This window comes from Streptomyces sp. ME19-01-6 (genome assembly GCF_033793745.1).
GTDB lineage: Bacteria > Actinomycetota > Actinomycetes > Streptomycetales > Streptomycetaceae > Streptomyces.
This window is the reverse complement of sequence record NZ_JARAXF010000020.1, coordinates 1-57,382: the sequence shown is the minus strand read 5'-3', so window position 1 is coordinate 57,382 and position 57,382 is coordinate 1. Positions and strand designations below refer to the sequence as shown.

General features: G+C 72.8%; 51 protein-coding genes and 2 pseudogenes (1 of these 53 cut by a window edge). 41 read left to right on the top strand and 12 right to left on the bottom strand.

Annotation, left to right across the window (positions count from 1 at the left end; all coding sequences use genetic code 11):
• A protein-coding gene (locus PV419_RS34090) for a hypothetical protein (protein WP_319695540.1) crosses the window boundary here: on the bottom strand, nt 1–820 show its 5' portion. Its footprint begins 656 nt before the window's first position; 820 of the gene's 1,476 nt are visible here — the first part of the coding sequence; the start codon lies at nt 818–820; its stop codon lies beyond the left edge, outside the window.
• A 183-nt stretch (nt 821–1,003) separates the two neighbouring features.
• Here PV419_RS34090 and PV419_RS34085 point away from each other — a divergent pair, with 183 nt between their 5' ends.
• Nucleotides 1,004–1,726, top strand: coding sequence for a DUF305 domain-containing protein (locus PV419_RS34085; protein WP_415925435.1), 723 nt, complete (start codon nt 1,004–1,006; stop codon nt 1,724–1,726).
• Between the two features lie 171 nt (nt 1,727–1,897).
• Nucleotides 1,898–3,244, top strand: coding sequence for an FAD-dependent oxidoreductase (locus PV419_RS34080; RefSeq protein WP_319695538.1), 1,347 nt, complete (start codon nt 1,898–1,900; stop codon nt 3,242–3,244).
• 15 nt (nt 3,245–3,259) lie between these two features.
• Here PV419_RS34080 and PV419_RS34075 read toward each other — a convergent pair whose 3' ends face one another.
• The gene (locus PV419_RS34075; protein WP_319695536.1) at nt 3,260–3,649 is read right to left on the bottom strand and encodes an ArsR/SmtB family transcription factor; all 390 of its coding nucleotides are present in this window, start codon (nt 3,647–3,649) and stop codon (nt 3,260–3,262) included.
• A 125-nt stretch (nt 3,650–3,774) separates the two neighbouring features.
• Between PV419_RS34075 and PV419_RS34070 the strand changes: the two genes are divergently transcribed.
• From PV419_RS34070 to PV419_RS34045, 6 genes are all read left to right on the top strand, one after another.
• Complete coding sequence (locus PV419_RS34070) at nt 3,775–4,872, top strand: NADH:flavin oxidoreductase/NADH oxidase (RefSeq protein WP_319695534.1); 1,098 nt, start codon at nt 3,775–3,777, stop codon at nt 4,870–4,872.
• A gap of 101 nt (nt 4,873–4,973) precedes the next feature.
• Entirely contained in the window at nt 4,974–6,059 is a 1,086-nt protein-coding gene (locus PV419_RS34065) for an exo-alpha-sialidase (RefSeq protein WP_319695532.1), read from the top strand.
• Nucleotides 6,060–6,148: 89 nt separating this feature from the next.
• Nucleotides 6,149–6,826 (top strand): uracil-DNA glycosylase, encoded by a 678-nt coding sequence (locus tag PV419_RS34060; protein WP_319695531.1) that lies wholly within the window; start codon nt 6,149–6,151, stop codon nt 6,824–6,826.
• 39 nt (nt 6,827–6,865) lie between these two features.
• A complete protein-coding gene (locus tag PV419_RS34055) occupies nt 6,866–7,681 on the top strand; it encodes a phospholipid scramblase-related protein (protein WP_319695529.1) in 816 nt (271 codons plus the stop codon).
• Nucleotides 7,682–7,684: 3 nt separating this feature from the next.
• Entirely contained in the window at nt 7,685–8,782 is a 1,098-nt protein-coding gene (locus tag PV419_RS34050; RefSeq protein WP_319695528.1) for an N-acetylglucosamine kinase, read from the top strand.
• Between the two features lie 140 nt (nt 8,783–8,922).
• Nucleotides 8,923–9,924 (top strand): hypothetical protein, encoded by a 1,002-nt coding sequence (locus PV419_RS34045; protein WP_319695526.1) that lies wholly within the window; start codon nt 8,923–8,925, stop codon nt 9,922–9,924.
• 693 nt (nt 9,925–10,617) lie between these two features.
• Here the strand turns inward: PV419_RS34045 and PV419_RS34040 are convergent.
• Nucleotides 10,618–11,685 (bottom strand): lactonase family protein, encoded by a 1,068-nt coding sequence (locus PV419_RS34040; RefSeq protein ID WP_319695524.1) that lies wholly within the window; start codon nt 11,683–11,685, stop codon nt 10,618–10,620.
• A 268-nt stretch (nt 11,686–11,953) separates the two neighbouring features.
• Here PV419_RS34040 and PV419_RS34035 point away from each other — a divergent pair.
• The 10 genes and pseudogenes from PV419_RS34035 to PV419_RS33990 form a co-directional block, all read left to right on the top strand.
• Nucleotides 11,954–12,085, top strand: a pseudogene (locus PV419_RS34035) (Lrp/AsnC family transcriptional regulator); the annotation flags it as partial.
• Between the two features lie 26 nt (nt 12,086–12,111).
• A complete protein-coding gene (locus PV419_RS34030) occupies nt 12,112–12,849 on the top strand; it encodes an HAD family phosphatase (RefSeq protein WP_319695523.1) in 738 nt (245 codons plus the stop codon).
• A gap of 76 nt (nt 12,850–12,925) precedes the next feature.
• A complete protein-coding gene (locus PV419_RS34025) occupies nt 12,926–13,858 on the top strand; it encodes a D-alanyl-D-alanine carboxypeptidase family protein (protein WP_319695521.1) in 933 nt (310 codons plus the stop codon).
• A 135-nt stretch (nt 13,859–13,993) separates the two neighbouring features.
• Nucleotides 13,994–14,920 carry a right-handed parallel beta-helix repeat-containing protein gene (locus PV419_RS34020; RefSeq protein WP_319695519.1) on the top strand — a complete coding sequence of 309 codons (927 nt, stop codon included), beginning with the start codon at nt 13,994–13,996 and terminating at the stop codon, nt 14,918–14,920.
• A gap of 287 nt (nt 14,921–15,207) precedes the next feature.
• Nucleotides 15,208–17,067: a serine/threonine-protein kinase gene (locus PV419_RS34015; RefSeq protein WP_319695518.1), complete on the top strand. Its 1,860-nt coding sequence runs from the start codon at nt 15,208–15,210 to the stop codon at nt 17,065–17,067.
• 76 nt (nt 17,068–17,143) lie between these two features.
• Complete coding sequence (locus PV419_RS34010) at nt 17,144–17,926, top strand: FHA domain-containing protein (RefSeq protein WP_319695516.1); 783 nt, start codon at nt 17,144–17,146, stop codon at nt 17,924–17,926.
• Nucleotides 17,927–18,099: 173 nt separating this feature from the next.
• Nucleotides 18,100–19,512 carry a family 2B encapsulin nanocompartment shell protein gene (locus PV419_RS34005; RefSeq protein WP_319695514.1) on the top strand — a complete coding sequence of 471 codons (1,413 nt, stop codon included), beginning with the start codon at nt 18,100–18,102 and terminating at the stop codon, nt 19,510–19,512.
• Nucleotides 19,513–19,555: 43 nt separating this feature from the next.
• Nucleotides 19,556–21,856, top strand: a complete 2,301-nt coding sequence (locus PV419_RS34000; protein ID WP_319695512.1) for a terpene synthase family protein — start codon at nt 19,556–19,558, stop codon at nt 21,854–21,856.
• A gap of 197 nt (nt 21,857–22,053) precedes the next feature.
• A complete protein-coding gene (locus tag PV419_RS33995; protein WP_319695511.1) occupies nt 22,054–23,610 on the top strand; it encodes a bifunctional phosphatase PAP2/diacylglycerol kinase family protein in 1,557 nt (518 codons plus the stop codon).
• Nucleotides 23,611–23,706: 96 nt separating this feature from the next.
• Nucleotides 23,707–24,846 (top strand): DMT family transporter, encoded by a 1,140-nt coding sequence (locus tag PV419_RS33990; RefSeq protein WP_319695509.1) that lies wholly within the window; start codon nt 23,707–23,709, stop codon nt 24,844–24,846.
• Between the two features lie 331 nt (nt 24,847–25,177).
• Here PV419_RS33990 and PV419_RS33985 read toward each other — a convergent pair whose 3' ends face one another.
• Nucleotides 25,178–26,050, bottom strand: coding sequence for an NAD(P)-dependent oxidoreductase (locus tag PV419_RS33985; protein WP_319695508.1), 873 nt, complete (start codon nt 26,048–26,050; stop codon nt 25,178–25,180).
• 137 nt (nt 26,051–26,187) lie between these two features.
• On the opposite strand from PV419_RS33985, the gene PV419_RS33980 reads away from it, so the two are divergent.
• Complete coding sequence (locus tag PV419_RS33980) at nt 26,188–26,550, top strand: helix-turn-helix domain-containing protein (RefSeq protein ID WP_319695506.1); 363 nt, start codon at nt 26,188–26,190, stop codon at nt 26,548–26,550.
• 53 nt (nt 26,551–26,603) lie between these two features.
• Here PV419_RS33980 and PV419_RS33975 read toward each other — a convergent pair whose 3' ends face one another.
• A complete protein-coding gene (locus PV419_RS33975; RefSeq protein WP_319695504.1) occupies nt 26,604–27,434 on the bottom strand; it encodes a family 16 glycosylhydrolase in 831 nt (276 codons plus the stop codon).
• A 228-nt stretch (nt 27,435–27,662) separates the two neighbouring features.
• On the opposite strand from PV419_RS33975, the gene PV419_RS33970 reads away from it, so the two are divergent.
• From PV419_RS33970 to PV419_RS33960, 3 genes are read left to right on the top strand one after another with little or no spacing between them, the layout of a single operon-like run.
• On the top strand, nt 27,663–29,003 hold the full coding sequence (locus PV419_RS33970) for an MFS transporter (protein WP_319695502.1): 1,341 nt from the start codon (nt 27,663–27,665) through the stop codon (nt 29,001–29,003).
• Between the two features lie 45 nt (nt 29,004–29,048).
• Nucleotides 29,049–29,720, top strand: coding sequence for a response regulator transcription factor (locus PV419_RS33965; protein ID WP_319695500.1), 672 nt, complete (start codon nt 29,049–29,051; stop codon nt 29,718–29,720).
• Nucleotides 29,711–31,048 carry a HAMP domain-containing sensor histidine kinase gene (locus tag PV419_RS33960; protein WP_319695498.1) on the top strand — a complete coding sequence of 446 codons (1,338 nt, stop codon included), beginning with the start codon at nt 29,711–29,713 and terminating at the stop codon, nt 31,046–31,048. Before PV419_RS33965 ends, PV419_RS33960 begins: the two co-directional genes overlap by 10 nt.
• Nucleotides 31,049–31,058: 10 nt before the next feature.
• Here PV419_RS33960 and PV419_RS33955 read toward each other — a convergent pair whose 3' ends face one another.
• The gene (locus tag PV419_RS33955; protein WP_319695497.1) at nt 31,059–32,009 is read right to left on the bottom strand and encodes a TAXI family TRAP transporter solute-binding subunit; all 951 of its coding nucleotides are present in this window, start codon (nt 32,007–32,009) and stop codon (nt 31,059–31,061) included.
• Nucleotides 32,010–32,094: 85 nt separating this feature from the next.
• Nucleotides 32,095–32,550, bottom strand: coding sequence for an ATP-binding protein (locus PV419_RS33950; RefSeq protein WP_319695495.1), 456 nt, complete (start codon nt 32,548–32,550; stop codon nt 32,095–32,097).
• Nucleotides 32,551–32,766: 216 nt separating this feature from the next.
• Here PV419_RS33950 and PV419_RS33945 point away from each other — a divergent pair, with 216 nt between their 5' ends.
• The 4 genes from PV419_RS33945 to PV419_RS33930 are packed head-to-tail and all read left to right on the top strand — an operon-like array spanning nt 32,767 to nt 35,543.
• A complete protein-coding gene (locus PV419_RS33945) occupies nt 32,767–33,624 on the top strand; it encodes a helix-turn-helix transcriptional regulator (RefSeq protein ID WP_319695493.1) in 858 nt (285 codons plus the stop codon).
• Between the two features lie 32 nt (nt 33,625–33,656).
• On the top strand, nt 33,657–33,932 hold the full coding sequence (locus tag PV419_RS33940; protein WP_415925440.1) for a DUF397 domain-containing protein: 276 nt from the start codon (nt 33,657–33,659) through the stop codon (nt 33,930–33,932).
• Entirely contained in the window at nt 33,929–34,750 is an 822-nt protein-coding gene (locus tag PV419_RS33935; protein WP_319695490.1) for an SAM-dependent methyltransferase, read from the top strand. The genes PV419_RS33940 and PV419_RS33935 overlap by 4 nt, the downstream gene beginning before the upstream one ends.
• Nucleotides 34,751–34,763: 13 nt before the next feature.
• Nucleotides 34,764–35,543 carry an SAM-dependent methyltransferase gene (locus tag PV419_RS33930; protein ID WP_319695859.1) on the top strand — a complete coding sequence of 260 codons (780 nt, stop codon included), beginning with the start codon at nt 34,764–34,766 and terminating at the stop codon, nt 35,541–35,543.
• Between the two features lie 21 nt (nt 35,544–35,564).
• Here the strand turns inward: PV419_RS33930 and PV419_RS33925 are convergent, their stop codons facing one another.
• Nucleotides 35,565–36,959, bottom strand: a complete 1,395-nt coding sequence (locus PV419_RS33925) for a HAMP domain-containing sensor histidine kinase (RefSeq protein WP_319695488.1) — start codon at nt 36,957–36,959, stop codon at nt 35,565–35,567.
• A gap of 2 nt (nt 36,960–36,961) precedes the next feature.
• Nucleotides 36,962–37,675 carry a response regulator transcription factor gene (locus tag PV419_RS33920; protein ID WP_319695486.1) on the bottom strand — a complete coding sequence of 238 codons (714 nt, stop codon included), beginning with the start codon at nt 37,673–37,675 and terminating at the stop codon, nt 36,962–36,964.
• A 186-nt stretch (nt 37,676–37,861) separates the two neighbouring features.
• Here PV419_RS33920 and PV419_RS33915 point away from each other — a divergent pair, with 186 nt between their 5' ends.
• From PV419_RS33915 to PV419_RS33905, 3 genes are read left to right on the top strand one after another with little or no spacing between them, the layout of a single operon-like run.
• Nucleotides 37,862–39,130 (top strand): glycosyltransferase family 4 protein, encoded by a 1,269-nt coding sequence (locus PV419_RS33915; protein WP_319695484.1) that lies wholly within the window; start codon nt 37,862–37,864, stop codon nt 39,128–39,130.
• Nucleotides 39,127–39,621 carry a hypothetical protein gene (locus PV419_RS33910; protein ID WP_319695482.1) on the top strand — a complete coding sequence of 165 codons (495 nt, stop codon included), beginning with the start codon at nt 39,127–39,129 and terminating at the stop codon, nt 39,619–39,621. Before PV419_RS33915 ends, PV419_RS33910 begins: the two co-directional genes overlap by 4 nt.
• The gene (locus PV419_RS33905) at nt 39,618–41,099 is read left to right on the top strand and encodes a hypothetical protein (RefSeq protein ID WP_319695480.1); all 1,482 of its coding nucleotides are present in this window, start codon (nt 39,618–39,620) and stop codon (nt 41,097–41,099) included. The genes PV419_RS33910 and PV419_RS33905 overlap by 4 nt, the downstream gene beginning before the upstream one ends.
• 127 nt (nt 41,100–41,226) lie before the next feature.
• On the opposite strand, the gene PV419_RS33900 is transcribed toward PV419_RS33905, so the two are convergent.
• Nucleotides 41,227–42,687: an SDR family NAD(P)-dependent oxidoreductase gene (locus tag PV419_RS33900; protein ID WP_319695479.1), complete on the bottom strand. Its 1,461-nt coding sequence runs from the start codon at nt 42,685–42,687 to the stop codon at nt 41,227–41,229.
• Nucleotides 42,688–43,023: 336 nt separating this feature from the next.
• Between PV419_RS33900 and PV419_RS33895 the strand changes: the two genes are divergently transcribed.
• Both PV419_RS33895 and PV419_RS33890 read left to right on the top strand, forming a co-directional pair.
• Nucleotides 43,024–43,281 (top strand): hypothetical protein, encoded by a 258-nt coding sequence (locus PV419_RS33895; protein ID WP_319695477.1) that lies wholly within the window; start codon nt 43,024–43,026, stop codon nt 43,279–43,281.
• Between the two features lie 11 nt (nt 43,282–43,292).
• A complete protein-coding gene (locus PV419_RS33890) occupies nt 43,293–44,372 on the top strand; it encodes a PQQ-dependent sugar dehydrogenase (protein ID WP_319695476.1) in 1,080 nt (359 codons plus the stop codon).
• A gap of 79 nt (nt 44,373–44,451) precedes the next feature.
• Here PV419_RS33890 and PV419_RS33885 read toward each other — a convergent pair whose 3' ends face one another.
• On the bottom strand, nt 44,452–45,594 hold the full coding sequence (locus PV419_RS33885) for a glycoside hydrolase family 88 protein (protein ID WP_319695474.1): 1,143 nt from the start codon (nt 45,592–45,594) through the stop codon (nt 44,452–44,454).
• A gap of 137 nt (nt 45,595–45,731) precedes the next feature.
• On the opposite strand from PV419_RS33885, the gene PV419_RS33880 reads away from it, so the two are divergent.
• From PV419_RS33880 to PV419_RS33835, 10 genes and pseudogenes are all read left to right on the top strand, one after another.
• Nucleotides 45,732–47,090, top strand: a complete 1,359-nt coding sequence (locus PV419_RS33880; protein ID WP_319695473.1) for a glutamine synthetase family protein — start codon at nt 45,732–45,734, stop codon at nt 47,088–47,090.
• Between the two features lie 3 nt (nt 47,091–47,093).
• Nucleotides 47,094–48,251, top strand: coding sequence for an amidohydrolase family protein (locus tag PV419_RS33875; protein WP_319695471.1), 1,158 nt, complete (start codon nt 47,094–47,096; stop codon nt 48,249–48,251).
• A gap of 62 nt (nt 48,252–48,313) precedes the next feature.
• Nucleotides 48,314–48,667 (top strand): hypothetical protein, encoded by a 354-nt coding sequence (locus tag PV419_RS33870; RefSeq protein ID WP_319695469.1) that lies wholly within the window; start codon nt 48,314–48,316, stop codon nt 48,665–48,667.
• 132 nt (nt 48,668–48,799) lie between these two features.
• Nucleotides 48,800–49,591: an SDR family NAD(P)-dependent oxidoreductase gene (locus PV419_RS33865; protein WP_319695467.1), complete on the top strand. Its 792-nt coding sequence runs from the start codon at nt 48,800–48,802 to the stop codon at nt 49,589–49,591.
• Between the two features lie 96 nt (nt 49,592–49,687).
• Complete coding sequence (locus tag PV419_RS33860) at nt 49,688–50,755, top strand: zinc-dependent alcohol dehydrogenase family protein (RefSeq protein WP_319695465.1); 1,068 nt, start codon at nt 49,688–49,690, stop codon at nt 50,753–50,755.
• 151 nt (nt 50,756–50,906) lie between these two features.
• Nucleotides 50,907–51,131 carry a CoA transferase gene (locus PV419_RS33855; protein WP_319695463.1) on the top strand — a complete coding sequence of 75 codons (225 nt, stop codon included), beginning with the start codon at nt 50,907–50,909 and terminating at the stop codon, nt 51,129–51,131.
• A 69-nt stretch (nt 51,132–51,200) separates the two neighbouring features.
• Nucleotides 51,201–52,043, top strand: a complete 843-nt coding sequence (locus PV419_RS33850; RefSeq protein ID WP_319695858.1) for an HpcH/HpaI aldolase/citrate lyase family protein — start codon at nt 51,201–51,203, stop codon at nt 52,041–52,043.
• 148 nt (nt 52,044–52,191) lie between these two features.
• Nucleotides 52,192–52,902 (top strand): annotated as a pseudogene (locus PV419_RS33845) (SGNH/GDSL hydrolase family protein); the annotation flags it as partial.
• Between the two features lie 38 nt (nt 52,903–52,940).
• Nucleotides 52,941–53,939, top strand: coding sequence for a glycoside hydrolase family 5 protein (locus PV419_RS33840; protein WP_319695462.1), 999 nt, complete (start codon nt 52,941–52,943; stop codon nt 53,937–53,939).
• A 70-nt stretch (nt 53,940–54,009) separates the two neighbouring features.
• Nucleotides 54,010–55,830, top strand: coding sequence for a glycoside hydrolase family 9 protein (locus tag PV419_RS33835; RefSeq protein WP_319695461.1), 1,821 nt, complete (start codon nt 54,010–54,012; stop codon nt 55,828–55,830).
• Between the two features lie 39 nt (nt 55,831–55,869).
• Here the strand turns inward: PV419_RS33835 and PV419_RS33830 are convergent.
• Nucleotides 55,870–57,382 (bottom strand): RHS repeat domain-containing protein (locus PV419_RS33830; protein ID WP_319695460.1); only part of this gene is annotated, 1,513 nt, incomplete at its 5' end.

Genomic DNA, 57,382 nt, shown 5'->3' with positions numbered 1-57,382 from the left:
TGATGTCGTGGCAGCCGTCCGTCCTGGACACACCCGGGTTGGTGGGCTCGCCCGGGTTGCCGCCGTCCGGGAAGAGCACCGGGAAGTCGACGACCGCCGACTTCTCGGGCGCGCGGCGCGGCACCTTGATGACGGAGATCCCGTCGTGCGGCGGCCGGCAGTCCGGGAAGGTGGCGTCCGGGGCGTACGAGGAGACGTAGATGTAGACGTTGTCCCGCTCGGGCACCAGGGTGTGGGTGTGCGAGCCGCAGGAGGTCTCGACGGCGGCGACGTACTTCGGCTCGGTCTTGTCGCTGATGTCGAAGACCTTCATGCCCTCCCAGGACGACTTCTCCGTGGCGGGCTGCGTGGTGCTGTTGCAGGAGTTGTCGCTGCGCGAGGAGTCCGTGGAGAGGAAGAGCAGGTTCCCGGAGACGCTGACGTCGTTCTGCGAGCCCGGGCAGAGCACCTGGCTGACGGTCTTCGGCTCCTTCGGGTTGCTGATGTCGTAGATGACGAAGCCGTCGTAGTTGCCCGCGAAGGCGTACTTGCCCTGGAAGGCCAGGTCCGAGTTGGTGCCCTTGAGGGCCTGCTTGGGGATGTTCGTCAGGTGGCTGACGTTGTCGCTGTGGACGATCTCGTCCACACCCGGTATCTCGCCGTCCTTGATGGCCGCCTTGACGTCATCGGCCTGCCCCTTGGACACCCGTTCGCCCTTCGGGGTGGCCCCGGGGTCGGGCGTCGCGGCCGCCGGGCTCGCGGCGAACAGCGAGGCGAGGAGGCCGAAGGCGACCACGGCGGTGCCGAGGCGCCGGGGTCGCAACGAGGGTCTCTGGCGCACCTGGAGTCTGTGCCACGGCTTCAACTGCGTCCTCCCTTCTTTCCGTTCAGGTTGCACGATGCATGGATATGGGCCCTGGGCAGTATGGCTCGTTCCATGTACAGCTCAACAGTCGGCAATGAATATGTAACGAAGTTTCCAGGCCAGGATCAGTCGCTTACGTGCTAATACGGTCAGCACAGCTTGCAAACGTCTCTGGAGGTCACGGTGTTGATCCGGCGTACGACCACGACCGCCCGTGCCGCGCGCGCCGCCTCGTTCGCGGTCGCGGCGGTGACCGCGGCCCTGGCGCTGGCCCTCACCGGCTGCGAGGCCGAAGGCGGCGCCAAGGCCGACGGCAAAGCCAAGGACGCCGGGCCCTCGGTGATCGCACCGGGGAAGCCCGGGGAGGCCGCACAGAAGCTGACGGCCGAGGAGGCGGCGAGAGCGAAGGCGAAAGACGACGACTCCCCCAACTCGGCCGACTTCGCCTACGTACGCATGATGATCGAGCACCACCGGCAGGCCCTGGTGATGACCGCCCTGGCCCCCGACCGGGCGAAGTCGTCGAAGGTCAAACGGCTCGCCGAGCGCATCTCCGCCGGGCAGAAGCCGGAGATCGAGGCGATGAAGGGCTGGCTGCGGACGAACGACAACACGACGGACCAGCCGGGGAAAGGGGGCGGACACGGACACGGCTCCATGCCCGGTATGGCCACCCAGAAGCAGCTGGACCAGCTGCGCGCCGCCGACGGAGCCGAGTTCGACAAGCTCTTCCTCAAGCTGATGATCACTCATCACTCCGGCGCGGTCTCCATGGCCACGGACGTCCTGGCGCAGGGCAACAACGTGAAGGTGGAGGAGATGGCGGACGACGTCATCGCACAGCAGGGCGCCGAGATCCGGCGGATGCGGCAGCTCGGATAGCGCACGGCGGGCCCGGCGCCACCCACCGGGGCCCCGGGCGTCGGCCTAGGGTCCGGAACGTCAGCCTCCGGCCCAGGCTGTCACCCGGGAGCCTGGCATGCGGCGCGTAATACCGGTCCAAAGCCCCCATCGGGTGCGATGCTGGAGACATCCTGCGGAAGGAGCTCCGCCGTGCTTCGCGTAGCAGTCGTCGGATCCGGGCCGAGCGGGGTCTACGCCGCCCAGGCGCTCGTCCAGCAGCAGGCCGTGCCCGATGTGGCCGTGGATGTGCTCGACCGGCTGCCGTGCCCGTACGGGCTGGTGCGCTACGGGGTCGCCCCGGATCACGAGAAGATCAAGTCGCTGCAGAACACCCTCCGCACGGTCCTGGAGCACCCCCGGGTCAGCTTCCTGGGCAATGTGCCGGTGGGCCCGGCGCCGCTGGTGCCCGAGCGGCTGCTCGCGCTGTACCACGCGGTCGTGTACTGCGTCGGGGCGGCGACCGACCGCCGGCTCGGCATCCCCGGGGAGGAGCTGCCGGGCAGCTTCTCGGCCACCGAGTTCGTCTCCTGGTACAGCGCCCACCCCGACTCGGCGATCGACGCCTTCGCGCTGGGCGCGCGCTCCGCCGTGGTCATCGGGGTGGGCAATGTCGCGGTCGACGTGGCGCGGGTGCTCGCCCGCGGGGCGGAGGAGTTGCGCACCACCGACGTACCACACGCCGCCCTCGGGGCGCTCGCCGACAGCCAGGTGACCGAGGTGCACATGGTCGGCAGGCGCGGTCCGTCACAGGCCAAGTTCACCACCAAGGAGCTGCGCGAACTCGGCGCGCTCACCGGCGCCGATGTACTGGTGCGGCCCGCGGAGCTGGCGATGGACCCGGCGTTCGCGGACCCGTCGCGGCTGCCGGGGCCCAGCCGGCGCAATGTGGAGGTGCTGCGGGACTGGGTGCGCCGCGAGCCCGTCGGCCGGCCGCGCCGGATCCATCTGCGCTTCTTCCTGAGCCCGGCGGCGCTGCTCGGCGAGGGTGCCGTACGGGCGGTGCGGTTCGAGCGGACCGCACCGGACGGGATGGGCGGGGTCGCCGGGACCGGCGACTTCGAGGACGTGCCGGCGCAGCTGGTCCTGCGGTCGGTCGGCTACCGGGGCGTCCCGCTGCCCGGGCTGCCGTTCGCCGCGGACAGCGGGACGGTCCCGCACGAGCAGGGGCGGGTGGTGCGCGGCGGCGCGCCTTCGCCCGGCGAGTACGTCGCGGGGTGGATCAAGCGGGGGCCGACCGGGGTCATCGGGACGAACCGGTCGTGCGCCAAGGAGACCATCGGCTCCCTCCTGTCCGACGCGGCGGCCCTCGCCTCGCGCCCGGTGGCCGAGGACCCGCCGGCGGCGCTGCGCGCGATGGGCCTGGAGCCGGTGGAGTGGCCCGGCTGGCTGCGGATCGAGGCGGCGGAGTCGGCGCTCGGGCGGACGCTGGGCCGGCAGCGGGTGAAGATCCCGGACTGGCCCGGGCTGCTGACCGCGGCCCGCGACGCTCAGGGCTGAGCCCCGGCCGTCGCGCTACCCGCTCCCCAGCGAGCCCCTGTCGCCGCCTGAGCGCAGGTCCTGGCGGGCCGCGGCGAGCAGGACGCTGTCGAGGAGCCCGGGGAACAGCGCGTCCAGGTCCTCGCGGCGCAGCGCGTTCATCTTGGCGGTGCCCCGGTAGATCTGGCTGATCACACCGCACTCCCGCAGCACCCGGAAGTGGTGGGTGGTGGTCGACTTGCTCACCGGCAGGTCGAAGACCGAACAGGACAGCTCCCCGGACTCCTGCGCCAAGGTCCGCACCACCCGCAGTCGCATGGGGTCGGACAGCGCGTGCAGCACGTCCTCGAGGCGAATGGCGGCGCGCGCGGGGTGCTCCAGCGGGCGGCCGGTCGACGGTGGCCGGGCGGGGGTCTGCGGCTGCACGGCTGCTCCTCGGTGCCTCGTGACGAAATCCCATTGTACGAGGCTCCTCGTAGTTTGACGTTTACCGTAGTACGAAGGTTATCGTACGAGCAGTCCACTGGCGACGACGTGAGATGGAGCCTGCCGTGAGCGCGCTGTTCGACCCCTACACCCTGCGATCGCTGACCATTCCCAACCGGATCTGGATGGCCCCCATGTGCCAGTACTCCGCCGAGGCCACCGGCCCGGCCGCGGGCGTGGCGGGCGACTGGCACTTCTCGCACTACACCTCGCGGGCCGTCGGCGGCACCGGCCTGATCCTGGTCGAGGCCACCGCCGTCAGCCCCGAGGGCCGGATCAGCCCCGCCGACCTGGGCCTGTGGAACGACACCCAGACCGAGGCCTTCCGCCGGATCACCGCCTTCCTCAAGGAGCGCGGCACCACGCCGGGCATCCAGCTGGCCCACGCCGGGCGCAAGGCCTCGACCGACCGGCCGTGGCTGGGCGGCGCGCCCGTGGGCGAGGGCCGCGGCGGCTGGCAGCCGGTCGGGCCCAGCCCGGTGCCGTTCGACGAGGGCCATCCCGTGCCGGAGGAGCTGACGGCCGAGCAGATACGGGAGATCGTGGGCCAGTTCGCGGAGGCGGCGCGGCGGGCGCTGGCCGCCGGGTTCGAGGTCGCCGAGGTCCACGGCGCGCACGGCTATCTGATCGGCGAGTTCCTCTCGCCGCACAGCAACCGCCGCACCGACGAGTACGGCGGGTCCTTCGAGAACCGGACGCGCTTCGCGCTCGAGGTCGTGGACGCCGTGCGCGCGGTGTGGCCGGACGAGCTGCCGCTGTTCTTCCGGATCTCGGCGACCGACTGGCTGACCGAGGACGGCTCCGACCAGCGCCAGGGCTGGACCGCCGATGACACCGCGCGGTTCGCGCGGGACCTCGCCGCACACGGAGTGGACCTGCTGGACGTCTCCAGCGGCGGCAACGCGCCGCGGGTGCGGATCCCGACCGGCCCGGGCTACCAGGTGCCGTTCGCCGCGCGAGTCAGGGCGGAGACCGGGCTGCCGGTCGCCGCGGTCGGCCTGATCACCGAGCCGGAGCAGGCCGAGAAGATCGTCGCCAACGGCGAGGCGGACGCCGTGCTGCTCGGCCGTGAGCTGCTGCGCACCCCGTACTGGGCGCGGCGCGCGGCGCGCGATCTTGGCGCCGCCGCCACGGTCCCGCCGCAGTACGGCTGGGCCGTCTGAGCTGCGGTGACGTGATGGAGCGGGCCGTTGTCAGTGGCGGGGTGCAGACTCGGGTGATGCTGGCTCTATGACGCCGGACACATCGCAAGGAGTGATGCGCCATGGATGACGTACTGCTCGCCATCGGCACCCGCAAGGGGCTGTTCCTCGGACGCCGCCGGGGCGGGGGCTGGGACCTGGCCGGGCCCCACTTCCCGATGCAGGCGGTGTACTCCGTCGGCATCGACACCCGCCGTGCCGTGCCCCGGCTGCTGGCCGGGGCGGACAGTTCGCACTGGGGTCCGTCGGTCTTCCGCTCCGATGACCTCGGGCGCACCTGGCACGAGCCACCCGCGCCCGCGGTGCGGTTCCCTGAGAGGACCGACACCTCGCTGGAGCGGGTGTGGCAGCTGCACCCGGCCGGGCCCGCCGCGCCCGACGTGGTGTACGCGGGTACCCAGCCGGGCGCCCTCTTCCGGTCCGACGACGGCGGGGAGACCTTCGCGTTCGTACCGAGCCTGTGGGAGCACCCGCAGCGGCCGGAGTGGGGCGCGGGCTTCGGCGGGCAGGCGGTCCACACGGTCGTCACCGACCCCCGCGACGCCGACGTGGTGCTGGCGGCCGTGTCCTCGGGCGGGGTGTACCGGTCCGCGGACGGCGGGGCGAGCTGGGCCCCGTCCAACACCGGGCTGAAGGCGGAGTTCCTGCCCGACCAGTACCCGGAGTTCGGCCAGTGCGTGCACAAGATCGCGCCGGACGCGGTGGACCCCGACCGGCTGTATCTGCAGAACCACGGCGGGGTGTACCGCAGCGACGACGCCGGGGCGACCTGGTCGGAGATCGGCAAGGAGCTGCCGGCCGACTTCGGATTCGCGGTCGCCGCCCACCCCCGGCGCGGCGGCGTGGCCTACGTGTTCCCGGTCAGCGACGGCTCGGACCGCTATCCGCCCGGCTACCGCTGCCGGGTCTTCCGCACCGAGGACGCGGGGGCGTCGTGGTCCGAGCTGTCCGCCGGGCTGCCGGAGGCGGACCACTACGGGGTGGTGCTGCGGGACGCGCTGCGCACGGACGACGCCGACCCGGCGGGCGTCTACTTCGGCAACCGCAACGGCGAGGTGTACGCGAGCGCGGACGAGGGCGACAGCTGGCGACTGGTCGCCGAGCACCTTCCGGACGTGCTGTGCGTGCGGGCGGCGGTGGTGGGGTGAGGTGAGGCTGTGCCCGGGTGAGGTGGGGTGAGGCTCGTGCCCGGGTGAGATGGCGCACGGCCACGCGCCGAACCACTAAAGTGCCCGACGTGGCTGCACGACCCTTGAACGAAATCGTAGAAGCAGGCTGGGCCAAGGCACTTGAGCCGGTCGAAGGACGCATCGCCGCGATGGGTGACTTCCTGCGGGCCGAGATAGCGGCGGGGCGCACCTATCTGCCGGCCGGACAGAATGTGCTGCGCGCCTTCCAGCAGCCCTTCGACGAGGTGCGCGTCCTGATCGTCGGTCAGGACCCCTATCCGACGCCCGGCCATGCCGTGGGGCTGAGCTTCTCGGTGGCCCCGGAAGTGCGCCCGCTGCCCGGCAGCCTGGAGAACATCTACCGCGAGCTGCACACCGACCTCGGCCTGCCGCGCCCCTCCAACGGCGATCTGACCCCGTGGGCCGCGCAGGGGGTGCTGCTGCTCAACAAGGCGCTGACCACCGCGCCGCGCCGGCCCGCCGCGCACCGCGGCAAGGGCTGGGAGGAGGTCACCGAGCAGGCCATCCGGGCGCTGGCCGCGCGCGGCCGTCCCCTGGTGTCCATCCTGTGGGGCCGCGACGCCCGGAACGTACGCCCGCTGCTCGGCAGCCTGCCCGCCGTCGAATCCGCGCATCCCTCCCCCATGTCCGCCGACCGCGGCTTCTTCGGCTCGCGTCCGTTCAGCCGAGCCAATGACCTTCTCGTACAGCAAGGGGCCCAGCCGGTGGACTGGCGCCTTCCCTGACGGCTTCCTTCCTGGTGAGCGGCAGGTAGTCTGCCCGCCATGACGACACATCCGAACACCCCTGCGGGCTGGTACGCCGACCCGCAGGGCACGCCCAACCTGCTGCGCTGGTGGGACGGCGCGCAGTGGACCGAGCACACCCACCCGGGCCAGCCGGGGCAGGTCCCGCAGCAGCAGGCGCCGGTCGCCGACCCGGCCAGGATCCAGCATCAGGTGCAGCAGAAGGCGGGCGTCGCCCCGGTCTACGCCGGCGGCGGCACACTCTTCAGCGAGCCGGTGCTGGTGGTGAACCAGAAGGCCAAGCTGATCGAGCTCACCAACGAGTACAGCGTCTTCGACCAGCACGGGCGCACCATCGGGTCGGTGGTCCAGGTCGGGCAGAGCACCCTCAAGAAGGTGGCTCGGTTCGTCTCGAGCCTCGACCAGTTCATGACCCACAAGCTCGAGATCCGCGATGCCCAGGGGCAGCCGCATCTGGTGCTCACCCGCCCGGCGAAGTTCATCAAGTCCAAGGTGCTGGTGACGCGCCCGGACGGCCAGCCGGTCGGCGAGATCGTGCAGCAGAACGCCATCGGCAAGATCAACTTCGCCATTCAGGTCAACGGCCAGCAGATCGGAGCCATCAAGGCGGAGAACTGGCGGGCCTGGAACTTCGCCATCGTCGACCACACCGAGACCGAGATCGCCCGGATCACCAAGACCTGGGAAGGTCTGGCGAAGACGATGTTCACCACCGCGGACAACTACGTCCTGCAGATCCACCGCCAGCTGCCCGACCCACTGCTGAGCCTCGTCGTGGCCACCGCACTGACCGTGGACACGGCGCTCAAGCAGGACGCGCGCGGGTTCGGCTGAACGGTGGTCGACCGTGCGGAGCGGCGATTCGTACTCGGCATCGACTCGGGCGGCTCCGGCGTCCGAGTCGCGCTCGCCCGTGCCGACGCCCTGTCCGAGGGTGACGGCGACGGCGGCGAGCAGCGGGACGGCCATGGGAGTGACGGTCCGGCCAACGGCCGGGCGAACGCCCTGTCGTGGTCTTCGTCCGTGCCCACGCCCGCCGTGGTCGGCGACCGGGGCATCGACGCGGACAGCCTGCTCGCCCGGGTGCTGCCTGCCGCCCGCGCACTGCTGCGCGAGGCGGGGGCGGACCGTGTGGCGGCGGTGTGCGTCGGCGCCGCGGGCATGGCCTCGCTCGGCGACGACCTGCGGGCCAAGCTGCCGGACGCGCTGGCGAGTTCGTTCGGCGCCCGGCGGCTGGCCCTGGCTGCCGACGGGGTGACCGCCTACGCCGGGGCTCTCGGCCAACGGCCCGGCGCGGTGGTCGCGGCCGGTACGGGCCTGATCGCCCTGGGCGCCCTGCCGGACGGTGCGGCCGGCGCGGGCGGCGGCTGGCGGCGTGCCGACGGCTGGGGCCATCTCCTCGGCGACTGCGGCGGCGGGGCCTGGATCGGCAGGGCCGGCCTCGAAGCGGCGATGCGCGCGTACGACGGGCGCGAGGGCGGCTCACGGCCGCTGCTGGCCCGCCTGGAGGCGGTCCTCGGCCAGGCGGGCGAGCTGCCGGGGAAGCTGTATCCGCGCCCCGACCGGCCCGCCGTGCTGGCCTCGTTCGCGCCCGAGGTCGGGCGGTGCGCTGAGCGGGACCCGGTCGCGACCGCGATCCTGCGGGACGCCGCACGGCACATCGCGCAGGCCGCGGAGGCGGTCTGCCCGGATGTCGAGGGACGCGTGGTGGCACTCACCGGCGGCCTCTTCCGTATGGGCGCCCCTCTGCTCGTACCGCTGCGCGCCCAGTTGGCCGAGCGGCTGCCGCACGCCCGTGTGACCGAGGCGGCCGGGGATCCGCTGACCGGCGCGGTACGCATCGCCGCCGCGCTCGCCACGGACTCGCTGCGCCTGTCGCTGGACGCGGCGCTGCTGCGCGTCATGGACGTCGGCCCGGTCGCGCCGGAGCGTTGAGCCCGCCATCGCCCGGCGTCACGGCAAACAGCGGCAAAGCAAACAGTGTCGAACAACACGACTCGGCAAATGGGGACAGATGACCCCGCGTCGCACCCTCCCGAACAGCCGATCACAACAAGCGACTAACATGCGGCGCCATGAGCTCCCCCACTGGGCCCGCGTCCGGCCTGCCTGTACGAATGCCGCGTCCCCGCCAGCCCGGACGGCACCGCCGACCGGAGCCCGTGGCCGCCCCTGTCGGCGCCCCTCCCCTGGTACTGGCCGTCCCGGGCTCCCCTGACGACGCCACCCGGAGCCTGGCCGAGGAGGTCTTGAGCATCGCCCGCTCCGAGCTGCCCGGTCTCGACGCCCAGATCGGTTACGTGGACGGGGACGGCAACGGGGAAGGCGCCAACGAGGGTTTCCCCGCTCTTGAGGCCGTGCTCACCCGCGCCGCCCAGGAGCGCGGCGAGCGCGCCCGCCAGGCCGCCGCCGCGGCCGCGGCGGCGGCCAAGGCCGAAGCGGAGGCGCTCGGCGAGGAGGGCGGCGCCGTGGCGGCGGCCACCGAGCCGCCCGTCACGGACGAGACCGTCTCCGCCGTCGTCGTGCCGCTGCTCGCCGGGCCGGACAACGCGCTGCTGCGCCGGATACGCCAGGCCGTCAAGCACAGCGGTTCCGCCGCCGAACTCACCGACGTCCTCGGCCCCCACCCGCTCCTCGCCGAGGCCCTGCACGTCCGGCTGTCGGAGGCGGACCTCGCCCGCGCCGACCGCGCCCGCCTCTTCACAGTCGCGACCGCCGCGGACGGGATCATCCTGGCCACGGTCGGCGGCGCCGAGGCGGCCCAGGCCGGCGGCATCACCGGCATGCTGCTCTCCGCGCGCCTGGCCGTGCCGGTGATGGCCGCCGCGCTGGACGAGGACGGAGCCGTCGTCCGCGTCGCCGAGCAACTGCGCTCGGCGGGCTCCTCCCGGCTCGCCCTCGCGCCCTACCTCATCGGCCCGGAGGTCGCCGCCGACCTCCCGGCGGCCGCCGCCGAGGAGGCGGAGTGCGCCGCGGCGGAGCCGCTCGGCGCGTACCCGGCCGTGGGCAAGCTGGTGCTGGCGAAGTACGCGACGGTGCTGGGCATCAAGCTCCAGCCGAACCCGGCCGTGCGCTGACGCCGCGCTGAGCCGTAAGGAGGCGAGGCGGCCCCCGCCCCACCGGACCGCCGCCCGCCCCCGCACAACCCGGGGCACTGCCCCGGTACGGCCCGACCCCGTCGCCCGGACCGCCCCCGTACGGCCGGGCCTTCCCGGCCCACCTCGCCCCCGCACGGCAGGGGCCCGTCGGCTTACGCCGGGCGCCGGACCACGCCGCCCCTGTACGACCCGGCCCCTCAGCCTGCGCTCAGGCACCCCCAACTGCCCGCCCTTGTACAGCCCGCGCCCGTCGGCCTGCGCCCGGCCCCGACCGCGCCACCCCCGTACAGCCCACACCGGTCCACAGACGTCGCACCCGCACAGCCCGGCCGTCGCCAAGCCTCGCCTCGCGCGGCCCGGGGCGGTACGACCCGCCGCCTTGGGCAGGCCTCGCATCGCGTGCGGCCCGGGCCGGTCTGCCTGCGCCCGGGCTCCGGGCCGGGAGCGCGCCCGTGCGGGAGCCCCGCCCGAGCTTCTGGCCCCGACCGTCGGCGCGCGCCGCACGGGCAGCGGCTGCGTCGCAGGCCGCGCGACTGCCCGCGAGCCTCGGCGCGCGGCGGAGCCGGGCCGGGCGCACGCGCCCGGCCCGGGCTTCCCGCCCGTGATGATCCGCCCCGAAGGCAGGCAGCGCGGCACGGCGTCCCGTACGCAGCGTGGCGGTCGGCCACCTGCTCAGGCGAAGATCACGCACGAGGCCGCAGGGGCGTCGAGCGAGCCCACACGGGCCGGTACGCCCGACGACGGGTCGATGCGGAACCAGGTCACGTCGCCGGAGCGCTCGTTCGCGGCGTAGAGGTGGCGGCCCGAGGGGGCGAGGGTCAGGTCGCGGGGCCAGTGGCCGCCGCAGGGGGTGGTGGTGGCCAGTGTCATCGTGTCGCCTGGCGCGTCGAGGGTGAGGGTCGCGACGCTGTCGTGGCCGCGGTTGGCGACCCACACGAAGCGGCCGTCCGCCGAGACGACGATTTCCGAGGGGAAGTTGGGGACGTCCGTGCCGCTCGGCAGGACACGTACCTCGCCGAGGGCGTCGAGGGTGCCGGACGCCGGGTCCCAGCGGCACACCGTGACCGTCGAGTCGAGTTCGTTGACGACGTAGGCGCGCTCGCCGCGCGGGTGGAAGGCGAGGTGGCGCGGGCCGCTGCCGGGGCGCAGCCGGACCTCGCGGTGGAGGCGCAGGGTCGCATCCCCTCCAGCTCCCCTGCCCATCCCCGCCGCGTACACCCACACCGAGTCCGTACCCAGGTCGACCGCGAGTACCCAGCGCCCCGACGGGTCCGGCACGACGGCGTGCGCGTGGGGGCCCTCCTGGCGGGCGGCGTCGGGGCCGCTGCCCTCGTGGCGCAGCACCGCCGACGGTTCGGCGAGCGCTCCGTCGTCCTGGACCGGGAGCGCGGTGACGCTTCCGGAGCCGTAGTTGGCGGTGAGGAGATGCCCGGCGGCAAGAGCGAGGTGTGTCGGGACGGCGCCGCGCACCGGCACAGGGGCGCCCAGCGGGGCGGGCGGCCGGGTGGGGTCGGCCACGCGGAGGGCGGCGGCCGCGCCGTCGTCCGTCTCGCTCACCGCGTAGAGGACCTCACCGCCGGGCGCGAGCGCGAGGTAGGAGGGGTTGGGCACGGCGTCCGTGGTGTGCAGGACGCTCAGCGCGCCCGTCTCCGCGTCCACGGACGCGACTGTGACACCGTCGCCGCCCGCCGAGGTGAACGACCCGATGTACGCCCGCTGTCCACTGCCTGTGGTGCTCACCGCACTGCCTTTCCGCCGACTTCACCGATCGAGGCCGACGGTAACGCAGCGGTCTAGACCAACTCGGCCAACTCCCGCATCTGCACCCTTTCGCGCGTCACGCCCCCGCGAGCGGCGCCTCCAGGCCGTGCAGATGGGCGAGGGCGCGCTCCGCGCCAGGGTGGTGGTGTGGTTCGGCGCCCGGGGCGGCGGGCTCGGCGGCGGGGCAGGCCGCAGGGTTGACCAGGCCTCCCACCGCGGCCTCGACCCGCAGGCAGGCGGCGGTCAGCCGGGCGTGGTCCGCACCCGCACCGAGATGGCGCTGCGCGAGGGGGTGGCCCACCGGGTTCTGCCGCTGGTCGAGGAAGAGGCGGCGGCCGCGGCGGGGCGGGACCGGGCGGCGGCCCGCCGGAAGGCCTGATCGCCCCGCTTGGCATGCTGGTGCCCATGATGTCCCGCACCACGCCTCGCGCCTCCCGCACCCCCGCGGTCCTCTTCGACCTGGACGGCACGCTCGTGGACAGCGAGCCGCACTACTACGAGGCGGGGCGGCTGACCCTCGAGCGGTACGGGGTCACCGGCTTCACCTGGGAGCAGCACTCCCGCTTCATCGGGATCGGCACCCGCGAGACCCTGGAGACCCTGCGCGCCGAATACGGCATCGACGCGCCCCTGGACGAGCTGCTCGCCGTCAAGAACCGCCACTACCTGGACCTGGTCCGCACCTCCGCCACGGCCTTCCCCAGGATGCGCGCGTTCGTGGAGCGGCTGCACACCGCCGGTCACCCCCTCGCCGTGGCGTCCGGGTCCTCCCGCGCCGCGATCGAGGCCGCGCTGGAGGTCACCGGGCTGGGCTCCCGGCTGACCGTCCGCGTGTCGGCGGAGGACGTCGGCCGCGGCAAGCCGGAGCCGGACGTCTTCCTGAAGGCCGCACGCCTGCTGGGCGCCGCCCCGGCCGACTGTGTGGTGGTGGAGGACTCCGCGCCCGGGGTCGAGGCGGCGCGCCGGGCCGGGATGCGCTGCATCGCGGTCCCCTACCTGCCGGACGGCGTCGACGGGCGGGGCGACGCCGGGCGGCAGGACGGCGCCCCGTTCGCCTCGGCCGGGCTGCTCTTCCCGGGCGGCCAGCGGGAGTTCGACGCCCGGACCGCCTACGACTGGGCCGCGGCCGCGAAATCGCACTGACGCCCCGACGTCTGCCCATCCGTCACCCAATGACATGATGCGCTCGCCCGCGAAATTCCGAGGAAATGGAGGGCATATGAGGAGATTAGGGGGAACCGCGGTGCGTCGCTGGGGAGCGGCCGTCATCGCATCCACGGCGGCGCTGTCGGTCGCGCTGCCCGCGTCGAGCGCTCAGGCCGCCGGCGGTCCGTCGGGGATCAGCGCCAAGGGCGCGTATCTGCTGGACAACGGCGCCAACAAGAAGCTGTGGTCCAAAGCGGCCGACACCAAGCGCCCGATGGCGAGCACCACGAAGCTCATGACCGCGATGGTGGTGCTCGACACCCGGGGGGTGAACCTCAACAAGAAGGTCACCGTCAAGCAGTCGTACATCGACTACGTCGCCCGGGTCGGCGGCAGCAAGGCGGACCTGAAGAAGGGCGACAAGCTCACCGTCAAGCAGCTGCTGTACGGCCTGATGCTGCCGTCCGGCTGCGACGCGGCCATGGCGCTCGCCGACACGTTCGGCACCGGTGACACCACGGCCAAGCGCACCAAGTCGTTCATCACGCAGATGAACAAGAAGGCGTCCGCGCTGGGGATGACGAAGACCCACTACGACACCTTCGACGGCATCTCGTACGGGGGGCAGAACTACACCACCCCCCGCGACATGGCCAAGCTCGCCCGCCACGCGCTCGGCAACGCCACCCTCTCCACGGTCGTCAAGTCCGTCGACACCGTGCAGAAGGCCCCGGCGGCCAACGGCAGGACCAGGACGTACTCCTGGAACAACACCAACCGGCTGCTGGGTTCTTACAGCGGCGCGATAGGCATCAAGACGGGCACCGGCACCGCGCCCGGCAGGTGCCTCGTGTTCGCCGCGAAGCGCAACGGACGCACGGTGGTGGGCGTGATACTCAACGCCCCGAAGCGGTACCCGGACGCGAAGAAGATGCTCGACTGGGCGTTCGACACCAGCACCACGGTGAAGTGGCGCCAGCTCCCCGAGGGCGCGCAGCAGGACTGAGCCTCTCCGGTTCCGTCCCGTAGCGCCATGAGCCCGCGGCGCCCCGCCCGGACCGGTTCCGGGCGGGGCGCCGCGCCGTTCGCCCGGCGTCCGTGCCGGGACCGGTCCCGGCCCCGCCTGTCTACGGTGGCCGGCATGCGGATCACCTGGAAACACGTCGTCGGCTTTGTCGCGATCTCGGTGCTCGCGCTCCTGATCACGCTGACCGGACCGTGGGCACGGGCGCGGGGTGCCGAGGCCGGTGCCGCGTCGCCCGCGCAGTCGGATGCCGCCCCGCGCTGCACCCGGCACGCCGCCACCCCCGGCGGCGCGGCGCGCGCGGCGCGGCCGGGCGATGTGGTCTGCTTCGACGGCGACCTCTCCCGGCGCCGGCTGGTCATCACTGAGGGCGGGACACCAGGGCACCCGATCGTCTACTCCGGCGGCGGAGACACCGTGCACGGGATCACGGTCGAGGCCGACGACGTGGTCGTCGAGGGCTTCCGGGCGGACCGTCCCCAGGCGCCGGGGATCGAGCTGACCGGCGACCGGATCACGCTGCGGAACAACACCGTGATCCGCCCCAAGGGCGGGGACGGCGACGGCATCCGCTTCTTCGGCGACGACCTCACCATCGCGCACAACACGGTGCGCGACACCGACAACAGCGGCGGCCGCCACGCCGACTGCATGCAGACGTTCGCCAGCGACACCCCGCCCAGCCACCGGGTGCGCATCGAGGGCAACCGCTGCGAACAGGTGGACAACATGTGCCTCATGGCGGAAGGACCCGACGACGGCGAGGGCGACGGAAGGGGCACCGCCTCGGACTTCGTCATCAAGGACAACTTCTGCGAGACGCTGCGCGCTTCGCAGGCCCTGATGTTCGAGGACGTCCAGAACGCGACCGTCACCGGAAACACCTTCGCCGCGCCCACCCACCACGCCATCGGGCTCGCCATCCACTCCACCGGAGCCCATGTCGGCGGCAACACGCTGCACTCCGGTATCCGCTACGAGGTCGGCATCGACGCCTCGTCCCTGCGGGGGTACGAGGGCCCGCACCCCGGCGGAGAGCCGTAACAGCCCGGGGGGAGGGGCAGGCGGGGGACGCGGTCCGCAGGGGTGGCCGCGTCCCCCGCCTCGCCGCGCGCTCGACCCGGCCACCTCGCCGAACGCCCGTCCGACCCACCTTGCCTCCACACTTGCGGGGGTTTTGTGAGTGCGCCCGAAACACTGTGTGCCCCACTCCTCACGCAGTAAGTTCGGTGCGTGCGCCCGGACATGGCGCGATCCGGTTCTGTATGAGGGGAGTGTCTCTAGTGCGCCCGGGTGGGAAGGTCGGCAAATACCGGCTCACGAAAGGGCCCGTGAACGGAGGCAGAGGCGCGGTCTGGTTCGCTGTCGACACCGAGCTGGGCCGGCCCGTCGTACTGAAGCGGACCCTGGCCGAGGACAACAGCCGGGCCGCGTTCGACGAACTGCTGGCCGAGGCCCGCGCGCTGGCGAAGTTCAGCCATCCCCACGTGGTCACCCTCTACGGCGCCGAGCGCGCCGGCTGGGGGCCGAAGGCCACCTTCTGGCTGGTGATGGAGCAGGTGACCGGAGGCAGCCTCGACGGTTCGGCCCGGCTGCCCGCGAAGCTCGCGGCCCACATCGGCGCCCAGATCGCGAACGCGCTGACAGCGCTGCACACCAAGGGCATCGTGCACTGCGACGTCAAGCCGCACAATGTCGTGATCACCGAGGACGGGGTCGCCAAGCTGGCCGACTTCGGCGCCGCGTACCGCATCGACAGCAGCACGACGAACACGCCGAGCGGCCCCTTCAGTCTCACCCCCGCCTATGCCGCCCCCGAGGCCTTCCGGGGGGCGCCGGAGCGGGCGTCGGACCTGTTCTCGCTCGGCGCCACCGTCTACGCGCTGGTCACGGGCGAGCCGCCGCCGCGCGGCCCCGGGCGGGCGATCCGGACCGAGGCACTGGGCGATCTGGTGGAGGATGGGCCCCTGCGCGAGGTGCTCACCGCGATGCTCCAGCGCGAGCCCGGACGGCGGCCCGGCGCGGAGGAGGCGCAGCGGGCGCTGCGGGAGGTCGCGGGTCCGGTGGAGCTGCTCCCTGAGGTGTCCTTCGACGAGGTGACCAAGCCGTATCCGCCTCCCGACGAGCCCGGTGAGCGCGATGCGGTGGGCACGGACCGGCGGCCGTCCCTGGTGCGGCGCCGCCCGCTGCTCACCGGGGGCGCGGCCGCCACGGTCGTGGCGATCGCGGTGGTGGCGACGGTGCTGGGGCTGAACGACGGGGACGCGGGCGGCTCCTCGGCCCACGCCGACGAAGCGCCGACCAATCAGCCGACCGCCACGCCGACCGCCACGCGGACCGGCGGCTTCGGCCTCGGGGACCCCCGCACGGTCGATCCGTGCGCGCTGTTGGAGACCACCGTGTTCGAGCGGTACGGACACTACGCCCAATTGGACCCGCGGTACGGCAATTACGACCGCTGCGACGTCGTGCTGAGCTCGGACGAGAACGAGATCGTCGATGTGTCGGTGGACCTCAACACCGACGATCCGCCGAGCACCACGGCGGCGGGAGCGAAAACTTCGGGGAAGGTCACCGTCGTGCCGGACGACCCCGAGAGCGAGCAGTGCGGTCGTACGCTCGCGCTGTCCGGTGTGCGCGACACCGTCATCAGGCTCACCGCGAAGCTGATCGACGACGCCAAGGCGCCGCTGTGCGACATCGCCGACGCCGCCGTCGAGCACGCGGTCACCGTGCTCAACCGGGGCGAGGTCCCCCGCCGCTCGCCGAAGCTCCCGGCCGACTCGTTGTCCCAGCAGGACGCCTGCGGGCTGCTCGACGCCCGGGCGCTGGAGGTCGTCCCGGGCATCGACGCCCGCGACCCGGACGTCGGTTTCGGCCGATGGACCTGCGACTGGGAGAGCACCACCAACCGCATGACGGCGCGGCTGGCGTTCGACCAGGGCATCCTCTCGCCCCCGGACAACAGCCGGTTCACCGAGCTCGCCGGACACGACGCCGTCGTGATGCCGGAGTACGAGGGCGATGGCACCTGCACCGTCGATGTGTTCTACCACCCCCATCAGAGCCACGACGACGGGCCGACCGAGCGGCTGCGCCTGGAGGTCGGCGGTGCACGGGCCCAGGACCGGCCCTGCGAGACGGCGACCGACCTCGCCCGGTCGGCCACCGCCGCGCTGCCGGCCATCTGACCCAGGGCCGAGCGGGAGGGGTCCCGCCGCCGGCAGGGCACAGTGGACCCGCACGGCACATTCAAGGAGGCCAGCGATGCACAGCCACCGCCCCGAGACCCTGGCGCGCGGCGCCGAACCCGCCCGGCCCGGCACGCTCCACGCGCGCTCGGTCGTCGCCGACATCAGCGTCCCGCCGGTGCCTGGCCGCGTCGTCCGGTTCGGGCGCGGTGGTCGGCCCGATGTGGATCTGTCCGTCGCCGAGGGCGATCTGCGGGTGAGCCGCCGCCACGGCGAGCTGACGTACCGCGAGGGCAAGTGGTGGCTGCGGAACACCGGTCAGCAGCTGGTCCGGCTGCCCCGTGGCCGGATGATGCACTCGAGCTCGGGCCCGATCCCCCTGGAGACGGGGTACACACCGCTGTTCGTCAGGGGCTCGGGCTACCGTGAGCACCTGGTCGAGCTGTATGTGACGGACCACGACGAGCGGGGCGCCGGGGCGCGGCGCGACGAAGCCACCCTGCCGCCCAAGCGGTGGCCGCTCGACGACGAGGAGCGGCTGCTGCTGGTCGTGCTCGGCCAGCAGTACCTGCTGTACGAGGAGTGCCCCCGGCCCCTGTCGTACCGGCAGGCGGCCGTGGAGCTGGACTATGTGTGCGGCGAGGGTGTCTGGGGCGAGCGCCGGATCGAGCGCAAGGTGGGGGCGGTGCGCCGCCGGATCGAGCGCGGCGGGGACTTCCCGTACGCGGTGCTGCGCGAGGACGACGGCGCCGGGCCGAGCGACAACAACCTGCTGCACAACCTGCTGCGGGGGCTCGTCGAGTCGACGACCCTGGTGCCGCCGGATCTCGAAATGCTGGACGGCGATCTCGACGGCTGAGCTCCCCGGCCATCGCCGGGCGGTGACTCCTGATCGTTAAACCCCGGCGATCCCACGATCATTCGATCTGATGAGTCGCATCCGCCGTTCACGTCCCCGCCGTGCAACTCCCCTAGCGTGCTGGGTGTTCGCCCGAATCCCGTTTTCCCCCGCACGCAAAGGAGACACGGCTGATGTCGGTAGACGCGGCCAGCGAAGCGCAGCCGGATCCGCAGGAGCAGCTCAGCCTCGGCACCGCCGCCGCACGCAACCTCGCCACCACCACCAAGTCCGTCCCGCAGATGCAGGGGATCACCTCCCGCTGGCTGCTCAAGGTGCTCCCCTGGGTGCAGACCGACGGCGGGGTGTACCGGGTCAACCGGCGCCTCACCTACACCGTCGGGGACGGCCGCATCGAGTTCGTGAAGACCGGTTCGCAGGTGCAGGTCATTCCGCGTGAGCTCGGTGAGCTGGCGGTGTTGCGCGGCTTCGAGGACGTGGGCGTGCTGACGGCGCTCGCGGGCCGCTTCGTCCAGCGCGACTTCGAGGCCGGCGAGGTGCTGGCGGAGGAGGGCACCGCCGCCGATCACATCTATCTGATCGCGCACGGCAAGGTCGTCAAGACCGGCAGCGGTGCGTACGGCGAGCCGACCCGCCTCGGCGTGCTCGGCGACGGCGACCGGTTCGGCGAGCAGAGCCTGCTCAGCGCCGACTCGACCTGGGAGTACACCGCCAAGGCCGTCACCAGCGGCACTCTGCTCGCGCTGCCGCGGCGGGAGTTCACCTCGATTCTTGACGGCTCGCCCGCCCTCCAGGCGCATGTCGCGGAGTTCGCCGCGCTCCCCCGGCAGCGGCAGAACGAGCGCGGCGAGGCCGAGATCGCGGTGACCTCCGGTCACGCGGGCGAGGTCGACCTGCCCGGCACCTTCGTCGACTACGAGCTCCGTCCGCGCGAGTACGAGCTCAGCGTCGCCCAGACCGTGCTGCGGGTGCACACCCGGGTGGCGGACCTCTACAACAAGCCGATGAACCAGACCGAGCAGCAACTGCGGCTGACCATCGAGGCCCTGCGCGAGCGCCAGGAGCACGAGATGATCAACAACCGCGAGTTCGGCCTGCTGCACAACGCCGACTACGCCCAGCGGATCCAGACCCACTCCGGCCCGCCGACCCCGGACGACCTCGACGAGCTGCTCAGCCGCCGCCGCGGCTCCAGGTTCTTCTTCGCCCACCCGCGCACCATCGCCGCCATCGGCCGCGAGCTGAACTCCCGCGGCCTCTACCCCGACCATGTCGATCTGAACGGAAACAAGGTGCCCGCCTGGCGCGGGGTGCCCATCCTGCCCTGCAACAAGATCCCCATCACCAAGGAGCGCACCAGCTCCATCATCGTCATGCGTACCGGAGAAGAGGACCAGGGCGTCATCGGGCTGCACCAGACGGGGCTCCCCGACGAGTACGAGCCCGGCCTGTCCGTGCGGTTCATGGGCATCGACGAGAAGGCGCTGATCTCCTACCTCGTCACGGCCTACTACTCCGCGGCCGTCCTGGTGCCGGACGCGCTCGGCGTCCTGGAGAACGTCGAGATCTCCCACGGCCGCGACTAGCCGTCCGTCCCGAAGACGACGAGAGGTGAGGTGAGAGGCGCGGATGGCCCAGCCCTTCGAACTGCCGGACTTCTACGAGCCGTATCCGGCCCGGCTGAATCCTCATCTGGCGGCGGCCCGGGAACACTCCAAGCTGTGGGCCCGCGAGATGGAGATGATCGAGGGGTCGGGCGTCTGGGACGAGACCGACTTCGACTCCCATGACTACGCCCTGCTCTGCGCCTACACGCATCCGGACGCGCCGGCCGAGGTGCTGGCCACGGTGACCGACTGGTACGTCTGGGTGTTCTTCTTCGACGACCACTTCCTGGAGAGTTTCAAGCGCAGTCAGGACATGGCCGGCGCCAAGGTCTACCTCGACCGGCTGCGGGCCTTCATGCCGGTTCACGGCGCCGGCCAGGCCTCCCGGGAACCGGCGAACGCGGTGGAGCGGGGCCTTGCCGACCTGTGGGCCCGTACGACACCGGCCATGTCCCAGGGCTGGCGCCGGCGGTTCGCCGAGGCCACCCGCCATCTGCTCGAAGAGAGCATGTGGGAGCTGTCCAACATCCGCGAGGGCCGGGTCGCGGGCCCTCTGGAGTACATCGAGATGCGCCGCAAGGTCGGCGGCGCCCCCTGGTCCGCCGGGCTCGTGGAGTACGCGGCGGGCGCCGAGGTGCCCGAGGCCGTCGCGGCGAGCCGTCCGCTGCTGGTGCTCAGGGACGCCTTCGCCGACGCCGTGCATCTGCGCAACGACCTCTTCTCCTACCAGCGCGAGGTCGAGGACGAGGGGGAGCTCTCCAACGGCGTGCTCGTCTTCGAGCGGTTCCTCGGCTGTGACACCCAGGCGGCCGCCGAGGCCGTCAACGATCTGATCACCTCGCGGCTGCAGCAGTTCGAGCACACCGTGTTCACCGAGCTGCCGCCGCTGTTCGTGGAGTTTGGCCTGGACCCGCGGTCCTGCGCGGACGTCCTCACCTACGCCAAGGGGCTGCAGGACTGGCAGTCGGGCGGGCATGAGTGGCACATGCGCTCCAGCCGCTATATGAACGGCGGCGGGGCCGGTGACCCCGCCGGCCCGGTGCCGAGCGGCCCGCTGGGCCTGGGCACCTCGGCGGCCCGTATCGCCACCTCGCTGGCGGCCACCCTGCCCTTCCGGCTCAGGAGCCATGCGCATCCGCCGCGCCGGGTGGTCGGGCCGGTACCGATTCCGGATCTCCGCATGCCCTACCCGGCGCGGCTGAGCCCCCATCTGGGCCGGTCCCGGAAAAACATCGTGGAGTGGGGGTGGCGGACAGGCATGCTGGATGTGCCGCCAGGCCTCCCCGGCTTCGGGGTCTGGGACGAGCACAAGCTGAGGGCCTTCGATTTCGCGCTGGCCGCCGCCGGTATCCACCCGGGCGCCACCCCCGAGGAGCTGGATCTGACTACGCGCTGGCTGACCTGGGGTACATACGCGGACGACTACTACCCCGTGGTCTTCGGGCGCACGTTCGACCTGGTCGGCGCCCGGGTGTGCAATGAGCGGCTGTCGGCCTTCATGCCGGTGGACTCCCCCGCCGTGCCCACCCCGGTGAACCCGCTGGAGCGGGGCCTGGCCGACCTCTGGTCGCGTACGGCGGGGCCGATGACGGTGGACGCGCGCCGCGCCTTCCGGGCCACCGTCGAGGAGATGACCGGCAGCTGGATCTGGGAGCTGGCGGGCGAGATGGAGCACCGCGTCCCCGACCCGGTCGACTACGTCGAGATGCGCCGCAAGACCTTCGGGGCGACCTTGACCATGGCCCTGTCCCGGCTGTCCCACGGCCGGACGCTGCCGGCCGAGGTGTGCCGGGCCCGACCGGTCCAGGCCATGGAGCACGCGGCCGGGGACTACGCGGGGCTGCTCAACGACCTCCACTCCTTCCAGAAGGAGGTCGAGTTCTCGGGCGAGATCCACAACTGTGTGCTGGTCGCGCAGAACTTCTTCGGCTGCGGCACCCCTGAGGCCCTGCACATCGTCGCCGACCTGGTGAACTCCCGGATGCGCGAGTTCGAGCACATCGTCTCCGCCGAACTCCCCGCGATGGCCGAGGACCTGGCCCTCGACGCCACGGTCCGCGCCACGCTCGACGGTTACACACGCGAGCTGCAGAACTATATGTCCGGGGTCCTCGTCTGGCACCGGCAGACCCCCCGCTATGCGGAGTCCGAGCTGCGCCGCCCCGTGAGCCTGCCGCCACGCACCTCGTACGGCCCCACGGGTCTGGGCACCGCGGCCGCCCGCCTCGCCGCGACGCTCGGCGGCCGGGACTCCCCGCACTGCCCGCCGCCTGGCGCGAGCTGGTCGTCCACGACTTCCGTACGCAGGGCGCGTTCCTGCTGAGCGCGGCGCCCGAGGCGGGGCCACCCGCTGTGTCGGCTGCGCAGCGAGGCGGGCGCGGGCGACGGCACCATCCGGATCCGGCCGGCCCGCGGCCAGGAGGTGTCAGCACCACGCGCGGCGACCGGCCCGAGGGGCGGATCGGCCGTCCGCGCGGACGAAAGTGGCGTGCGGGCGGCCGATCCGGATACCCATGTGCCATGAGACTCATCAGCGATCTTGACCGACGGCTGTTCGCACGGGTCGCGGCCGGCCGGCTGCGCGGCGCCCATCCCCTGCTGCCGAAGCTCACCCACGCCGCCAACCACGGCCGGCTGTGGTTCGGCACGGCCGGGGTGCTCGCCGCCGTCGGCGGCCGGACCGCGCGCCGGGCCGCGGTGCGGGGCGTCGGGGCGCTCGCGGCCGCCTCGCTCGCGTCCAACACCGTGGTCAAGTGGACCGTGGACCGCCGCCGTCCGCTCCTCGAAGGGGTGCCGCTGATCCGCCGGCTGTCCAAGCAACCGTGGACGAGCTCCTTCCCCTCCGGGCACTCGGCCTCCGCGGCCGCCTTCGCCACCGGGGTCGCCCTGGAGTCCTCCGGATACGGGATCCTCGTCGCCCCGCTGGCCGCCGCGGTGGCCTTCTCCCGGGTGTACGTCGGCGTGCACTACCCCAGCGACGTCCTCGCGGGTCTCGCCCTGGGGGTCGGCGCCGCCGCGCTCACCTGCCGCTGGTGGCCGCCGCGGCCGCAGACCCCGGCGCGCGCCCGGCCGCGGGTCTCGGCCCCGGCGCTGCCCCAGGGGGACGGGCTGGTGGTGGTCGTCAACCGCCAGGCCGGCATCGGCGTACCGGGGGCCGCGCTGACCCCGGTCGAGCAGCTGCGCGCGCTGCTGCCCGCCGCCGAGTTCCTGGAGTACGAGCCGGAGCAGGACCTCGGGTCACTGCTGGACCGGGCCGCCCGGCGCGCCGCCGAGCGGGGCGGGGCGCTGGGGATCTGCGGCGGGGACGGCAGCGTCAACGCGGCCGCCGCGCTGGCCGCCGCGCGCGGGCTGCCGCTGGCCGTCTTCCCCGGCGGCACCTTCGACCACTTCGCCCTGGACGTCGGGGTGCCCGCGATCGAGGACACGGTGCACGCCGTGACCGAGGGCGACGCCGTCGCCGTGGACCTGGTCCGCGTGACCCCGCTCCCGGGCGACAGACCGGACGGCCACTTCATCAACACCTTCAGCCTGGGGATGTATCCCGAGCTGGTGCGGATCCGCGAGGGCCTGGAGGGCCGGCTCGGCAAGTGGCCCGCCGCCGCCGTCGCGCTCGCCCGGGTACTGCGCACCGCCACGCCCATGGAGATCGAGGTGAACGGCCGCGGGCGGCGGCTGTGGGTGCTGTTCGTCGGCAACTGCCGCTATTCCCCCGAGGGTTTCGCCCCGGCGTACCGCGAACGGCTCGACGACGGGCTGCTGGACGTCCGGGCCGTCGACGGGGACCAGCCGCTGGCCCGCACCCGGCTGCTGGCCGCGGCCCTCACCGGCACACTGGGGCGGTCCCGGGTGGTGGCGACCCGGCGGCTGCGCCGGCTGGACCTGTCGGGCCTGCACGAAGTGGACGTCCGCGCCTACGACGGCGAGGTCGCCCCGTCCACCGCCGAGGCACTGGTGATCGAGAAGCGGCCCGGCGCCCTGACCGTCTACCGCCCGGCCGAGCCCCAGAACGAGCTGGCGCAGCGCGCCCGTACGGCGGCCACGACGGCGCGCTTCCGACGGGCCGTACTGCGCCGGTAGTACGCGCAATGGGGGCTCAGGGACGACGACGTGGCGGGCGAAACACGTCATCGTGATGGGTATGGACGACGACCGACCGGCCCTGGGGGCCCTGACGTGACCTCCCTGGCTCTTTCCGTGCTCCTGGCCCTGGCCTCGGCGGTCTGCTACGCCGCCGGCGCCATCCTCCAGGAGCATGTCGCGGCGACGACGCCGCCCCGCCCGTACGCAGCGCTGCGCCGCGGCCGCTGGTGGATCGCCGTGGTGCTCAACGGGACCGGTGCGGTCCTCCATGTGCTGGCGCTGGCGTACGGGCCGCTGAGCGTGGTGCAGCCGCTGGGCGCGCTGACCATCGTCTTCGCGCTGCCGATGGCCGCGGTGTTCGTACGGCGCCCGGTGGGCGCGGCCGGGTGGCGGGGCGCGGTGCTGGCCACCGCGGGGCTCGCCGGGCTGCTCTCGCTGAGTGGTTCGTCGGGGGCCAAGGCGCTGGCGGAGGACGACCGGATCACGGTGGCCGTGGTCACGGTGAGCGCGATCGCCGTGCTGGCCCTGGCCGCGCGCTGGTCGCGGCGCCCCGGTGTGCGCAGCGTGCTGCTGGCCGTGGCCGCGGGGACCGCCTTCGGTGTCTCGTCGGTGTTCACCAAGAACGTCACCGTGGAGCTGGAGTGGTTGAAGCCGGAGTTCGCCGGGTGGGCCTCGGGGCTGCCCAGCCTGGCGATGATCGGGCTGCTGGCCGGGGCCGGGGTGCTGCTGTCCCAGGCGTCCTACCGGGGCGCGGGGCTGGCCGCCCCGCTGGCGACGGCGACCGTGGTCAACCCCGTGGTCGCCACGGCCATCGGTGTCGCCGCGCTGGGTGAGCACTTCCGCCACGGCACGCCCGGCACCCTGCTGGCCCTGGTGGCGGCGCTGGTCGCGGGCACCGGTCTGGTCATGCTGACCGTGCACGGCGTGGAGGCGTCGGCGCAGACGGCGGACCCGGACGGGGCGGAGGGCGGGCCGCGGCCGCGCGAGACGGACGCGACCGGCGGGACGGATGGGAGGGACTCGGCGGACGAGGGACACGAGGCGCGGGAGCCGGGCGACAAAAGCGGCGGCCCCGGGGCCGGCGCCGCCCGCCCGCGCCGGCTCCCCCGCATCCCCCGCCCGGCGCGCGGCGCCGACGACCGCCTGCCGCCCGACCGCCCCTCCCCCCGCCGCCGTTCGCGCGACCAGCGGCGGTCCGCCCGGGGCGAGGCCGTCCTGCAGGACCACGGCTAGTGCCGCGTCAGTGAAGGTTTGCCCGGGAGCGAGGCGTCCTGGTGCTCCCCCAGCTACCGCTGGGCGGTGCCCCCCGATCGCAAGGCGGCCGGAAGCCCTCCGGGAGCACCTCCCGGCCGAAGGTTGGGGGCTACTCGGGTTTTCGGCCAACGCGGCGCGGGGGTACCGCCCAGCGGTAGCTGGGAGGGGGTACCGCCCAGCGGTAGCTGGGAGGGGGTACCGCCCAGCGGTAGCTGGGGGAGCGTGCCAGGGCGGCGAGCGGGGCAAATCTTGGCTGACGCAGCGCTGGAAAGCACCGCCGGGCCGGGCGGGGTTCACCGCCTGAGTCGGCTCACGGCCGCGTACGGAGCAGTTCCACCAGGCCCGAGAGGCCCTCGTGGCCGTGGCCGTCGGCGACCCGCCGGGTCATCAGCGGCCCGAGCGGAGCGAGCAGTTCGGGGCTGACGCCCTGCTCCTCGGCGGCTTCGAGGAGGTGGTCGTACGCGGCCGCCTGCATGGCGAGGTTGGAGACCACGTCCTGGGCGTGGTCTCCGCTGTCGATCTGCTCGGCGAAGCCGGCCGCGGCGCCCGACATGCTGGTCAGCCAGCGGCCGAGCATCGGGGCGAAGTCGGCCGCCTTGATGTCCTCGCTGCCCAGCAGCGCGTAGGCGTGCAGGATGCCCGCGAACATGCCGTACATCCCGCTGAGCAGGGCGATGTCGTACAGCGGGGCCAGCCCGGCGTCCTCGCCCAGGTACTCGCTCCGCGCCAGGGCGTCCAGCGCCGCCCGGTGGGTCTCGAACACGTCCCGGGATCCGCTGTGGAGTACGAAGGCGGCCGGGGTCGCGATCATCGGCGGTACGGCCATGATGCCGCCGTCGAGGTAGTCGGCGCCCCGGTCCGCCGCCCACGCGGCCATCTCACGGGCCTGCCGCGGGGTGCCGCTGGTGAGATTGGCCACGGCCTTGCCGGCCAGCGCCCCGGCCACCGGGGCGAGGGTGTCGCGCACGGAGTCGTAGTCCAGCAGGCACACCACCACCAGCGGGCTCGCCTCGACGGCCTCGGCGACCGTCGCCGCGTGCAGCGCGCCCTCGGGGACGAGGGCTTCGGCCTTCGCGGCCGTACGGTTCCACACGGTGGTCCGGAATCCCGCCTTCAGGAGGGCGCGGGCCAGTGCCGTGCCCATGTCGCCCAGGCCGAGGACGGTCACGGGGGTGTCGCTCATGTCGGGTGCTCCCATTGCTCAATGCTGCTGCTCGTATCGGTCTCGGCGCGCCTGTCCCAGCCTTGCCGCCCGGGGTAGTGTGGGCAAGTACCGATAAAAAAGTGCGTACTTACCTTGAGGTCAGTGGGGATGGGTTCATGAAGCAGCGGCCATATGTCTGTGGCCTGGACGCGGCCGTGGACGTGATTGGCGGCAAGTGGAAGGTGCTGATCATCTGGGCGCTCAATTCCCAGCGGTGCCGGTTCGGTGAATTGAAGCGGCTGGTTCCTGGGGTGAGCGAGAAGGTGCTGACCCAGCAGCTGCGGGAGCTGGAGGCGGACGGAATCGTCCACCGGGAGATTTACGACCAGGTGCCGCCGAAGGTGGAGTACTCACTCACCGGGCTGGGCGAGGATCTGAATACGGCGCTGAAGCCGCTGGGCGCCTGGGGAAAACAGCGGATGGCGGTCCTGGAGGACGCCGCCGACGACTGCCGTCATCAGCCGGCGGCTTGCGGGTGACACGGCGGCTTCCGGAATGACCTCGGAAGCCGCCGCCTCGTGCCCGGGGTTCTTCAGGACGTGCGGTTGCGGCCCACATATACGTTCCGGGCCCGGTAATACGTGTCCCCGCCGGGGCCCGAGGACCCCGAGGAGCCCTCCATCTGGAGGTTGATGATGAGCCACAGGGGTTTTCCGACGAAACCCGCCCCGCGGTGGACCGCTTTCCAGGTCCCGTCGAGGTAGTAGTGAATGTCGACGTCGGTGTTGTTCACCTTGGTGATCCAGGCGCGGTACGTGTGCCAGTTGCCCGGTGACGACACCCCGACAATCGTGCTCGACACATCCGAGGAGGTGCGGAAGGTATTGAACCAGTTGTTGGAATTCCCCTTGAATTCCAGGATGTCGCTCTCCGGCGGCCAGCTGTTGACCCCGGTCAGCCAGAAGGCGGGCCAGGTCCCCGCGCCGTTCGGGGCCTGGAATTCGCCCTTCACCTCGTAGTCGGGGAACTGGTTGGTCACCACGATCTGGTTCTTGGCGTGCACCGCGCCCGAGTGGTAGCGGATCGGCAGATGCGGGGTGGAGGAGCTGGTCCCCTCGTCCCAGGTGATCCGGCTCGCTTTCAAGGTCAGTACGCCGGAGCCGAGATAGATGTGGTTGTGGTCGCTCGCGCTGCCGTACATCCGGGCGCTGCCGTTGTGGTCGGAGCCCCAGGGGTACAGGTAGTTCCACTCCGCCTCGAAGGCGCTGTAGCTCCCGAAGGAGCCGTTGATGACGTCCTCCCAGGTCGCGGCCGGGGCAGCGGCCGCCGGGCGCGGCCATCCGGTCAGGGTCGCGGCCCCGCCGAGGGCGGCGGCCGCGGTGAGGAATCTTCTTCGTCCGTACGACTCGCTCCGTGCTGACATGCCACTCATGACTGCCTCCCGAAGTCCGAAACTTCGAACACAAGCAAACAGAAGTCAATCGGAATCACCACAGTCCCAAGGGCCCCACGCCTCGTCAAGGGTCTGTGTTAAGCGGAGGTTAGCTCTGGCCCCGGGGGTCTGTACGCCGCCGCCTTCCGCGCCGAAGCTGCCACCCGCGGCGGCGTCCTCGGGCGGGCCGCCATCCACCCGCAGGCACGAGGAGGCCCCATGTCCGTCAAACCCTCCGCACCACCGGCTCGCACACCGTGGCGTGCCGTACTCGGCGGCTCGATCGGAAACCTGGTCGAGTGGTTCGACTGGTTCGTCTATGCCAGCTTCGCCACCTACTTCGCCTCGGCCTTCTTCCCCAAGGGCAACTCCACCGCGCAGCTGCTCAACACGGCCGGCATCTTCGCCGTCGGCTTCTTCATGCGCCCCGTCGGCGGCTGGCTGCTGGGCCGCTACGCCGACCGGCGCGGCCGCAAGGCCGCCCTCACCCTCACCGTCACCCTGATGTCGGCCAGCGCGCTGCTCATCGCCATCGCGCCCACCTACGACCAGGTCGGCTACTTCGGCGCGGCGGTGCTGCTGGTGGCCCGGCTGCTGCAGGGCCTGTCGGTGGGCGGCGAGTACGCGGCCAGCGCCACCTATCTGACCGAAGCCTCCCAGCCCGGCCGCCGCGGCTTCGTCTCCAGCTTCCAGTACGTCTCCATGACCGCGGGCCAGCTGATCGGGCTGGGCCTGCTGATCGTGCTGCAGCGCACCATGTCCGATGACTCGCTGCACTCCTACGGCTGGCGCATCCCGTTCGTCGTCGGGGCCGTGGCCGCGGCCGTGGTCTTCTGGCTGCGGCGCAATCTGCTGGAGACCGAGGTGTACGAGGAGGCCGGCTCCCACCGGGAGAGCGAGCGCGGGACCGTCGGCGAGCTGCTGCGCCACCGCAAGGAGGCCGCCCTCGTCATCGCGCTGACCATGGGCGGCACGGTCGCCTATTACACCTACACGACCTATCTCACCAAGTACCTGTCCAATACGGCGGGGCTGAGCAAGTCCGACGCCTCGCTGGTCAGCTTCTGCGCCCTGTTCGTGTTCATGCTGCTGCAGCCGCTGGCCGGGGCGCTGTCCGACCGGATCGGCCGCCGGCCGCTGCTGATCACCTTCGGGGTCGGCTCGATGCTGGCCACCGTGCCCATCATGACCGCGCTGTCGCACACCGACACCTTCGGCGGGGCGCTGCTGCTCTCGCTCGCCGCGCTGGTCGTCGTCACCGGCTACACGTCCATCAACGCCGTGGTGAAGGCCGAGCTGTTCCCCACCCACGTCCGGGCGCTGGGCGTCGCCCTGCCGTACGCGGTGGCCAACGCCCTGTTCGGCGGCACCGCGGAGTATGTGGCGCTGTGGTTCAAGAACGCCGGCGCGGAGTCCGGGTTCTACTGGTACGTCTCGGGCTGCGCCGCCGTGTCGCTGATCGTCTACCTGACCATGCGGGAGACCCGGGACACCTCCCTCACCAAGGCCCGGACCGACGAGCCGACCACGTCCGAGCAGGCGGCACGCACCCCTGTCTGACCTGGCCCCTGCCTGCCCTGAAAGGGGATGTCTACCCTTACGCCCATGCACATTCTCCTGGTCGAAGACGACGACCGGCTGGCGGCCGCGCTGACCGCCACGCTGGACCGGCTGGGCCACCAGGTCGTCCGCGCCGGGCGCGCGGACGACGCCCTGCGGCTCAAGGACGGCGCCGACTTCGTCCTGCTCGACCTGGGACTGCCCGACATGGACGGCCTGGAGGCGCTGCGCCGGCTGCGCCGCGCCTCCGCCGTCCCTGTCATCGTGCTCACCGCCCGGTCCGAGGAGCGGGATGTGCTGCGCGGGCTGCGCGGGGGCGCGGACGACTATCTCGTCAAGCCGTTCCGTACGGCCGAGCTGGTCGCCCGCATGGACGCCGTCGTACGGCGGGGCACCCGCCCGCTGACCGCGCCCGGCACGGTGGTGGCCGTGGGCGGCGTGCGCATCGACCTGGCCGCCCGGCAGCTGGAGGTGGACGGCCGGCCGGTCGCCCTCACCCGCCGGGAGTTCGACGTACTGGCCCTGCTCGCCCGCGAGCCCGGTGTCGTCCGCAGCCGGGAGGAGATCCTGGACGCGGTGTGGGGGGACCTGCTGCTGTCGGCCTCCCGCTCGCTGGACGTGCACATCGCCGGGATCCGCTCCAAGACCGGCTGCCCCTGGCTGGTGGAGACGCTGCGCGGCACCGGGTACCGCCTGGGAACCGGCGGATGCAGCTGAGAATCCTGACCGTCTACACGGTGCTGATCGCCTGCCTGGTGACCGCGCTCGCCGTGCCGTTCTCCCTGGCGTACTCCTCACACCGCACCGGCAAGCTGCTGCTGGAGCGGCGCGCGGACGCCACTCGCTTCTCCGAACTGGCCGACCAGGCGATCCGCGACGGCGACACCTCCGGACTCCGCCAGGAGGTGTCCCGCTACCACGAGCTGTACCGCACCGAGGTGGAGATCCGCGACCGGGACGGCCGGCGGGTGGCGGGCGGCGGGGCCTGGTCCAAGGAGCCCGCCGAGCGCGCGCTGTCCGGCCGCACCACCGCCGGCCTGCCCCTGGTCACCCCCTTCGGCCCCGCCTCGGCCGTGGTCGCGGAGCCGGTGGGCCGGGACGCGCAGGTCTTCGGCGTGGTGGTCATGAAGGTCTCCACGGCGGCGGCCAGGCGCGATGTGACGCTCGTCTGGGCCGCCGTCGCGGCCGGCTCGATGGTCGCCGTGCTCTGCGCCCTGATCGCCGCCCGCAGGCTGGCGCGGTGGATTTTGCGCCCGGTGACCGAACTGGACCTCACCACCCGCGCCATCGCCGAGGGCAGGATGGACGCGAGGGTGCGCGACGGCGGCCGCGGCCCGGCCGAGCTGCGGCTGCTGGAGCGCCGCTTCAACGCGATGGCCGACGCGGTCTCGGCCGCCCTGGAGCGGCAGCGCGCCTTCGTCGCGGACGCCTCCCACGAGCTGCGCACCCCGCTGACCGTGCTGTCGCTGCGGCTGGAGAACCTGGAGGCGCATCTGACGGAGGACGGCACCGAGGAGTTCGCCGAGGCCCTGGCCGAAGTCGACCGGCTGGGACGGCTCATGGAGGACCTGCTGACGCTCGCCCGGGTCGAGGCCGGCACGGCGGCGCCCGAACCGATCGCCCGCGCGACGCTGCGCGGGCGGCTGGCCATCTGGCACGACGTGTACGCGGCGCGCGAGCTGACCCTCACCATGGAGCTCGACGCCACCGGCCCGTCCGCCGCGCCGCTGCCCGCCGCGGCCGCCCGGATCGCCGACATCGCCCTGGACAACGCCTCGAAGTTCGTACCGCCCGGCGGCACGGTCACGGTCCGGCTGGACAGGGGCGTGCTGCGGATCGCCGACGACGGCCCGGGGCTCGAGCCCGAGCAGCTCGAGGCGGCCCTGGGCCGCTTCTGGCGCTCCCCCGGACATGGCAATGTCCCCGGCAGCGGCCTCGGCCTGGCCATCGCCTCGGAACTGGCCCGCGCCGCCGACTGCGAGCTGTCCCTGCGGCCCGCCACACCGCACGGCTTGGTCGTCGAGCTGCGGCTGCCCGAGGCCTAGGTGTGCGCGTTCAGCCGTAGACCGCGCGGTAGTACTCCGCCGCCCCCCGGTGCAGCGGCACCGTCCCCGTGCCGATCGCGTACCGCTCGTCGAGCCGGCTGCCGGGGGCGTCCGGGACGGGGAGGCGGGCGCGGGCCTCGAAGAGTACGCCGGTGACGGTGCGCGCGGTGTCGGCCGCGAGGCCGGTGCGGCAGACCAGATAGCTGGGGGTGCCGACGGTGGGGGTCGGGGCGCGCAGGCCGTAGACCCCGGCGGGGATGGAGCCGCTCTCGTAGACGGGGCCGTGCTCGCGGCGCAGCGCCGGGGCGAGGCCGCCGAGCGGCACCAGGCGCACGGGCCGGCGCCGGGCCAGCTGCGTGATCGCCCGCGTCGGCGCGCCGCCCGACCAGAAGAACGCGGCCACGTCCCGCTCGACCAGCGCCTCGATGGACTCGCCGAGGCCCAGCCGTACGGAGCGGACGCTGTGTACGCCCGCCGCGGCGAGCACCCGCCCGGCGGTCACCGAGGTGCCGGACTCGGCGGCGCCGAGGGACACCGTGCGCCCGGCCAGTTGGCCCGGCTCCTTGATCGGCGAGTCGGCGGGCACGACGAGGTGGAGGTAGTTGAGATACAGCCGGGCGAGCGCCGCGACCGGCTCGGGCCGCTGGAAGAGGCCGCGGCCCGCGGTGGCGTCGGCCGCGCTGTCCGCGAGGGACAGGGCCAGATCGGCCCGCCCGTCGGCCAGCATGCGCAGATTCTCCACGCTCGCCGCGGTGGTGAGCACGCGCACCGTCAGCCGGTCCTGGGCCCGGTGCACCTCGTCGGCCAGCCGACTGCCGAAGATCGCGTACGGGCCGCCCCGCGGGCCCGTGGCCAGCCGGACCCGGCCGGACGGGCCACCGCCGGAACACCCCTGGAGGGCGCCGGTCGCGAGGGCGCCGGCCGTGAGCGTCAGAAGACGGCGGCGTGGGACGACGGACACCCGGCCATGCTAGTGCCGCATCAGCCAAGGTTCGCGGTGACGCGGCACCGGGACAAAGCCGGCAGGCGCGCCGCGCGGCCCCGGGTCAGAGCACCGCGCTCAGCTGGGCCCACACCACACGGCCGCCGTTCAGCCCCGGCCGGTCCCCCCACGCCGCGGCCATGGCCCGCACCAGCGCGAGCCCGCGTCCGCCCTCGTCCTCCGCGCCCGCCTGGCGCGGGGCCGGCCCGGCCGACCCGCCGCCCTGGTCGGCCACCTCGACGTACAGCGTGCGCGGCGCCTCCGCGCGCAGGACGCAGAGGATCTGTTCGCTGCCGGTGTGCACGAGAGCGTTGGTGAACAGCTCGGACATGACCAGTTCCGCGGCGTCGCAGACGTCGTCGCAGAAACCCCACACCGGTACTCGGGAGCGCACCCGGCGGCGGGCCGCGGCGACGGACGTGCCCTGCGCGGGCAGCTGGAACCTCTCCTGGCGGACCCCGGCGTCGAAGCCGCCGGGGAGCATGGGGCGGGCCATCGTCATGCGTTGAGGCAGTGCCATGGCCGTTCGCCTTCCGTCTACCGGCTGGGGGGTTCGCATGCCGCAAGTCGGCGACACCTCAGCCACATTGGGCCCAGTCACCCCATCACTATCGGTGTTGTAAGCGTCAGTTGGCAAGCGGCGTTCTGCAAAATGCAGAATAGCGAGAGCACTCTGTTCGGGTTCATCCCGAGCATGGCACACTGAAGCCCACAAGACCGTCCGAGGAGGTAAGGCGTGGGTGAAGCGCGGTCTGCCCCGACTGTCGGGCAGATGGTCCTCGGCATGCGTCTGAGAGACCTTCGCGAGAAAGCCGGCGTCAGTTACGACCAGGCCGCCAGGGCACTGCACGTCAACCAGACGACGGTGCGCAGGATGGAGAAGGCCGAGGTCGGCCTGAAGCTTCCGTATGTCGAGAAGCTGCTGCAGACCTACGGAGCCGAGCAGGAGGAGATCGAGGCCTTCCTCTCCCTGGCCGAGGACGCCAACAGACCCGGCTGGTGGCACCGCTTCCGCGATGTGCTGCCGGACTGGTTCAGCCTCTATGTGAGCCTTGAGGGCGCGGCGAGCCGCATCCGCTCCTACGAGCCCCACTTCATCCCCGGACTGCTGCAGACCGAAGACTACGCACGAGCGCTGCTGAGCATCGGATTCCCGCAGGCCGACACCAAGGAGCTCGACCGCCGCGTCGCCCTGCGGATGGAGCGTCAGGAACTGCTGAACCGACCCGACGGACCTCACCTGTGGGTCGTCATGGACGAGCCGGTGTTCCGCCTGCCCATCGGCGGCCCGGACGTCATGCGCGCGCAGATCGACCGCCTCATCGAGGCGATCCAGATGCCGAACGTCACCTTGCAAGTGGTGCCGTTCACCGCCGGACCGCACCCGGGCATGGGCGGACCCTTCCAGCTCTTCCGGTTCCAGATCCCGGAACTGCCGGACATCGTCTATACCGAGGGACTGACCGGCGCCGCCTATCTCGACGAACGCGCGGACGTGGCCGCCCACTTGGAGGCCCTCGACCGAATGGGCACCCAGGCCACACCGGCGCGACGCACGGAGGCCTTCCTCCGTGAGATTCGCAAGGAGCTCTGACCGTGGATCAGGTGGATCACATTTACAACGGCATGCCGGCCAAGCATCTCGGTGCGGAAGGCTGGCGCAAGCCCTGGAGCGGCCCCAACGGCGGCGCCTGCGTCGAGGTACTGAAGCTGAGCGACGGCCGCGTGGCGCTGCGCCAGTCGACCGACCCCGACGGCCCCGCGCTGATCTACACGCCTCTTGAGATCGAGAAGTTCATCCAGGGCGCCAAGGCCGGCGCCGCGGACTTCCTCCTCACCACCCGTACGGAACCGAACCTGACCACTTCGGCGGGGACCGCAGCAGAACGGAGGGCCGCATGAGCGAGCAGCACCAAGTCGCCTCCGGCCGGATCGACACCAGCAAGCCGCATTCGGCCCGGATGTACGACTACTACCTCGACGGCAAGGACCACTACGAGGTGGACGCGCAGGCCGCCGCCAAGGTCCTGGCCGTCCACCCGACCGTCAAGCTCAACGCCCGCGTCAACCGGGGCTTCATTCACCGGGCGACCCGCTGGCTGGCGGGCGAGGCGGGGATCCGGCAGTTCCTGGACATCGGCACCGGCATCCCCACCGAGCCCAACCTCCACCAGGTCGCCCAGTCCGTGGCCCCCGAGGCGCGGGTCGTCTACACCGACAACGACCCGATCGTGCTCGCGTACGCCCAGGCCCTGCTGAACGGCGCCCCCGAGGGGCGCACCGCCTACGTCGAGGCCGACGTCCGCGAGCCCCAGAAGATCATCACGGCTCCCGAGCTGGTCGACACGCTGGACCTGGGCAAGCCGGTGGCGATGTCCGTGAACGCGCTCTTCCACTTCATCCCGGAGGAGCAGAAGCCGTACGAGATCGTCCGCGAGCTGATGGACGCCCTCCCCCCGGGCAGCTACCTGATGATGTCGCACTCCACTCACGACTTCTCGGCGGAGACCTGGCGGAAGGTCATCGAGGTCTACAAGCAGAACGGGATCCCCTTCATCACGCGCTCCAAGAGCGAGGTCGCGGGCTTCTTCGAGGGGATGGAGCTCGTCGACCCCGGCGTCTCGGAACCGCACCACTGGAAGCCCGATCCCGACGAGCGCCCCGAGGACATCCGCAGCGCGGACATATCCATGTGGGCAGGAGTGGCACGTAAATCATGACCCCCCCCCGCATATCGACACCAGCAAGCCGCACTCGGCCCGCATGTACGACTACTACCTCGGCGGCAAGGACCATTACCAGGTCGACGAGGAAGCCGCCCGCCAGGTGATGAAGGTCTATCCGGGCATCATCCCGTGTGCCCGGAGCAACCGTGCCTTCATGCACCGGGCGACCCGCTGGCTGGCGGGCGAGGCGGGGATCCGGCAGTTCCTGGACATCGGCACCGCCATCCCCACTGAGCCCAACCTCCACCAGGTCGCCCAGAGCATCGCCCCGGACGCGCGGGTCGTCTACGCCGACAACGACCCGATCGTGCTCGCCTACGCCCAGGCCCTGCTGCGCGGCACGCCCGAGGGGCGCACCGCCTACATCCACGCCGACATCCGCGAGCCCGAGACCCTCCTGAGCGCGCCGGAGCTGCTGGAGACGCTCGACCTGAGCGAGCCGGTGGCGCTGTCGATCAACGCGACGCTGCACTTCATCCCCGACACGTACGGGACATACGACATCGTGGAGCGGCTGATGGGCGCCCTGCCCTCGGGCAGCTACCTCGAGATCAGCCACAGCTCACCGGACTTCGACCAGGCGAGCGTGGACGCGGCGGTCGCGATCTACCGCAAGGGCGGCATCGAGGCCCAGCTGCGCACCAAGAGCGAGATCGAGAAGTTTTTTTCTGGTTTGGAGCTCGTGGAGCCGGTCATCGTGCCGCCGCACCGGTGGTGGCCCGACGGCCCGGTCACGGTCACCGACGAGGAGGTCTCCTTCTGGGCGGGGGTGGCCCGCAAGCCCTGAGGCCCGCCCCGATGTGCCTGGTCAACGCCGGGCGTCGGCGACCGTGAAGCCCATCACCGCGCCGCCGCCCGGCCGCCGCTCGGCGAAGACCGTGCCGCCGTGTGCGGCGGCCACCTCCCGGACGATGGCCAGGCCGAGCCCGGAGCCGGGCAGGCTGCGCGCCCCGGGCGCGCGGTAGAAGCGGTCGAAGACCCGGTGGCGGTCCTCCTCGGCCACGCCGGGACCGCGGTCGAGGACCGCCACCCGGCCGCCCCTGACGACCACCTCGATGGGCGCGGTGCCCTCCTGGTCGAACTTGGCCGCGTTCTCCACCAGATTGGTGATGGCGCGCTGGAGGGCCGCCGGGCGGCCCTCCAGAACGGTGTCGTCCGCGGTCACGGTGATCTCCCGGCCGGTGCGGCGGCGGGCGAGACCGGCGGCCCGGTGCGCCACCTCGCCGAGCGAGGTGGCGACGCGCGGCTCGTCGTCGCCCTGCCCCGCCGCCAGGCTCACCAACTCGTTGACCAGGTCGGTCAGCTCCCGGGTCTCCCCCGTGAGGTCGGCCAGCAGCTCCGCGCGGGCCGGGGGCGGCAGCTCCTCGAAGCGGCGCAGCAGCGAGATGTTGGTCCGCAGCGAGGTGAGCGGGGTGCGCAGCTCGTGCCCGGCGTCCTGGACCAGCCGCCGCTGGTCGTCCTTGGAGCGCGCGAGCCGGCCGAGCATGCCGTCGAAGGCCCGCCCCAGCCGGCCCACCTCGTCCTCCCCGGCGACCGGCACCGCCACGTCCATCCGCCCGGTGGCCGCCACGCTCTCGGCGACCCCGGTCAGCCGTACCAGACGCCGGGTGATGCGCCCCGCCAGCCACCATCCGGCCAGCCCGGCCGCGACGATGGCCGCGCCGACGAACACCGCCGTGCGCTTCTGGAGCTCCCGCAGCAGGTCCTCGATGTCGCTGGACTGCTGCGCGAGCTGCACCGCGCCCCGGCCGTCACCGAGCGAGACCGTGGCCATCCGGAACTGCTCCTCGCCGATCTCGACGTCCCGCCGCGACACCAGGCCCGCCGTACGGGACGCCGCCATCCGGCGCTCGGTCGCGCCCACCGGCAGGGCGGGGCTCCCGGCGTCGGCGACGGCGCCCGTGGGGCGGAGGATCTGGACGTCGGTACGGGTCGGGCGGCGCAGGTCGTCGCGCGGCCCGTCGTGGTCGGGGTCGGAGGAGACGAAGTCCGCGTAACCGAGCGGCTGCTGTCTCACCTGGTTCCGCAGGTCGTGGATGACCTCGGTGAAGACGGTCTGCTGGTCGACCCGCACCAGCCCGGCCGCGGCGTCGTAGCTGAGGAAGCCGACCAGCAGCGTGACGGCGGCGGCCACCGCCGCGAAGGAGATCGCGAAGGTGATGCGCAGGCTGGATCGGGGGCGCCGCGGGCGCGGGAGCGGCACGGTCAGGCCTTCCTGAGGGTGTAACCGACGCCCCGTACGGTGTGGATGAGCGGGATCAGCCCGGGCTGGTCCACCTTGCGCCGCAGATAGCCGATGTAGACGGCGAGGTTCTTCGACCCGGGGCCGAAGTCGTAGCCCCATATCCGGTCGTAGATCGTGGCGTGGTCCAGCACGATGCCGCTGTTGCGCACCAGCAGCTCCAGCAGGTCGAACTCGGTGCGGGTGAGGTCCAGCTCCGCCCCCGCCCGCCAGACGCGCCGGGCCGAGGGGTCCAGGCGCAGATCCGCCACCTCCTTTGAGCCGTCGTCCGGCCCGGTCTCCTCCTCGGCCGGCCAGGGGGCGGGGGCGGCGCGGCGCAGCAGGGCGCGCAGCCGGGCGAAGACCTCGTCCACGTCGAAGGGCTTGGCCACGTAGTCGTCCGCACCCGCGTCAAGACCCTCGATCCGGTCGGCGGTGTCCACCCGGGCGGTCAGCATGAGAATCGGGGTACGGTCCCCTTCCGCGCGCAGCACACGGCACACCTGCAGCCCGTCCAGGCCCGGCATCATCACATCCAGCACGATCACATCCGGGTGCTCGCGGTGGGCGGCGGCCAGCGCCTCGATGCCGTCGGGGACGGCGATGACCTGGTAGCCCTCGAGCGACAGGGCCCGCTCCAAGGCGTGGCGGATGGCCCGGTCGTCCTCGGCGAGCAGCACGGTGTTGTAGGTCGTCACACCCCGAGTCTGCCAAGCCCGCCGCGGTGCGGGCGCCGCGGAGCAGGCCCCGCCGAGATCATCGACTGGCTTCTTACCCGGCTCTCACCTTGTTCTGGCGGCCGGCTTACCGTGCCCGGCCATGGTGTCCACAACGATCCGGGGGGAGTCACACCCCGGTGTTGTCACCGGCCGGAAAGACACCACATGAAGATCGCATTCCTGCTCCACAACGTCTACGCGATAGGCGGGACGATCAGGACCACGCTGAACCTGGCGGCGGCCCTGGCCGAGCGGCACGATGTGGAGATCGTCTCGATGCAGCGGCACCGTGAGACGCCGCGCTTCACCGTGGACCCCCGGGTGCGGCTCGTCCCGCTGGTCGACACGCGTCCGAGCGGCCTCGACGCGCAGGACCCGCGGTTGGGCGAGCCCGCCCGGGACTTTCCCGCCGCCGAGAAGCGGCACCGCCAGTACAGCCGGCTGCACGACGAGCGGGTCGCGGAGTATCTGCGCGCCGGCGACGCCGATGTGATCATCGGCACCCGCCCCGGCGTCAACGTCTACATAGCCCGGTTCGCCCCGCGCCGCGCCCTGCGCATCGCCCAGGAGCACCTGCGGCACGACGCGCACAGCAAGCCGCTGCGGGCCGAGCTCGCCCGCCACTACCGCACGCTCGACGCCGTCGTCACCACGACCGAGGCGGACGCGGCGGTCTACCGGGCGAAGATGCCCCTGCCGGGCGTACGGGCCCTCGCCATCCCCAACAGCGTCCCCGGGCCCCCGGTCAGGCCCTCGGACGGCACCGCGCCGGTCATCGCCGCGGCCGGCCGACTGGTCCGCGGCAAGCGCTTCGACCTGCTGATCGAGGCGTTCTCGGCGGTCGCGGACAAGCACCCCGACTGGCGCCTGCGGATCTACGGCGGAGGCGCCGAGGAGGAGCGGCTACAGGCCCTCATCGACCGGCTCGGCCTCGCGGAGAGCGCACGGCTGATGGGGCCGCACTCGCCGATCGAGGCGGAGTTCGCCAAGGCGTCGCTGGTCGCGGTCGCCTCGGACGCCGAGTCCTTCGGCATGACGATCGTCGAGGCGATGCGCTGCGGCGTCCCCGTGGTCAGCACCGACTGCCCGCTCGGCCCCGCGGAGATCATCCAGGACGGGGTCACCGGACGGCTCGTCCCCACCGGCGACAAGGACGCCCTCGCCGCCGCGCTCCTGGATCTCATCGCCGACGCCCCGGCCCGCCGGGCCATGGGCGCGGCGGCCCGGGAGCGAGCGGAGACCTACGACCCCGAGCCGATCGCCCTGCGCTACGAGCGCCTCTTCGAGGACCTGGCGGCGAGCCGCCTCTCCCGCGGCTGGGAACGCGGCCGCGCCCTGGCACGCCGCCGCGCGGGCGGCATGGCCCGCCGCTGGCTCACCGCGGTCCGCCGCGCGACCCGTCCGGCCCCCGTGCCCCACGCCAAGCGCCCATGAGGAGCGGTTCCGGCGCCCGGACCACCTCGCCCACCGGCCGCCGGCCGGCCACCTGGCCACGCCGCCCCGGCGCGCGCGCCGCGCGGCGCGAAGTGCCCGTCATCGCGCGCCATGCCGCGTCACCCGGCCCGGCGGCCACCCTCACCCGCCCGGGGCGCGAAACCACTCCGCGCCCATTGACGCCCGGCCGCGCGGCTCGCGCCCTCCCGCAGGCGAGCCGGACGAACGCCGACCGCGCTCCGGCCACGGCCCGTACGGGGCGCGGCGTACCGGCCGCCCGGACCGCACCGACCACCGGCCGCCGGCCGACCACCCGGCCGCGCCAACCCGCCGCGCGGCACGAAGCGCCCGTCACGCCGCGAGGCCGCGCGGGCACCGGCACCGCCCCATGCCCGCCCATGCCCGGGCGCGCCCGGAGCGCCGCCCACTCGGCGGCGGCCGCCCACGCCGCCGCACCCCGGGTGGAAGCCGACGGGCGGGCCGAGCCGTGACCGCGACGGTGGCGGTCCGGCCCGTCGCCGCGCAGAGCCCGCCCCCGGCGCGGCGAGGCGTGCCGTGGCTCGCGGTCGTCGCGGCGGCGTACGCCGTGGTGCAGCTGGCCGTGGTCGTACCGCATATGGGCGGTGGGCTGCTGTGGGACGAGAGCGTCTACGCCTCCCAGGTGGATCCGCGACGTCCCGCGTCGTTCTTCAGCGCGCCGCGGTCCCGTGGCATCAGCTATCTGATCGCGCCCGTGATCACCGCGACCTCCTCCGTCGTGGCGCTGCGGGTGGCGCTGGCCCTGCTGTCGGCGGCCGCGCTGTACGCCGTCTTCCGGGTGTGGGGGCCGCTGGTGGGCCGGGGCACCGCCGCGCTCGCCGCGCTGTTGTTCTCGGGGCTGTGGATCGCCCAGATCAGCGGGTCGCAGGTGATGCCGAACCTGTGGGTGGCGCTCGGCGCGGTGGCCGCCGTCGGCTGGTTTCTGCGAGCCCCTGAGGAGCCGCGCGCCCGCTGGTGGCCGGCCGCCGCGGTGGCCTCGGTCACGCTGCTGCGGATGCCGGACGGCGGCTGGCTCGGGCTGCCGCTGCTGGCGGCCGCGGTGTGCGTACGCCGGTGGCGGCCTGCGCTGCCCGCGCTGCTGGGCGGGCTCGCGCTGGGCGCCGCGCCGTGGGTCGCCGAGGCCTACGCCCGGTTCGGCGGCGTCGGGGCGCGGCTGCGGGCCGCCGGCGCCACGGAGGGCGGGATGGTGCCGCAGATCAACGTCGGTGCGGCGCTGCGCAGCCTCAACGGCCCGCTGCTGTGCCGCCCCTGCCACGTACCGCTGCGCCATCCGGAGCTGGCGCTGTGGTGGCTCGCCTTGCCGCTGCTGGCGGCCGTCGCGCTCGCCGTGGCCGTACGGGACCACCGCGCCGGGCGCGGCAGGGCGCTGCCCGCGACCGTGCTGCCGCTGGTGTGCGCGGCCTCGATGGCCGTGCCGTATCTCCTGCTCATCGACTACTCGGCACCCCGCTTCCTGCTGCCCGCCTACGCGCTGCTCGCCCTGCCGACGGCCGCCCTCGCGGCGCGCGCGGTGCGGGCGGCACGCTCGCCGGTACCGGTCTCGGCCGCCCTCGGGCTGGTGCTGGCGCTACAGCTGGGGAGCCAGTACGCCGTCCTCATGGACACCGCGCCGCGCGCCGCCGCCACCGCCACGCGGTATCAGCGAGCGGCCGCCGGTCTGCGGGCGCTGGGACTGCGGCCGCCGTGTCTGGTGGCCGGTCCGCGCGCCCTGCCGATCGGGTACGCGGCGGGCTGCGCCTCCGCCGAGGTGCGCGGCAACAACGCCTCGACCACCGCGTCCGCGCTGCTGCGCAGGGCCGCCCACGAGCCGACCGCGGTGCTCGGCCGCACCCCCGGGCACGGCCTGCCGTCGCTGCGCGCCCGCGACTGGAGGCGGCACGCCCTGCCCGGCACCGGCGGCTGGAGCGCGTACGTGGCGCCGCGCCGTTGAGGCTCTGCGGCGGACCGAGCGTGTTCTGGCACGTATGAGTGAGCCTGGGGCAGTGTCAGGCACACTTCCCCGGGCGGGGAACGGGAGTTCCCGCCCGCTGGGCAGGCAGCATCACGAAAACCACCGGTTACCAGTCCGTGGGGGCGTAGTCCTTCAGGAAGCAGCCGAAGAGGTCCTCGCCGCCCTCGCCCCGGACGATCGGGTCGTAGACGCGGGCCGCGCCGTCGACGAGGTCGAGCGGGGCGTGGAAGCCCTCGGCCGCCAGCCGCATCTTGTCGGGGTGCGGCCGCTCGTCGGTGATCCATCCGGTGTCGACGCTGGTCATCAGGATGGAGTCGGTCTCGTACAGCTCGCGGGCGCTGGTGCGGGTCAGCATATTGAGGGCGGCCTTCGCCATGTTGGTGTGCGGATGGCCCGCGCCCTTGTAGCCGCGGCTGAACTTGCCCTCCATCGCGGACACGTTCACCACGTACTTCCGCCGCGCGGGCGAGGCCGCCATGGCCGGGCGCAACCGGCTGACCAGGATGAACGGCGCCGTCTCATTGCACAGCTGCACTTCGAGCAGCTCGACGGGGTCCACCTCGTGCACCCGCTGGATCCAGGTGTTGGTGTCGTCGAGGTCGGGCACCAGCCCGCCCGCGTCGATCGCGGTCCCCGCCTCGATCCGCGCGGGCGAGGCGGAGCCGCTGGTCAGGGCGAGGGCGGTGAGGGCCTGCGCGCTCAGCGCGCCCTCCCGCGTCGCCGGCCCCGGCAGGGCGGCCTGCGCGCCACTGCCGAACGCGCCCAGGACGGCGGACTCGGGCAGCGCTCCGGCGAGCAGTGGGGCCGATTCGCCCGCTATGAGCTCCGCGTACGCGGCGGGCGTGCGGCGCACCGTCTGCGCGGCGTTGTTGATCAGGATGTCCAGCGGGCCCGCCGCGCTCACCGAGTCGGCCAGCGCGATCACCTGGGCCGGGTCCCGCAGATCGATGCCGACGATCTTCAGCCGGTGCAGCCACTCCCCGCTGTCCGGCATGGCCTTGAAACGGCGGATCGCGTCGTTCGGGAAGCGCGTGGTGATGGTGGTGTGCGCGCCGTCGCGCAGCAGCCGCAGCGCGATATACATGCCGATCTTCGCCCGGCCGCCGGTGAGCAGTGCCCGACGCCCGGTGAGGTCCGTGCGGGCGTCGCGGCGGGCCCGGTTCTCGGCGGCGCAGCTCTGGCAGAGCTGGTGGTAGAAGGCGTCGACCTCGACATAGCGGGTCTTGCAGGTGTAGCAGGACCGGGGCCGCTGCAGGATGCCCGCGATCGGGGTGGTCACCGAGCTCGTGAGGACGCGGCCCAGCGTCTCGTCGTCGATGCGGTCGGTGGCGCCGGTGGCCGTGGCCTCGGTGACCGCCTTGTCGTGGGCCGTCTTCGCGGCCCGGCGCTCCTGGCGCCTGCGCTGCTTGACCGTCCGGTAGATGCCGGAGGTGGCGCGGCGCACCGCGATGGCGTCGGGGTGGTCGACCGGTAGTCGGTCGAGCTCTTCGAGCACGCTCAGGCAGGTCGCCAGACGCTCCGGGTCGATGCCCGCCTCCTCGGCCCGGCCGTCTTCAGTCACCGTCATTCGCCGCTGCCGCTTTCTGCTGAGCCCGATCCAGGGCGGTGCCCTGGGTGGTGGTGGGGTGGGTAACGGCGAAACTTTACGGAAGCGGGGGCGGTCACGCCAAACCCGGGGCCGCCTCACCCCCGCCCGGGCTTGCGGTAGAGGTAGCCGGACCGGGCGGCGGACGACTGCTGGGCGGAGCCCAGCCGGGACTCGGCAGAACTGTTGACGGGATAGGAACCTTTCTTTACATTCCCCCTCAACAGCGATTCGCCTCATGCGCCACTCCCCCACCGCGACCTTTCCATGTCCGGCAATTTCATGGATATGACCAAAGGTCAGACAGGAGAATCACTGATGGAGCGCAATCGGCTGTCCGGGCGCCGCACCGCGGCGACCCTGGCGGCAGCAGGCGCGCCGCTCCTCCCCACGGCCGCCGCCCACGGCGCGGAGCGCACACCGACGGCACCCGTGTATGTGCCGGACACGCTGGACGCGACCACCAGCTTCACCCACATCATGCAGACCAAGGTGGGGGACGTCGCCGCCCCGCTGTTCACCATGTCGCCGCACCGGCAGCTCACCCGCAACTTCAAGGCGTACAAGCTCCCGTAGGAGGAGACGCGATGAAGAGCCATCGGAACCTTGTGGTGGCGGCCGCCGCCACCGCACTCGCCGCCGGGCTGCTGGTCGGAGGGGCCGGGACGGGCAACGCCTCGCCCGACCGGGCCGACTCGGCGCCGGCCGGCATCAAGACCGTCTCGTCCGGCTGGTCGATCCCCTGGGGACTCAGCTGGCTGCCCGACGGGTCGGCGCTGATCACCGAGCGCGACTCGTTCAAGGTGTTCAAGCTCACCCAGTCGGGCACCAGGACCCAGGTCGGCTCGGTGCCGAACGCCGTGACCACCAGCGGCGAGGGCGGGTTGATGGGGATCGCGGTCTCCCCGAACTGGAGCACCGACCACTACGTCTACCTCATGCACACCGCGTCCGAGGGCAACCGGATCGCCCGGATGACTTTCGACGGCTCGTCGCTGAACGGCTACACCACGCTGGTCAGCGGCATCAAGAAGAACAAGTACCACAACGGCGGACGCCTCAAGTTCGGCCCGGACGGCTATCTGTACGCCACCACCGGGGAGGCGCAGACGCCCGACCTCGCCCAGGACAAGAACTCGCTCAACGGCAAGATCCTGCGGATGACCACGGAGGGCAAGGCCGCCCCCGGCAACCCGTTCGGCACCCTGGTCTACTCCTACGGCCACCGCAACCCGCAGGGCCTCACCTGGGATCCGCAGGGGCGGCTGTGGGAGGCCGAGCTCGGCAACAGCACGTACGACGAGCTCAACCTGATCGAGCCGGGCAAGAACTACGGCTGGCCGACCTGCGAGGGCAACTGCTCCGCCTCCGGTATGACCAACCCCAAGCGCCAGTGGTCGGTCGGCGAGGCCTCGCCCAGCGGTGTCACCTACGCCGACGGCGCGCTCTACATGGCGACGCTGAGGGGCGAGCGGCTGTGGCGGATCCCGGTGGACGGCACGTCCGCGGGCACCCCGAAGGCGTACTACGTCAATGAGTACGGGCGGCAGCGCACCGTCGAGACGGTCCCGGGCAAGAACACCCTGTGGCTGTCCACGACCAACGCCGACAACAACGGCGGGGAGCCGGACGGCGCGGACAAGGTGTTCCAGGTGGAGCTGAAGTAACCTCCGCCATCGACGCGTCCGGGCAAGCCACCTCACGTCGCGCTCCGCGGTCCGCCGCGGAGCGCGACCGTGCGGGTGGTCAATAAGCGAGCTGCTCGTTCATGAGCAGGAAGGCGCCCAGGCCATGGAGATCGTTGGTGTTGCGCTTACGGGCGAAGTAGTAGTCGAGATCACCGACGTTGGTGCCCTCGCAGATGTCCGTGATGTCGGTCAGCCCGTCCGCGTTGACCTTCACCTTCTTCAGGACACCCTGGTAGCCGCGGCGCGCCGCGGACACGTAGTCGCCGCCGGCGATGTATCCGCGCTCCAGGGCCGCGTGCAGCATCAGGGTGTACATGCTGGAGGCGGAGGTCTCGGTCCAGTTGTCCACATCGCTCCCCTTGTCCACGACCTGGAACCAGCGGCCGGTGCCCCGTTCCTGGAAACGGACGAACCCCTTGGCGAGGTGTTTGACGTTGGCGATCAGCCCGGCTCGCCGGGGGTGGTTCGCGGGCAGCAGGTCCAGCACCTCGATGTGGGTCATCGCGGTCCAGCCGATGGCGCGGGCCCAGTGGTAGGCGGAGGTGCCGGTGGTGGGGTTCGGCGACCAGGGGGCGTCGCCGTCGGCGTCGTAGGCGTGGTAGAGCAGCCCGTTCGACGCCTTGAGGTGGTCGAAGTACACGGCCAGATTCCGGGTGACCTCGTCGTACGCGTAGTTCTCGTCCCCGTACGCGAGGCCGTAGCGCAGCAGGAACGGCTGGGACATGAAGACGCCGTCCGCCCACAGCTCGTTGGTCTTGCCGGTGGCGTGCCACATGCCGCCGTCGGAGGTGCGCGGATAGGTCGTGACGCGGGTGCGGATCTGGTCGGCGGCGGTGCGGTAGCGCGGGTCGCCGGTCTCCTTGTGGAGGATCAGCAGCAGGTTGCCGGACTGCATGGCGTCGAGGTTGTCGAAGCTGTGGTTGATGTGGCCGTCCGCGTCCACGTAATAGTCCACCCAGCGCTTGATGTACGCGAGGTAGGACGGCTCCTTGACCCGCTGGTACACGCGGTAGGTGCCGTAGAGGAACAGCCCGCGGGTGTAGCCCCAGCCGCCGAGCGACTTCGGGTCCGGGTTGCGGGCGATGGTGGAGTCCACCACGGCCCGGGACCAGTCCGCGGGGGCCGCTTCCGCGGCCGTCCCGAGGAGGAGGCCGCCGGTGATGCCCAGGGTGCTCGCGAGTACGGTCCTGCGTCTGATCACTGGTCATCTCCTGAGTGTCCGAGTTTCCTATTTTGTTCTGAGCATGACAGGAATCGTAACGCTTCCGGTGCCTACGCGTTAGGCATCAAAGACCCCGCGCACACACCGGATCAGCGCACCCCGGACAGGAGCCGCCCGTGGACACCGAAGACCGCGCACAGGCCCGCGCGCGGGCGCGTGAGGAGGCCGGGCGGCTGGCCGCCCAGGGTATCGTCGGTACCGCCCTGACCTGGGTGGACAACGCGGGCCTGACCCGCGCCAAGGCCGTGCCCACCGCGCGGCTGGAACACGCCGCGCAATGGGGCGTCGGCATGTCCCCGGTCTTCGACGTCTACCTCGTCGACGACTCCATGACCACCAGCCGCCACGTCGGCGGCCCCGACGGCGATCTGCGGCTCTTCCCCGACCTCGACCGGCTCACCCCGCTGGCCGCCCAGCCCCGCTGGGCCTGGGCCCCCGTCGACCGCTACGACGTGAGCGGGCGGGAACACCCGGTGTGCCAGCGCCGGTTCGCGCGCCGCATGACCGAGCGCGCCCGGGAGCGCGGCCTCGGGGTGCTCATGGGCTTCGAGACCGAGTGGGTCGTCACCACCGCCGACGCGCCGGAGCCGGAGGTGCGCTACCCCACCGCCGGACCCGCCTACGGGATGAGCCGCCTGGTGGATCTGTCCGACTACCTCGCGGATGTGCTCGACGCCCTCCAGGCCCAGCGGGTCGAGGTGCTGCAGTTGCACCCCGAGTACGCCCCGGGGCAGTTCGAGGTGTCCGTCGCGCCCGCCGACCCGGTCGGCGCGGCCGACCTCGCCGTACTGGTGCGCCAGACCATCCGGGGCGTGAGCGCACAGCACGGCCTGCGGCCGTCCTTCGCGCCCCAGATCACCCCGGGCACCGTCGGCAACGGCGGCCATCTGCACCTGAGCCTGTGGCAGGGCGACCGCGATCTGTGCCGCGACGGGGACGGGCCGTGCGGCATGACGGCGACCAGCGAGGCATTCCTGGCCGGTGTGCTGCGCGCGCTGCCCGCCCTGCTGGCCATCGGCGCCCCCTCACCGGCGAGCTATCTGCGGCTGGAGCCCTCCCGCTGGGCCGGGGCGTACCAGTGCTGGGGGCTGGAGAACCGCGAGGCCGCACTGCGCTTCGTGGCCGGGGCGCCGGAGGACCCCGGCGGCGCCAACGCCGAGGTCAAGTGTGTCGACCAGGCGGCCAATCCGTATCTGCTGACGGGCACGGTCATCGCCGCCGGGCTCGCCGGGCTCGACTCCGGGCTGACGCTGCCCCCGCCGGTGGCCGGCGACCCGGCGCGCGAGGGCCGCGAGAAGCGGCTGCCGACCTCGCTGCCCGCCGCCCTGGAACACTTCGAGGCCTCCGACACGCTCCGCGAGGCGCTGGGCGACCCGCTGTTCGAGTCGATCGCCGCGGTGCGCCGCGCCGAGGCCGCGCTGTTCGAGGGGGCGAGCCCGCGGGACATCGCCGCGGCCACCCGCCGGAGGTACTGAGCCATGGCCGGCCACGGCGGGGCGCGGCCCCGGCCGTCCCTGGTGGACCACCACTGCCACGGCCTGGTGCGCGGCGAGCCGGACGCCGCGGCGTTCGAGGCGTACCTCACCGAGTCGGACGCGCCCGCCGCGCCCGGCACCAGCTACTTCGACACCCAGCTGGGGTTCGCGGTGCGCCGCTGGTGCCCGCCGCTGCTGGGCCTCGCGCCGCACTGCCCGCCCGAGCGCTATCTCGTCCGGCGGCGAGAGCTCGGCGCGGCGGAGGTCACCCGGCGGCTGCTGCGCGCCACGGGCATCACCGAGTTTCTGGTGGACACCGGGCTGCCCGGGGACCTGACGAGCCCCCAGGAGCTGGCCGACGCCACCGGGGGCGCGGCGCGCGAGATCGTACGCCTGGAACACCTCGCCGAGCGGGTCGCGGACGCCTCGCGGACCACCGACTCCTTCCTCACCGCGCTCGACGGCGCGGTGCGCGGGGCCGCGCTCACCGCCGCCGGGTTCAAGTCGGTGGCCGCCTACCGCTACGGTCTTGACCTCGCGCCCACACCGCCCGCCCCGGCCGCGCTCCGCGCGGCGGCGGACCGCTGGCTGGCCGCCCGCTCCGGCGGCGACCCGGACTCGGCGCGGATCGCCGACCCGGTGCTGCTGCGCCATCTGCTGTGGTCCGCCGCGCGCACCGCGCTGCCGCTGCAACTGCACACCGGGTTCGGCGACCCCGATCTGCGCCTGGACCGCTGCGACCCGCTGCTGCTCACCGACTTCATCCGCGCCGTGCGCCCCACCGGCTGCCCGTTGATCCTGCTGCACGGCTATCCGTACCACCGCGGCGCCGCCTATCTGGCCGCGGTCCACCCGCACGTCTACGCCGATGTGGGCCTGGCCCTGACGCATACCGGGGCGCGGGCCGGGGCCGTGCTGGCCGAGGTGCTGGAGGTGGCCCCCTTCGGCAAGGTGCTCTTCTCCACCGACGCCTACGGCCTGCCCGAGCTGTACGCGGTCGGGGCGCTGCTCTTCCGGGAGGCCCTGGACGGACTGCTGTCCCGCTGGGTCCGCGACGGCGCCTGGTGCGCGGCGGACGCGGAGCGGGTGGCGGCCCTGGTGGCCGCGGGCAACGCCCGCCGAGTGTACGGGCTGAACAGCACAATCACCGGCAATGCCTGAACTCGACCGTAAAATCATCTGCAACCAACGCACTGGGCGCGGTTTTTCGCCACGATGGTGTCATGGACGAAGAGCACTTCCTGGAGCGCGCCAAGCAGTTCGCCTACCGGCTGGCCGAGCTCCAGAACCGTCTGGACCCCGACTCGTACGATCTCCTGCTGCGCATCCTCCGTGGCATCAACGACGCCATCGTGCACCGCCGGCACGGCGACAGCGACGGCATCAACGTGGCGTTCTCCCCGCGTGACCAGGATCGGTTCACCCCCGCCCTCGGACGGGAGCTCGCCGAGCTGACCAGCCTGCTCGGGCCGCACGGCCTGCGGCTGGAGGTGGACTTCGGGGCCGAGCAGGAGCGCGACCGGCTGGAGGTGGAGGCCATCGCGCGGGTGAGCGGCATGGACCCCGGGCGGTCGTGACGAGGACTCGGCTCGCCCCGGCAGCTTGCTGACATGAGCTGTGCGCCGCAGGGCAGTACCGTTCGTCGGGACACCCGGCCGTCAGCCCGGCCGGCCACCACCTGGACCAGCAACTCAGCGGAGGAGACACGCATGCGGATCGGCGGCGCGACCGTCCTGCTCACCGGAGCGACCGGAGGCATCGGGCAGTCACTGGCCCGCGCCTTCGCGGCCAGGGGGGCCAAGCTGCTGCTCACCGGCCGCCGCGAGGAGGTGCTGCGGCCCCTGGCCGACCGGCTGGGCGCCCGGGCCGTCGTCGCCGACCTGGCCGACCGGGCCCAGCTGGACCAGCTGATCGCCGAGGCCGCGGAGACCGACATCCTCATCGCCAACGCGGCGCTGCCCTCCAGCGGTGAGGTCCTCGGCTATGCCGCCGACGAGCTGGACCGCGCCCTGGAGGTCAATCTGCACGCCCCGCTCCAGCTGGCCAGGGCGCTGGCGCCGCGGATGGTGGCGTCCGGTTCCGGCCATATCGTGATGATCGGTTCGCTGTCGGGCCGTACCGCCTCCCCCGGGGCGGCGCTCTACAACGCGACCAAGTTCGGGCTGCGCGGCTTCGCGCTCGGGCTGCGCCAGGACCTGTACGGCACCGGGGTCGGGGTCTCGGTGGTGCAGCCGGGATTTGTGCGGGACACCGGGATGTTCGCGGACTCCGGGGCCACCACGCCCCCCGGTGTCCGTACGGTCTCCGCCCGCCAGGTGGCGGTGGCCACTCTCCGCGCCATCGAGCGGGACCGGGCCGAGGTGAACATCGCCCCCCTCGAACTGCGCCTGGGCAGCGCCCTCGGCGGGCTCTTCCCGAGCCTGGCGGCCGTGGCGCAGCGCGGGGCCGGGGCCGACCGGACGACCCGCCAGCTGTCGGAGGGTCAGCGGCACAACCGCTGACCCGGATCACCTGGGCAGGGGCCGGTCGGCCGGGGTCGGAGGTGGTGTAGGTTCTACCGCCCCCCACCATGTGCGGCTGAGCGAGGGAGCGGGTCCATGCGTGCTGTGGTGTTCGATGCCTTCGGGCACAGGCCCGAGGTCCGGAATGTCCCGGATCCGACTCCCTCGCGGCGCGGCGCGGTCATCCGGGTCGAGGCGACCGGGCTGTGCCGCAGCGACTGGCACGGCTGGATGGGGCACGACCCCGGCATCCGGCTGCCGCATGTGCCCGGCCATGAGCTGGCGGGGGTGGTCGAGGAGGTGGGGCCCGAGGTCCTGAACTGGCGCCCCGGGCAGCGCATCACCGTGCCGTTCGTCTGCGCGTGCGGGCGCTGCGCCGCCTGCGCGGACGGTGCGCAGCAGGTGTGCGAGCGGCAGACGCAGCCGGGCTTCACCCACTGGGGCTCCTTCGCGGAGTACGTCGCGATCGAGAACGCCGATGTGAACCTGGTCGGTATACGCGGCGAACTGGCGTTCACCACGGCCGCCGGCCTGGGCTGCCGCTTCGCCACGGCCTTCCGCGCCGTGGTGGCGCAGGGCCGGGTGGCCCCGGGTGAATGGGTCGCGGTGCACGGCTGCGGCGGGGTGGGGCTGTCCGCGGTCATGATCGCGGCCGCGGCGGGGGCGCGGGTGGTCGCGGTGGACATCTCGCCCCGGGCCCTGGCCCTGGCCCGCCGGTTCGGCGCGGAGGTGTGCGTGGACGCGGCCTCGCCCCTGGGGTCGGTGGCGGACGCGGTCGCGGACGCGACCGGCGGGGGCGCCCATGTCTCACTGGACGCGCTGGGCTCCCCGCGGACCTGCGCCGCGTCCGTCAACAGCCTGCGACGACACGGGCGCCATGTGCAGGTCGGCCTGTTGCCGCCGGCCGCCGGGAGCCCGATGCTGCCGATGGACCGGGTCATCGCGCTCGAACTGCGGCTGCTGGGCAGCCATGGCATGGCCGCCCACGCGTACGGGCCGATGATGGAGATGGTCGAGGCCGGGACCCTGCGGCCGGACCTCCTGGTCACCGACACCATCGGCCTGGACGAGGTGCCCGAGGCCCTGATGGCGATGGGGGCGGCGGGCGGTGCCGGGGTCACGGTCATCGAGCCCCGGCGCTCGCCCACGGTCGCCCGGCGGTAAGCGCCTGGGGTAAGACCCGATCGCCCCGCGGTGACGGCCGGGCCCGAACTGCCCCGCCGCTCAGCCGGGATCCGTACCGTCTCGCCCGTGCCCCTGACGCGGTCCCCGGACGCCGGGCGATCTGCGATGTCCGGGACTTCGCGGGCGAACGGTGGCCGACCCGGTCTACGCCGAGCGCGAGGACATCGTCACCGTCGACGACCCGGACCTCGGCCCGGTCCGGATGCAGGCCGCGCTGCCGCACTTCCGCCGCAACCCCGGCGCGGTGTGGCGGACCGGCCCGGCGCTGGGCGCGGACAACGGCCTGGTGTACGGGCAGTGGCTGGGCATCGACGGGGAGCGGCTGGCGAAGCTGGAGGGCCAGGGTGTCATCTGACCACGACGACCGGGACGGCCGTCGCGAGCCGCTGCGCTCCCTGCTCTTCGTGCCGGGCAGCCGGACCGGCTGGCTGGCAAGGCCGGGGCGGCGGGCGCCGACGCGGCGATCCTCGACCTGGAGGACGCGGTCCCACAGGACGCGAAGGAGACGGCGCGGGAGGCGGTGGCCGAGGCCGTCGCACGGGCGGCACGGACACCGGGGCCGATGCGGCTGTTCGTACGGATCAACCCGCTGGACCACGGGGCGGGCTGGGCGGGCGCCGAGGACCTGCGCGCGGTGGCCCGGCCGGGGCTCTACGGCGTGGTGCTGCCGAAGGTGCGCTGCGCCGACGACGTACGGGTCGCCGACCGGCTGCCGGCCTGGTGCGAGCGCGAGGCGGGCCTGCCCGAGGGCCGGATCGCGCTGGTGCCGCTGCTGGAGACGGCGCGTGGGCTGCGCGAGGCGTACGACATCGGGCGGACCGCCGACCGGGTGGCGCACCTCGGCGCGCTGACCGCCCCCGGCGGGGACGTCGAGCGCGCGGTCGGCTACCGCTGGAGCCCGGGCGGCGAGGAGACCCACGCGCTGCGCGCCCGGGTGCTGCTGGACGCCCGCGCCGCGGGCAGCCCGCACCCGGTGGCCGGGCTGTGGGCCGATGTCGCCGACCTCACGGGGCTGCGGCGCTTCGCGGAGCAGAACCGGGCGCTGGGGTACGAGGGGATGACGGTGATCCACCCGTCCCATGTGCCGGTCGTCAACGAGGTGTTCTCGCCGGGCGCCGAGGAGCTGGCGCGGTGCGAGCGACTGGTGACGGCGGTGGCGGCGGCCCAGGCGCGGGGTGAGGGCGCGGTGCTGTTCGAGGGGCGGATGGTGGACGAGGCGATGGCGGCGACGGCGCGCCGCACCCTCGCCCGGCGGACGCGAGCATGACCCCACTGACCGGCCGTCAACCGGCCGGTCACTTGCACCCGTCCAGCCCCTTGACGCACTGCAGCAACGTCGTTACACACAATTGGGAGCGCTCCCAGATATCCGCCCACCGAGCCGAGGAGGAACGGCCGTGCGGAGAACGAGGCTTCTGAGGACACTTCTGGCAGTTCCGGCGCTGACCCTGGCCCTGACCGCGGTGCGCCCCGCGGCCCCCGCGCCGCCCACCGATGCGACGGCCGCCGCGCCAGTGCGCATCATGCCGCTGGGCGACTCGATCACCGGCTCGCCCGGATGCTGGCGGGCGGTGCTGTGGAACAAGCTGCAGAGCACCGGCTACACCTCCGTCGACTTCGTCGGGACGCTCGGCCCGCAGGGCTGCGGGGTGCCGTACGACGGCGACAACGAGGGCCACGGCGGCTTCCTGGCGACGGCCGTGGCCCAGCAGAACCAGCTGCCCGGCTGGCTCTCCGCCACGCACCCGGACATCGTTGTCATGCACTTCGGCACCAACGACGTCTGGAGCAATATCGCCCCGGACCGGATCCTGGCCGCCTACAGCACGCTGGTGGACCAGATGCGCCAGAGCAACCCCGCCATGAAGGTCCTCGTGGCGCAGATCATCCCCATGAACCCGAGCTCATGTCCGGAGTGTGCCGCCCGGGTCACGGCGCTGAACGCGAAGATCCCCAGGTGGGCGGCCGCCAAGAGCACCTCGCGCTCCCCGGTGATCGCGGTGGACCAGTGGAACGGCTTCTCCACGGCGACCGACACCTACGACGGGGTGCACCCCAACGCGGCGGGCGACAACAAGATAGCCGCACGCTGGTACCCCGCGCTCACCAAGCTGCTGTCCCCCGGTCGGACGGACCGGTCCCCGAGCACCCCCAGGAGCCGATGATGCGCAGCCCCACTCGCGCCGGTACCGCACTCGGCGCCGTCGCCGCCGTCCTGATGTCCGTCCTGGCCCTCGCCCCGACCGCCCACGCGGCCACCGGATTACATGTGAGCAACGGCCGCCTGGTCGAGGGCAACGGCAGCGACTTCGTGATGCGCGGCGTCAACCATGCCCACACCTGGTACGCCTCCAGGACCACCAAGGCCCTGTCCGACATCAAGGCCCTGAAGGCCAACACCGTGCGCGTGGTGCTGAGCACCGGGGACCGCTGGACGAAGAACGACACGGCCGATGTGGCGAACGTCGTCGCGCAGTGCAAGCAGAACCGGCTCATCTGTGTGCTGGAGGCCCATGACACCACCGGCTACGGCGAACAGGGCGGAGCGGTCACCCTCGCCCGCGCCGCCGACTACTGGATCAGCGTCCGATCCGCCCTGGCCGGCCAGGAGAACTACGTCGTCGTCAACCTCGGCAACGAGCCGTACGGCAACAACAACGCCGCCGCCTGGACCGCGGACACCAAGGCCGCCATCGCCAAGCTGCGCAACGCCGGGATCCACAACGCGCTGATGGCCGACGCCCCCAACTGGGGCCAGGACTGGACCTTCACCATGCGCGACAACGCCGCCTCGGTGCTGGCCGCCGACCCGGACCGCAACACGGTCTTCTCCATCCACATGTACGGCGTGTTCGACACCGCGGCCGAGGTCAAGGACTACCTCACCCGCTTTGTGAACGCCAAACTGCCCATCGTGGTCGGCGAGTTCGGGCACAATCACTCCGACGGCAACCCGGACGAGGACGCGATCATGGCGACCGCGCAGTCGCTCGGGCTCGGCTATCTGGGCTGGTCCTGGAGCGGCAACAGCGGCGGAGTCGAATACCTCGACATGACCACCAACTTCGACCCGGCCGCCCTCACCAGCTGGGGCCAGCGGATCTTCAAGGGCGTAGGCGGCATCGGCGCAACGGCCAAGGAAGCCACGGTCTACCGCTCCTGACCCGACACACCGCCAACCGCCGTCCGACATCCGCGCCGGCCGGACACCGGCCGCGACAGAAAGGTCCGCCATGCCCGCTCGCCCCCGTCCGCGCGGCGCACGCGGCGCCGCAGCGCTGTTGGCCGGCGCGCTGCTGCTGATCGCCGCCCCGGCCGCCCCCGCCGCCGACGCGCGTGTCAGCGCCACCGCGGCGGCGCCCTCAGCCGTCCAGGTCAACCAGCTGGGCTATCTGCCCTCCGGCCCCAAGCGTGCCACCGTCGTCACCACCGCCACCACCGCGCTGCCCTGGCAGCTGCGGGACGCCACGGGCGCGGTGGCCGCCTCGGGCACCACCACCGTGCGCGGCGCCGACGCCGCCTCGGGCGACGCCACCCATCTGGTGGACTTCTCCTCGTACCAGGGCACGGGCACCGGTTACACGCTCACCGTGGACGGCCGGGCGAGCCATCCCTTCGACATCCGCGCGGATCTGTACGACGGGCTGCGCGCGGACGCGATGTCCTTCTTCTACCAGCAGCGCAGCGGCATCCCGATCGAGGCGTCGCTGGCGGGGGCGGCGTATGCCCGGCCCGCAGGGCACCTGGGCGTGGCGCCGAACAAGGGGGACACCAGCGTGCCGTGCCAGGCCGGTGTGTGCGACTACGCCCGGGATGTCCGCGGCGGCTGGTACGACGCCGGTGACCAGGGCAAGTACGTGGTCAACGGCGGCATCGCGGTATGGCAGACGGTGAACTCCTTCGAGCGCGCCAAGCGCTCGGGGCACCAGGCTGCGCTCGGGGACGCCACGCTGCGGGTGCCCGAGCGCGGCAACCGCGTCCCCGATGTGCTGGACGAGGCCCGCTGGGAGCTGGAGTTCCTGATGCGGATGCAGATCCCGGAGGGCAAGCCCCGGGCGGGCATGGCCTTCCACAAGATCCATGACGCGCAGTGGACCGGGCTGCCCACCCGGCCCGAGCAGGATTCCCAGCCGCGGGAGCTGCACGCCCCGTCGACCGCGGCCACGCTCAACCTGGCGGCGGTGGCGGCCCAGTGCGCCCGGGTGTTCGCGCCGTACGACAAGGCCTTCGCCGCCCGCTGTCTGGCCTCCGCCCGCCGCGCCTGGAGCGCGGCGAAGGCCAACCCGAACGTGCTCGCCCCGGATTCGGACTCCACCGGTGGCGGGGCGTACGGGGACACGCGGGTGGGCGACGAGTTCTACTGGGCGGCGGCCGAGCTGTACGCGACCACCGGGGGGAGCGCGTACCGGGACGCGGTCACCTCCTCGCCGTTCCACACCTCCACCGACGTGTTCACCCCGTTCGGCTTCGCCTGGCCCGACACCGCCGCCCTGGGCCGGATCACCCTGGCCACCGTCCCGAACGGGCTGGCCGCCGACGACCGGGCGCGCGTCCGCGCCTCGGTGGTCTCGGCCGCCGACGGCTATCTGGCCGCCATGGCCCGCCAGGGCTACGCGGTGCCGCTGCCGGCGGACGGCTATGTGTGGGGCTCCAACGGCCAGGTGGCCAACAACGCGAGCGTCATCGCCGTCGCCTACGAGCTCACCGGGCAGCGGCGCTACCGCGACGGGGCGCTGGAGGCGCTGGACTATCTGCTCGGCCGCAACGCGCTGGGCCAGTCCTACGTGTCCGGCTACGGCGAGCAGGCGTCCCACAACCAGCACCACCGCTTCTGGGCTCACCAGGCGGACGCCTCGCTGCCCAACCCGCCCGCCGGGTCCCTCGCGGGCGGCCCCGACTCGGCCCTCCAGGACCCGGTGGCGCAGGAGAAGCTGCCGGGGTGCGCGGCGGCCACGTGCTACATCGACGACATCGGCTCGTACTCGACCAATGAGGTGGCGATCAACTGGAACGCCCCGCTGGCCTGGCTGGTCGCGTTCGCCGCGGAGCGCTGAGCGGGCTGAGCGGACCGAGCGGGGGCCGAGGGCCCCCGCTCAGGGTATGACTTCCCGGCACGCCGCCCAGTGCACATTGCCCATGTTCGGCTTCAGCAGCTTCGAGAGCGGGGTCTCCCTCCGCACCATCTTCGGATTACCCATGATCTCCAGATCGTCGGGCGGGAAGAGCGAGTAGTTCCAGACCTGTTGGCCCGGTTCGATGATCTCTGTCGGGGCTCCGAGCTCAGTGCCCAGCTCGATGCGGTTGGCCCTCGGATTCTTGAGCATCCCGCCGTGGTCGGCGTAGAAGTGCAGTCTCGTCCCCTTTGGGACGGTGACCTTGGCCTCTTGGCCCGGACGGGTGTCTTCCGACCAGATGCCGCCGTGGCCGCTGAGGACGGTCTCGCCGTCCGGCCGCCCTCCCGGCCGCCCTCGCGGCCGCGCGCCGGGCGCACACGGGCACAGGCCCAGCGGGTCGACCCAGGCGTGCGGGTTCGTCACATACGCGACGGGGTTGGGCGCGGCGGCCAGGCCGAGCGGGTCGGGGCTGGTGTAGCGGGCGGTCTCGGGGTCGTAGTAGCGGAACCGGTTGTAGTGGAGCCCGGTTTCGGGGTCGTGGTACTGGCCGGGGAAGCGCAGTGGCGTATGCGCCTCCCCGGCCGCCGCGGGGCCGGTCGCGCCCCACAGGGTGGCGTGGTGGCGCGCGACGATGTCGCCGTTCTCATCGAGGAGTTCGGAGGGGGTGCCCACCAGGTCGGTGACGATGCCGAAGAATCTGCGGTCGATCTCCCGGCGGCCCATCTCGTCGGTCACGCGCTCGGTCTGGGCGACCGGGCGGAGCCCGTCGTGGTCCCAGGTGAAGGTGGCCGACTCGGGCCGGTCCTGCCCGGTGGTGGTCTGCTCGACGAGCGTGTCGCCGTCCCAGACGAAGTCCACGCGCTCGACGACCGTCTCGCCGTCGGCGGCGAGCCGCTGCTTGGCGGTGCGCCGGCCCAGCGGGTCGTACAGATAGCGCCAGACGGTGCCGTCGGGGGTGGTGACGGAGGTCAGCCGGTCCTCAGCGTCCCATGCGTACCACCAGGTGTCCGGCTTGCGCGACAGCCTGGTGCGCTGCCTCAGGGTGATCCGGCCCGCCGCGTCGTACGCGTAGCGGACGCGCCCCGCGCGGATGACGCGCGTGCCGGTGTAGGCGCGGGGGCCGGTGGCGTCGGAGTACGACGCGAACGGCGCGGGCCAGGAGGCGTAGGTCTGGTTGCCCGCCTCGTCGTACGCGTAGCTCTCGCCCCGGCCGCCGGGGGCGTGGACGGCCGTGACCCGGCCCGCCGGGTCGAGCTCGAAGCCGTGGGCGCCGCGCAGCTGGTCGTCGACTCCCGTCAGATGGCCGTCGGCGCGATAGGTGTACACGCGGCGCTGCACGGTGGCGGCTTCTTCGGCGGTCGGGGGGTGGCTGGTGAGGGTCTGCTCGGCCAGGCGGCCGGCCGGGTCCCAGACCTGCGCGAGCGTGGCACCGGCGCCGATGCGGCGGGAGGTCTCGCGGCCGGCCTCGTCGTACACGGAGGCGATGGTGTGC

What these genes read in the sequence shown, in the direction of transcription:
- PV419_RS33965 (WP_319695500.1), top strand. Translation starts at nt 29,049, where the DNA reads ATGCACATTCTCCTGGTCGAAGACGACGACCGGCTGGCGGCCGCGCTG.
- PV419_RS33865 (WP_319695467.1), top strand. Translation starts at nt 48,800, where the DNA reads ATGCGGATCGGCGGCGCGACCGTCCTGCTCACCGGAGCGACCGGAGGC.
- PV419_RS34010 (WP_319695516.1), top strand. Translation starts at nt 17,144, where the DNA reads ATGCACAGCCACCGCCCCGAGACCCTGGCGCGCGGCGCCGAACCCGCC.
- PV419_RS33960 (WP_319695498.1), top strand. Translation starts at nt 29,711, where the DNA reads ATGCAGCTGAGAATCCTGACCGTCTACACGGTGCTGATCGCCTGCCTG.
- PV419_RS33970 (WP_319695502.1), top strand. Translation starts at nt 27,663, where the DNA reads ATGTCCGTCAAACCCTCCGCACCACCGGCTCGCACACCGTGGCGTGCC.
- PV419_RS34030 (WP_319695523.1), top strand. Translation starts at nt 12,112, where the DNA reads ATGATGTCCCGCACCACGCCTCGCGCCTCCCGCACCCCCGCGGTCCTC.
- PV419_RS33840 (WP_319695462.1), top strand. Translation starts at nt 52,941, where the DNA reads ATGCGCAGCCCCACTCGCGCCGGTACCGCACTCGGCGCCGTCGCCGCC.
- PV419_RS33835 (WP_319695461.1), top strand. Translation starts at nt 54,010, where the DNA reads ATGCCCGCTCGCCCCCGTCCGCGCGGCGCACGCGGCGCCGCAGCGCTG.
- PV419_RS34045 (WP_319695526.1), top strand. Translation starts at nt 8,923, where the DNA reads ATGAGCTCCCCCACTGGGCCCGCGTCCGGCCTGCCTGTACGAATGCCG.
- PV419_RS33940 (WP_415925440.1), top strand. Translation starts at nt 33,657, where the DNA reads ATGCCGGCCAAGCATCTCGGTGCGGAAGGCTGGCGCAAGCCCTGGAGC.
- PV419_RS33895 (WP_319695477.1), top strand. Translation starts at nt 43,024, where the DNA reads ATGGAGCGCAATCGGCTGTCCGGGCGCCGCACCGCGGCGACCCTGGCG.
- PV419_RS34025 (WP_319695521.1), top strand. Translation starts at nt 12,926, where the DNA reads ATGAGGAGATTAGGGGGAACCGCGGTGCGTCGCTGGGGAGCGGCCGTC.
- PV419_RS34005 (WP_319695514.1), top strand. Translation starts at nt 18,100, where the DNA reads ATGTCGGTAGACGCGGCCAGCGAAGCGCAGCCGGATCCGCAGGAGCAG.
- PV419_RS33995 (WP_319695511.1), top strand. Translation starts at nt 22,054, where the DNA reads ATGAGACTCATCAGCGATCTTGACCGACGGCTGTTCGCACGGGTCGCG.
- PV419_RS33915 (WP_319695484.1), top strand. Translation starts at nt 37,862, where the DNA reads ATGAAGATCGCATTCCTGCTCCACAACGTCTACGCGATAGGCGGGACG.
- PV419_RS34065 (WP_319695532.1), top strand. Translation starts at nt 4,974, where the DNA reads ATGGATGACGTACTGCTCGCCATCGGCACCCGCAAGGGGCTGTTCCTC.
- PV419_RS33875 (WP_319695471.1), top strand. Translation starts at nt 47,094, where the DNA reads ATGGCCGGCCACGGCGGGGCGCGGCCCCGGCCGTCCCTGGTGGACCAC.
- PV419_RS33980 (WP_319695506.1), top strand. Translation starts at nt 26,188, where the DNA reads ATGAAGCAGCGGCCATATGTCTGTGGCCTGGACGCGGCCGTGGACGTG.
- PV419_RS33910 (WP_319695482.1), top strand. Translation starts at nt 39,127, where the DNA reads ATGAGGAGCGGTTCCGGCGCCCGGACCACCTCGCCCACCGGCCGCCGG.
- PV419_RS34055 (WP_319695529.1), top strand. Translation starts at nt 6,866, where the DNA reads ATGACGACACATCCGAACACCCCTGCGGGCTGGTACGCCGACCCGCAG.
- PV419_RS34000 (WP_319695512.1), top strand. Translation starts at nt 19,556, where the DNA reads ATGGCCCAGCCCTTCGAACTGCCGGACTTCTACGAGCCGTATCCGGCC.
- PV419_RS33890 (WP_319695476.1), top strand. Translation starts at nt 43,293, where the DNA reads ATGAAGAGCCATCGGAACCTTGTGGTGGCGGCCGCCGCCACCGCACTC.
- PV419_RS34020 (WP_319695519.1), top strand. Translation starts at nt 13,994, where the DNA reads ATGCGGATCACCTGGAAACACGTCGTCGGCTTTGTCGCGATCTCGGTG.
- PV419_RS33900 (WP_319695479.1), bottom strand. Translation starts at nt 42,687, where the DNA reads ATGACGGTGACTGAAGACGGCCGGGCCGAGGAGGCGGGCATCGACCCG.
- PV419_RS33935 (WP_319695490.1), top strand. Translation starts at nt 33,929, where the DNA reads ATGAGCGAGCAGCACCAAGTCGCCTCCGGCCGGATCGACACCAGCAAG.
- PV419_RS33860 (WP_319695465.1), top strand. Translation starts at nt 49,688, where the DNA reads ATGCGTGCTGTGGTGTTCGATGCCTTCGGGCACAGGCCCGAGGTCCGG.
- PV419_RS33950 (WP_319695495.1), bottom strand. Translation starts at nt 32,550, where the DNA reads ATGGCACTGCCTCAACGCATGACGATGGCCCGCCCCATGCTCCCCGGC.
- PV419_RS33870 (WP_319695469.1), top strand. Translation starts at nt 48,314, where the DNA reads ATGGACGAAGAGCACTTCCTGGAGCGCGCCAAGCAGTTCGCCTACCGG.
- PV419_RS33975 (WP_319695504.1), bottom strand. Translation starts at nt 27,434, where the DNA reads ATGTCAGCACGGAGCGAGTCGTACGGACGAAGAAGATTCCTCACCGCG.
- PV419_RS33985 (WP_319695508.1), bottom strand. Translation starts at nt 26,050, where the DNA reads ATGAGCGACACCCCCGTGACCGTCCTCGGCCTGGGCGACATGGGCACG.